The following is a 57671-nucleotide window of genomic DNA, read 5'->3' on the forward strand; positions in this document are numbered from 1 at the left end:
TCGTTTCTGCTTAGCTAAAAGCTCTTCTGCGCTTACTGAATATCTTTCGTTTTTCAGTGGGGCAAAGGTAAGCCAACTTACCTATACCAAACAAGTTTATTTAACTTTAAATTCATATTATGTTCATATTTTAGCCTAACCTACTGGTAGGCAAGGGAGAAAATTTTAAACAAATGTTTGAAGCAACACATTGGAGCGTGGGAGGGAGCTGAGATGAGGGGTGATGAGTGATAAATGATAAGTGATAAGTGATAAGTGATGGAAGTTATACATATATATAATAGGATATTTTTTTATAGGATAGAGTATCTCAATTATGTTTGGGCTAAAGCCAGGGCAGAGACTGATTTTATTTGAGCGGGCTAAAGCCCACTCCTATTGATTACATTTTTAATTATATATAGGTACAGTTGATTATTTGTTTCGCGTTGCTACGTTATTCTGAGCTGGATGTACGTTTATCTTGTAAGGATTCGGACGCGGGGTATTGATCTGAAAGCTGGTAGATACTATCGCAAGATCCCTGCGGAAATCAAAGATTCTAAGTAATCAATGAAAAACGGGTCTGGGGAATACTTATAGTAATGAATACAATGGCTCTCTCTTTTGTATTGTTGAAATCCACCCTCTATTACTCATTACCTATTCCTCCCCTAGCCCCGATAGAAACGGATACCCCACAGCATAGGCCGGAAAGCGCAAGGATTACAGCACTGGAAAGCCTTGGCGCGAGGAGTATGAGTGGATAGCGGGAAAAAGCTACTGGTGAGTTTGAAAGTTGGTGGGTTGGTGGATCCTAGAGTTTGGGAGTTGAGAGAATGGGATGAAGCTGTATATTATGATATAGTGGGCTATTGGTATACTCTACTATCCCCTGCTGTATATTTATAATAGGTTATATACTTTTACTCTTATTCACCTTTTCAACTACAATAATAGATGTAATAGTCATAAAAAAGGGGAAACATTTTTTTTGATTGCTTACATTTGTAGTACATTCTGAATTTTAAAGAATGAAATGAGTTTATCTATGATTGACAAGAAATATAAGGAAACAGTTCATACTGATACCAACCTCTACGAATATACTACAGTAACCCACGATGAAAATAAGGTAAGAATCTATATGCTGAAGAATGGTTTAAAGGTTTTCCTTGCCCAAAACTTTGATGCACCAAGAATTCAGACTTTCATTCCGGTAAGAACGGGAAGTAATAATGATCCGGCAGACAATACAGGGTTGGCTCACTATCTTGAACACATGATGTTTAAAGGGACTTCTAAGATCGGAACTCAGAACTGGAAAAAGGAAAAAGAACTTATCGATCAGATTTCAGAACTTTATGAAGCCCATAAAGCAGAGCAGGATGCTGAAAAAAAGAAAGAGATCTATAAAAAAATAGACCAAATTTCTCAGGAAGCCAGTCAATATGCTATCGCGAATGAGTATGATAAAGCTATTTCATCTTTGGGTGCAAGCGGAACCAACGCCCATACCTGGTTTGATGAAACGGTCTATAAAAATAATATCCCCAACAACGAGCTTGAAAAATGGCTAAAAATAGAGAAGGAAAGGTTTTCTGAAATCGTATTACGCCTATTCCATACAGAGCTGGAATCTGTGTATGAAGAATTCAACAGAGCACAGGATAATGATTCCAGATTGGTGAACTATGAATTGATGGATGCTTTGTTTCCTACCCACCCTAACGGGCAACAAACTACTTTAGGTAAGCCGGAACATTTAAAAAATCCTTCTATGGAAGCGATTCATAAATATTTTGATGAATATTATGTTCCTAATAATTACGCCATGGTATTGGTGGGAGATTTTGATTTTGATGAAACAATCCAGTTAATTGATCGGTATTTCGGGACTATTCCGTATAGAGAGCTTCCTAAAAAAACTCCGGTTATAGAAAAACCCATCACTGAGATTGTTACCAAAACGGTAAAAAGCCCCACTACCCCAAGGGTTCAGATGGCCTGGAGAACTGATAGCTATGGTACAAGAGAGGCTATGCTTGCTGATATTGTAGCTAACATCCTTAGCAACAGAGGGGAGGCCGGTTTATTGGATCTCCATATTAATCAGACTCAAAAAATGCTTTGGGCACAGGCTTTTTCTGTAGGATTAAAACAATATGGTTATTTTTCTATTGTAGCTGTTCCGAAGGAAACACAGACGCTGGATGAAGCGAAGGAAATGGTACTGGAAGAAATTGAACTGATCAAAAAGGGAGATTTCCCCGACTGGATGCTTCCTGCCATTATAAACGATTTCAAACTTCAAAGAATGAAGGGACTTGAAACTGCGGAAGGCCTGGCCACAACTCTTTATGACACATATATAAAAGGAAGGACCTGGGAACAGGAACTGAATGAAATGGATGAATATTCCAGTTTCACCAAGGAAGATGTCATGAATTTTGCCCTTACATTCTTCAAAAACAACTATGTTGTTGTTTATAAAGAAAAAGGGATCAATGACAAATTGGTACGGGTAGAAAATCCGGGAATTACGCCTGTTAAAATCAACCGTGATGCACAATCTGAGTTTCTACAAGAGATTTTAGCTGATCAGCCTGAAGATATAAAACCTGAATTCATCGATTACCAAAAAGAAATCGCTACCGATCACGTTCAGGGTAAAAAGCTGAGTTTCGTTAAAAACAACTATAATGATATTGCCCAGGTACATTTCATTTTCCCTTTCGGTAGCGATAACGACAGGGATCTGGGAATTTCAACCCAATTCCTGCAGTATGTGGGAACTCATAAGTTTTCTCCTGAAGATTTAAAGAAAGAATTTTTTAAAATAGGAGTCAGTAATGATTTTAAGACAACCAATAATCAGCTGTTGATTACGTTAAGCGGATTGGAAGAAAATATTGAAAAAGGGATCGGTCTTTTACAGCACTGGATGTATGAAGTAAAACCTGACCAGGAAATTTACACTCAATTTGTAGGTACTATCCTGGAAAACCGTGAGGCTGTAAAGAAGGATAAAAACCGAATTATGACCGCCTTAACCACCTACACCAAACTTGGTCATACTTCCCGCTTTCTAGATGTCATCTCTAAAGAGGAGCTTGAAAGCAGTAAAGCAGAAGTATTTACTGACCGCATGAAGAATCTGTTCAAATATCCATATCAGATTTTTTTCTATGGAAAAGATTTTGAAAATTTCAAAGGATATATTGGAAAGTATACGGAAGCTGAAAGTCTTCAGATTCCCGCACCTAAACTTTATCCTGAGCCTGCTACAGGAGGAAGTGTATTTTTCATCAATTATGACATGGTTCAGATGGAAATGAGTAAGGCAGGAAAGGGAAATCCTGTCAATCCATCCAATTTTGGGAAAGTTAATGTCTTCAATGAGTATTTTGGAAGAGGATTATCCTCGATTGTTTTCCAGGAAATCCGTGAAAGTAAGAGTCTTGCTTATTCTGCGTATGTTTCTTATAGTGCCAATTCGGAACTGCATCATCCTGATTATGTTACTACTTATATTGGTACTCAGCCAGACAAGCTGATGATTGCTGTGGATACGATGAATGACCTGATGAATGAGCTTCCGGAAGTTCCCACTCAATTTGAAAATGCAAAGAATGCGGCTTTAAAACAAATCGCTTCAACGAGGGTGACAAGGACTAATATATTTTTCAATACGCTAAGACTGAAAAAACTGAATATTAGTCATGATTTCAGAAAAGACATCTATGAACAGATCCAGGTGCTGAAGTTTGAGGATATCAAACAGTTTTATCAGACAGACATCAAACCGGTACATTTTAATACGGCTATTATCGGTAAAAAAGAAAACCTTAATATGGAAGCCGTATGTAAAATGGGAACTTTTACAGAAGTAAGTTTACAAGATATTTTTGGACATTAATATCTCCTTTATACTTAATAAAAAAGAACGGAAATATTTCCGTTCTTTTTTTATTGATACTTAGCAAAAGATTTTTTCACAATCTCTTCGGCATTCTTTTCTACATTCTGATAGGAATAGAAACCATAAATTGTATCAAAACTGATTTCTTCAAATCGCTTTTCAATTCTTTTAATTTCATTCTGTGGGAGAGGAATTCTGTTCGGATAGCTTCTCATGGTAGCAAAGTGTTTCATGGATGGGGATAAATACATTGTATCTCCAATTAAAAGCGTTCCTTTTTCACTCATCCAGGGAATTTCAATAACAGAACTTCCATCAAAATGTCCACCTATATTATGAATTCTTATCTGATTCCACAGCTTCATATGATCTCCCGTCCAGTATTCTACAGAGTTTCCGCCATTTACCACCCATTCTTTATCTTTTTCGTGGATATAGATTTTACAGGTAAAGGTTTCTGCCCACATTTTCATAATCGAGTAATAGTGAGGGTGAGAAATTGCAATCGCTTTTAATCCTCCTTTTGATTTAATAAATTCTATCACCCCTTCATCCAGTAATGGGATACAATCCCATAGTATATTTCCATCTTCTGAAATGACAAAAAGAGCACGCTGGCCAATGGAAAACCGAGGGTTTACCACAAATTCATAAAGATTATCATTGATTTTCTTTATTTCTACACTGTGCTTTTCTAAAAGCTTTTCGTGGTTCGTCCAGGATTGTCCACTTTGTGGTACCGCCTGTCTTTCATCTTCACATATAATACAGGTATTATCCGTATGACTTTCCGGATATTGTGTACCACATTCTGTACACATTTTAAGTTTATTATCGTTCCCGTTCATAAGATTTTTTTATTTAAAACTACATAGATATAATATATTATAATTCACTTTATCCATAGAATTAACCTATATATAAAATCTTAAATTTTTCTTCCCCATTAGAATGTTACGACAGTTTTATGCATAAAAAAACCTATTTAATTTTTGATTAAATAGGTTCTTATCATTATTGTTTATTTGATTACTTTCATTTCATCAACAAGCCATTTGGAATCGGCAAATTTTTCAATGATGAACAGTATATATTTTGTATCCACCATAATGTTTCTGCTGAAACGGGGATCATAATTGATATCACTCATTGTGCCTTCCCATTGTCTGTCAAAGTTAAGACCAACCAGGTTTCCGTTAGCATCCAGCGCAGGACTTCCTGAATTTCCTCCGGTGGTATGGTTTGTTGCTGTAAATCCAACAGGAACATCACCGGTCTTATCTTTATAGGTTCCAAAATCTTTCTTGTTATAAAGATCGATCAGTTTTTTAGGAACATCAAATTCATAATCTCCCGGAACATATTTTTCCATTACCCCAGCCAAGTGCGTCTGATATCCGTAAGAAACGGCATCTCTTGGTGCAGAGCCTTTTACTTTTCCGTACGTTACACGAAGAGTGGAATTGGCATCCGGAAAGAATTTTCTCTCCTTATCTGTTTCCATCTGTTGTGCCATAAACTTCTTCTGTAAAGCATCAATCTTAGCCTGAAGCGAAGTATATTGCGGATCAGCAGTTTTCATGTAAGTCTCTTTCATAAAAACATACAATTGATAAACAGGATCTTTCTTTAAAGTTTTGATCAGTTTATCCTGATTAGAGAATCCTTTTTCAATATCAGCAGTTAATGTTGCTCCGTTTACTGCCGTTCTTCCCGTGATGATAGAGTTTTTAGACATCTCTTCCACTACAGGAATGTTTGCGTTTTCGTCTTTAAACTTATTAAATCCTGCCGGTAAAAACTGTGGTGCTGTTTTGTTAGCATATAAAGCCAATAACTTTGCCGTTACCCTGGAATCAAGTTCTGCACTGTAGTCTTTATAGAAAGAGGATAATTTTGTTTTTAATTTTGCAAGTTCCTTTTCATCCATTCTCCCCGCTTCTACAGCAGTTACAAAGTCATAATAGTCACCCGCAAGCTTCAATGTCTCAGCATTTTTTACAACTTCAGTATAATAGGCATTGTTTAATGCGTAAGGAGCCTGATCATTGTAAAATTTGTTCAGTTGATCTAAAGTGGATTTGATCTCAGGGTTTTTAGCAACCAGAGAGCCTTCATACATCACTTTCTTTTCCACGGCATTGGATTTTTTCAATCCTTCTACTTCACCGATCCATTTTTTCCAATAATTGGCTACTGATGCATATTTTGAAGCATATTTAATACGTGTTTCACTATCGACACGCATTTTTTCGTCCAATGTTTTTAAAGCCACATCACGTACAGCAATTCTTGCAGGATCAATATCCTTCATGATCTTCTCCACAGCTACTGCAGGAAGATATTCTGTAGTTTTTCCCGGGAACCCGAATACAAAAGTGAAGTCATTTTCATTTTTGTCTTTTATAGAAACCGGTAAATAATGCTTGGGAACATAAGGAACGTTATCTTTTGAAAACTCTGCAGGCTTGTTGTTTTTGTCTGCATAGATTCTGAACATAGAGAAATCTCCGGTATGTCTCGGCCAAACCCAGTTATCTGTATCACTACCGAATTTTCCTATGCTTTGTGGTGGAGCCCCTACAAGACGGATATCCTTATAGGTCTCGATGGTATATGCATAATACTTATTTCCATAGTACATTGGCTTTACCAGGATCGATTGGTATGATTCAATTTTCTGAGAGTTTTTGTAAACCTCAATATTGTTATTGATCTTTTTAGTAAGCTCAGGCTCAGTAAGGTTATCTGTACCTTCCAACACCTGGTATGTCACTTCTTTTATATCTACAATGAAGTCTACTTTTACACCTGGATTTGGTAATTCACCAGTCATATTTTTAGCCCAGAAACCATTTGAAAGTAGGTCATTCTGAACTGTAGAATGTGCCTGAATCTGCCCATAACCACAGTGGTGATTAGTAAGCAACAGCCCTTTAGGCGAAATGATTTCTGCGGTACATCCACCGTTAAACTGTACTACTGCATCTTTAATACTCGGCTTCTGAGGGTTGAAAATGTCTTTGGCAGAAATCTTCATTCCCAAATCCTTCATTTCCTTCTCATTCAGTTCTGTAGGAATCCACATTCCTCCATATTGTTGTGCAAATGCCATTGCAGCCGGCAAAAGAAATACGGATAAAAGTATCTTTTTTGTCATAATCAAAATTTTGCCCGAATTTACGAAGAAAAATACGAACAGGCTTCATAAAACGGGGGTAAAGTTGGAATGGCTGTTTTTAGGAGATGGAGATATTAGATTTCAGAGGGCAGATTCCAGCGTTTTTAGATTGAGATAGAACTATAGTATTGAATATCGCGGTATCAATAGTGAATTTTTACTCCGCCAAGTCCATGGTGAATAATGGTTCAGGTTTACAGGGAATTCCCTATCATCTAACTAAACTACGAAAGCCCAATCTGGAACCCATTCTCACCGGCTCTCCCACTTTATATGGCTCGGTTTTTGTTCGCTAGTAGTCAGTTTAAAATTAAAAAATATTTAGATTAATTATTATGATGAAAAACAAAATGTTTATCCTGGGAATCGGTGCAGCTTTATTTCTTGCTTCTTGCTCAAAAAAAGAGACAACAGCTGAAACAATAGGTTCTGCAACAGATTCTGCCAATGTTCAGACACCTTCTACAGACAGTATTTCAAAAGCCACTCCTACTGCTGCGGGGGATACTTCTGAAAATTCATTGGATTGGAATGGTACTTATGAGGCTGTTGTACCATGTGCAGACTGCCCCGGTATCAAGACTTCTTTAACGTTGAATAATGACAAAACATTCAGTATCAGTGAGGAATATCTTGACCGAAACTCAAAGAATCAGGATAAAGGATCTTTTGAATGGGATACCACAGGAAGCATCATCACACTGAAAGGTAAAACAGCCAATTATAAATATAAAGTGGGCGAAAACATACTTATCCAACTGGATATGGACGGAAAAGAAATTGACGGTCCTAATAAAGATTTATATATCTTCAAGAAAAAATAAAGGCTCAGGCCTTTATTTTTTTATGTATCAAAACTGATAAGCTATGATTTTCTCATCATCCATCAGGCACCTGATAACTTCTTCATGATGGTTATTTTTTCCTGTAAGTCTCCATGTAACGGATAAATTCCCTTGTGTATACTGTTGTTTGATCATCATATATTTCAGATGATGTTCTTTGAAAATAGTTTCACAGTGTTTTATATTTTCAGAACTCGCTACTGCAATCTTATACTCTCTGATCTTATGATAATTATCGATAAAGGTCTGAAGATAGGTAAGAGAACTCAAAATCAAAAGAACAAGCACTGTTCCTAACAATGAAAAATAGACATATCCTGATCCTACCGCCATTCCTATTGAGGCCGTAGCCCAAATTGTAGTGGCAGTGGTGATCCCATCGATCTTGTTATCACCTTTAAAAATTACCCCGGCTCCCAGAAACCCAATTCCTGTAATAATATTGGCTGCAAGGCGGTCCGGATTGGCAACTCCTATTTTAATGGAAAGAATGGTGAACAAACAGGATCCGAAACAGACTAAAATAAATGTACGAAGTCCTGCTGACTTATTGCGGTATTCACGTTCAGCACCAATCAGCAATCCAAGGATAACTGAAATAAAAATCAGTACGAGTTCGTTTTTAACGGTATAATGGTCCTGAAGAAATTCCATTTACAAAAAATTAAGTGTAGAATAAAATTACGACAAAAAAATTTACGGAACTATTTTTGATTCCTGACTTTATCAGATTAGTAAAAGTTCTGTTTTAACGGAAAACTTTTGTAATATTACAGTCTCAATATGAAAGCCCAATTATAGTATGAGCCCTACTTTTTTTGCTACAAAAGAAGAATTCAGAGAATGGTTGGAAAAACACCATACCGAAGAAAAAGAGCTGTTAACAGGATTCTATAAAACCGGAAGCGGAAAACCTTCTATGAGCTGGTCTGAATCTGTAGATCAGGCTTTGTGTTTTGGCTGGATCGATGGCGTAAGAAAATCTATAGACCACGAAAGTTATTCTATACGGTTTACCCCAAGAAAGTTCGGCAGTATCTGGAGTCTTATCAATATCAAAAAGGTAGAAGAACTCTCTAAGGCAGGCCTTATGACCCCATCAGGCCAACAGGCATTTGCTCTTAGAAAAGAAGAAAAATCCGGTATTTATTCCCATGAAAACGAGAATATACCACTGGCTCCTGTTTATAAAGATCAGTTTATGGCTCATGCAACCGCCTGGGATTTTTTTGAAGCTCAACCTCCTTCTTATAAAAAGGTAATCATTCATTGGATTATGAGTGCAAAACAGGAAAAGACAAGGCTTTCAAGATTGGAAAAAGCGATTGACAAAAGTGGTCAATTAAAAAGATTAGAATAAAATTACAATACAAAAAAAATAATTTATGGATAAGGAAACTTCTCACTTCTGGCTGGGATATTTTAAAAATGAAGAAGACTTTTATGACTTTGTAGAAGAGGATGAAAATTTTTATATAGAAGAGGAAACTGATGATCAATATGTTTCAAAATTTGCAGAATCACAGAATATAAAATGGTTTGATGATGATTTTATAGAATATGGTTTTGAGAATGAAAATCTGGGGATCTATGAAAAGTTTTCAGAATATTCGTATGCAGATCAATGGCTTCCTATACTGGAAAGCAAGCTTAATGAACTTAGTCTGGACACTCCCGTAAACGCTATTATCTTTGCCAGCAGATTTGTGATCCCTAACCCTGTTTCTGTAGAGCAGGATGATAACAAACTGTATTATATTGGTGAGATTGAGTTTGACGTTTAAATTACAACATAGGTTTTCACATCATTTCTTATGAACAGGAAATTCATACTTATTAATATCATCTTGATTCTGCTCATTATAGCGGTGTATATTTTTGAATATTATATAGAGAATTATCCGATGATGTTTAACCTCATCAATAGTATTAAAGAATGCAGAATAGAATACCTGGCTGTAATACTAAGTGTTACAGCTTTGGTTTCTTACCTTATAAGCAGCCTGGATATTAAAGGTTTAAGTTTCAAAACTAAATTCTTAAGAATCCTTCCGATGGTCAATTTTCTGGCTCTGGCATTTTTCGCTTATTTATCAATCAACGGATGGGCAGAAAAACAAAGAAAAGTCTCAGCAATAGAAAATAGGTATTCCCAGCAGGCTGCCGAAGATATTAAAAATGATCTGGTTACTATACAATTTGGCGGAGGGTTTCCATTATTGTTACATGACCGTGCAACGCTCAATAAAATTGACGGTATTCGGAAAAGGTATGGAGTAAGATATATAAATACCGGCTGTGTGATTGAAGGTTTTGAAACCACTGGCCAGGAAAAATATTCAGAAATAATATATCCCCATCTGACCAGGAGGAATGGTAAAGGATGGGAGGGCAGAATGCAGAAAGAGATTGATCATGTAGAGAGAAATTCCCAACCTTAAAGCCATCCGGCTCATAACCCTATCTATTTTGAACAACACACCCTATTCTAAAGCCCAAAGATTATTTTCTTTTATAAAGAGGTTTTCCACCAGTATAGCTATCATCTTCACGAGCACTTATTTGCAGATTTACTGGTCTATGGGACAGTTTTCCGACCATACCTCAAGTAGTTGTCTGGAGTGCAGTCTTTTTGAAGATAATATTTACATGTCTGCTGTTACAAGTGTATTCTTATCGGCTATTTTCCTTTTATTTTCCTTTGTAAAAAAAACTTTCCTTAAGGCAGCTATTGAGTTTCTATTATTAATAAGTCTGTGGATCTTCTGGAACTACAGCATTTTTGTGGATAGAGAATCTTCCTGGAGTACATATGACTTTAAATCAGAACTTCATTATACACTATCTCTTTCCTCTTTGCCAGTTATTATTCTTGGATGTATCTGTATTTTACTATTACATTATAAAGAAATAAAAGCTAGATTTAGTTTTTAAAAAAGATACCCTTGAAAAAAGCTATTTCTATTCTTGCCTTCTCGTTTTTTATTTTTGTTGCTTGTAATAAAAATAAGAAGATGGTGAATAATAAAGAGATTTCTGTTTCTCCTACAGTTAAAGCTGATTCAGTACAATCTCATACATTGATTCACCAGGAATTTTCAAAAACAAGAAAACAGCCTTCGGATTTTGTTTCCAATACTCATGAAATTCAATATGAAGCTAAAGGTGACCTCAATCTGGACGGTCTTGCAGATATTGCTTTGGTTCTGAGAAACAAAGTAGATACCCTGGATCGCAGAAAGATACTGATCCTTTTAAAAAATCCTGATAAAAGCTATCGACTGGATAAGACTTCCGATACTGTTTTTCCTGAAGAATATAATGAAGTAGGTTATAGAATGCATGATACTGAGGATATCAGTATTGATAAAGGGACATTACATATCAATCTATATGATATAGGGCCCAACGGAAACCTCTTCAGCCAATTTAAGTATTTTAATGGTGATCTTGTTCTCACTTATATTGAAACCTATAATATGGGAGCAGGTTCTCATTCCGGATTATATTATGAACCCATAAAGGGTAAGGTAATAGAAGAAACAGTAAATACCATGGAGGAAGATATGCCTTCAGAATCTAAAACTTTTCAGGTATCGAAAAAAAGGTTTTTATTTGAGAATACATCACCAAAGGATATCATTGTAAAAACATATAACTCTATGAAAGAGTAAATAAGTTTGTCCATGCTCAGAAAATATCTGAAACAAAAAACTTCCGCCTATAGGAGCGGAAGTTTATATGATACGGTTGATTTTAAAAGTTTGTAGCTCTTCTCTATTAGTGCGCTTCCAGCCAGTTATCTCCGACTCCAATTTCCACCAATAAAGGAACCTGTGTTTTTAAAGCATTTTCCATCTCCTTTTTTATCAGTTTTGAAGCCGTTTCTACTTCATCTGTTGGGGTTTCAAATACCAATTCGTCGTGTACCTGAAGCAGCATTTTTGTTTTTAGCTCCTGTTCTTGAAGCTCTCTGTCTATTTTGATCATAGCAATTTTTACAATATCTGCTGCGCTTCCCTGAACAGGAGCATTCACGGCATTTCTTTCTGCATGTCCTCTTACAACAAAATTGTTGGAATTGATATCTTTTAAATGGCGTTTTCGTCCCAGAATCGTTTCTACATATCCCATTTCACGGGCTTTATTCACCTGTTCTGCCATGTATTTCTTCAGCTTGGGATAGGTTTCAAAATAAGCTTCGATCATCTGCTTAGCTTCTGTACGGGACAATCCGGTCTGTTCTGCCAAAGCAAAAGCTCCCTGTCCGTAAATGATTCCAAAGTTTACTGTTTTTGCCTGGCTTCTCTGTACTTTGGAAACTTCTTCCAATGGAATTTTAAATAATTTCGCTGCTGTAGAAGCATGAATATCTTCTCCGTCCTGGAAAGCTTTGATCATATTATCCTCTCCGGAAATTTCAGCAATAAGACGAAGTTCAATCTGTGAATAATCGGCGGAGATTATTTTCTTTCCTTCTCCTGAAACAAAAGCCCCACGAATCTGCTGCCCTCTTAATGTTCGGATCGGAATATTCTGCAGGTTAGGATTCACACTCGCCAAACGACCTGTAGCCGCTGTAGTCTGTGAGAAATTGGTATGTACCCTGTTATCTTCTTTCTCAATCTGTGAAGGAAGAGCATCTACATAGGTAGATTTTAGTTTCTGATAGGTTCTGTATTCCAGGATATGTTTGATGATTTCGTGTTTTGAAACCAGCTTTTGAAGTACATCTTCTGAGGTGGCATACTGTCCTGTTTTTGTTTTTTTGGCTTTAGGATCAAGCTGCATTTTCTCAAAAAGGATTTCCCCCAGTTGTTTGGGTGAATTCATATTGAATTCTTCTCCTGAAAGTTCAAAGATGGTCCTTTCAAGCTGCTTCAGGTCATTTTCAAGGTCAATACTTTCCTGTGCCAACCACTTTTCGTCCAAAGAAATTCCGGACAGTTCCATTTTTGCCAACACTTCCATCAAAGGCATTTCAATGGTATAGAAAAGTTCTTCTAAATTTTCTTTTTTCAGCTGCGGTGCAAACAGTTCATACAATTGGAAGGTAACATCAGCATCTTCTGCCGCATAATCTGTCTGTGTTCTAAGATCAGCATCTCTGAAAGTTCCCTGATTTTTACCTTTTTTTCCGATAATGGTTTCAATAGAAACCGGTTTATAGTTCAGATACACTTCTGAAAGATAGTCCATACCATGTCTTCCATCCGGGTTCAATAGGTAATGGGCAATCATTGTATCAAACACAGCACCTTGAACAGTGATGTCGTATTGTTTTAATATTTTATAATCGAACTTTAAGTTGTGAGCAATTTTCAGCAGATCTTCTTTCTCAAAAAACGGTCTGAAAATCTCCAGTGTCTGCAATACTTCTCCTCTATCTTCAGACAAAGGAATATAATAAGCCAGGCCTTTTTTATAAGAAAAACTCATTCCTACCAGCTCTGCCTCCAGTTCATTTAATGAAGTGGTCTCTGTATCAAAACAAACGGCTTCCTGCTTCAATAAATTATTTACCAATGCCTTTTGAGCTTTTGGGTTATCTACAAACTGATAAAGGTGGTCATTCTGCTCAATAGTTGATTTTGTAGAAGTAGCCTGATCCAGTTCTTCAAAATTGGCAAAAAGGTCTAGCTGCATTGCCTGTCCTTTTATTTCAGTACCTGTCGGAGTTTGCTTTACTTCAACTTCACTTACCACTACAGTTTCTGCAGCGGCAGGCGCAAAAGCTCTGTATAGATTTTCATAAAGTCTTCTGAACTCAATTTCTTCAAAAACTTCTTTTACTTTTTCAAAATCCGGAGTTTCCAGGTCATACTGTTCCTGGTGGAACTCTACTGGAGCATCACAAATAATAGTAGCTAGCTTTTTAGATAAAATTCCTCGCTCTGCAGAGGCTTCTATCTTTTCTTTTAGTTTTCCCTTTAGTTTATCGGTATTAGCCAATAAGGTTTCAATATTTCCGAATTCTTTCAGGAACTTCATCGCTGTTTTTTCTCCAACTCCTTCCAGTCCCGGGATATTATCTACAGCATCACCCATCATAGCAAGGAAATCGATAACCTGTTTAGGGTCTTCAATTTCATATTTTGCCTTTACCTCATCTACTCCCAGAATTTCTATATCTCCACCCTTTAAACCGGGCTTATAAATTTTAATTTTGTCTGTCACCAGCTGTGCAAAGTCTTTATCCGGTGTTACCATAAAAGTGGTATAGCCTTCTTTTTCTGCTTTACAGGCGATAGTTCCTATTACATCATCCGCTTCGTAACCCTCTACTCCTAAGATCGGAATATGCATCGCTTCCAAAATCCTGTGAATGTATGGAACAGCAATTTTGATGGCTTCAGGAGTCTCACTTCTGTTGGCTTTATAATCTGCAAAATCATCAGTTCTTACGCTTGCCCTTCCTACATCAAAAACTACAGCCAGGTGGCTTGGCTTTTCTCTTCTGATTAATTCAATCAAAGAGTTTGTAAAACCAAAGATGGCAGAAGTATCCAATCCTTTGCTCGTCAATCTCGGATTTCTGATCAATGCGTAATATCCTCTGAAAATCATCGCATAAGCATCGATGAGAAATAGCCTTTTATCTTGTGTTGCGTCCATATTATCTATAATGAACAAATATATGAAAATAGGAACAAAATTCGAGATATGAGTTGTAAGGTTCGGAACGTGAATTTTTGGTCTCTTTTTTTTAATTTAAAATAAAAGCTATCATTATTGACTTCTATTCCTGATCCCGTAACCTGCATTTCGCACTTCACATCTTGCGTTCCCTTAAAAATTTTAGCAATCATGGTTTTCGTAATTCAGCTGCTCCATTTTGTTTCGGTATGATTCCAGCTCTTTACTGCTTACTGTCGCTTTTTTCAGCTGTACAGGAATTTGTTTTTTACCATCCGGGCTTATCCAGGTACCATTCATCTGATCACCTTCTTTTTTTAAGATCATCAGACCCGTAAAGCCTTCTTCTACCATAGCAAACTGTTGTTTTACACCTTCGGTAACATTAAGTTCTAACCAGTTGCTTACTTTTTCATAACGGTACATCCCGTTATAATATGGATCACCGCCACATCCATTTTCTACAGATTGCAGAAACAGTGTTACCGGCATTTTCCCATTAACAGTACCTTTATATAAAGTGGAGCTGTTCTGAGCCTGTAAAGTCACAAAGCTCATGGTGAAAGTTAACATCAATAGAAGTTTTCTTAACATTTTATTTTTTTTAATAATTAGAATTAATCGAAAGCATAATGTCATAAAACGTTTATAACACTTGCAGTATTGAAATACAATTTGATGGCAAAAGTAAAAAATTCCTTTAAAACCATAAAAAAACAGCATACTCAATGAGTACACTGTTCTGTATTATTTTGTTGGTATACGGCTTATTTACCTGGCCATAATCCTGCATATTGAGAAGTACCGTAGTCGATTGTTTCAGCGCTTACTACGAAGCTGATCAACATACTGTTGCTGTCTACTGCATCGAAGTCTACTTCGTGCTGAATTACATATCCGTTTTCCCAGTTTAAAGTAATCAATGTTCCTTCTTCGTGAGATTTGTTGAATGTAATTTCTCCTTTAGTTGGCTTGTACTTTCCGTTCAATAAACTTTCAAGGATATCAGACTTTTCAGTAGCCTCTACTGTAACTTTGATTAAGGCATTAGAAGGATCTGATGCTACACGTCCAGATACATCAGTAGATCTTGATACGCTGTAGTTCATTTTTAATAGTTTTTGTCCTTCGCCTCCGTTGAATTTTAAGATTCCTCTTGAATTTCTTTCTGCCATGATTTGTAAATTTTAATCGTTAGTAATAAATTGTTATTCAATAATTATATAACAAAGATAAAGCCCCTGGTTTTGAAAAAAAAGCTTTTGATAAGAAATCTGAAATTTTGTAGTAGTTCTACGATTTCATGTCGTAATTCTACGACAATAGAGTTAAGCGACATCACAATCGCTTATTAATAAATAATTTAACTGTAATTTAAAAACAGCAATAAAATATCCATTAATACACTTTTATGGGAAATATTTTAATATAAAGACTCAATTATTACGATTTAAACATCATTCTGATTGAAGTCCTTTTTGTACATATTGGGATATAGATAAGATCTGAGAAAGCCCCTATCAAATGACAAAATATTTTCAAATGCGCATCTTTTCTTTTCCTAGTTGCCATTGTAAAATCCGAAAAGTGACATGTCTACAGAATTATAGAGGTGAATAGATTTTTTATAAGTATTGGGGAAAATCTACATGCTTTATAGTTATCCATAATTAGCTACAATATTAATCCCGTTACCGGCATCTTCAGCCATAGCGTTGGCTAAAGCTTTTCTGGAATCTTCTGAAAAGCCTGTGGCAATAAACGGGAAAAAGAACCCAATAAACCCACCTCCTTTTACGCCAAGCTTCCCTATGTTCTTAATGTTTTGAAGTTTTAAAGCCGGTAATTCTTTCGCTAAATTGGGTAGGTTTCGAGGACGTACTCTTCCTAATCCATCTTTTGCTGTCTGTACAAGTGATTCAGAATATTTTCCGTTTCGAATGTTCTCCACGATTGCTTTTCCTTCCGGTGTTTTCCATACTTCACGAGAGTTTATCCCTTCCAGTGCTGATAAATCCTTGGATAAAGCTGTTCCTTGTTTTATTTCTATAAGATTCTTCTGCCAATCCTGAACGTACCACTTTCCATTAAAAAATATAGGTGTCTTTCCATCTCTGCTCGCCAGTCCTCCTTTTTCATTAAGTTCCAAAATATCCGGGCTGGCAAGATCAGAAGGTGTTATCCCCACTAAACTCTCTGGCACATCTTTTACGTATCCCGGTATTCTGCTGTTTTCATCAACTTCATTATTCATATCCTGGTAATGGGTATTATCTTGTAATGAGCCACCTCTAATCCATTCCCTTTCCCAATAGGTACCTTCATTCATAGCCACCATCGTTCCTCCCATCCATAGTAAAGTTTTTGCTATTCCCATTTCTGCTCCGGCAATAACAATTCCGGCTCCTCCAAAGAAGGAAGCAAAAGCATTCAATCCTATTTCTTTATTATTATTGGATTTAATTTGCTCAGCATATTTTTTTGCTATTGCATAACTAAAAATTGGACTTAAAAGTCCTCCTGCATCACACACCAATATAGAATTTTGAGTAATGGCTTTTTGCTTGTCAAATGTTACTTTTTCATGTTCGATTTTCCAAGTTCCTTTCTCCAGAGATCCAGTACATAAGTGATTTATTTTTGTACCATGATAAATAGCTGCTCCTGCACACAAGAGCACCCCTGCTCCTACTGCCAATGCTGCCCACCCAATAGGTCCTGATAATACTAAAAGAGCACCCACAATAAGTCCTGCACCAAAACAAATAAACCCCCACATTGCATTTTTAGGGCTTTTACAGGGAAATTCCTTATCTCTTATATTTTTATCTGCAACGGTAAGCAATGGCCTTGTTGTATCCGTTCCATAAAATACAGTTGGAGCATTTCTTGTATCAATAAATTGTCTGGGCTCTGCATCTGTTTGAAATGTACAAACAGCATAAACATCTTTAGGTATATATGAAGCACTCATAATTTTATATTTTTATTTTGTGGAATACCAATAAATATTCTGAAATTTTTCTTTTTTTATTTTTGAAAAATGCAATTCTTTTTGTGCATGCTTTAAAAATTTCTTTAACCTTTCTCCTTTTTCTGTTTCATATTTGTTTTTATATTCAACATCATTAAGATAAATTTTAGAATCATTCATCAAACAAAATTTGAAATATATCTTGGAATTTTGTAGCGAAGGTGCTTTGCTCTCATAATCATAGGCATAAAATCCTGTAATATCAGACTTAAAATATTTTTCGGTTGGTTGCTTTCCTTTTTGTATAAAAAGATAGTTATCATCAAACCAAATTTTAACCTGAACTGAAAAAGCCTTTAAAATTAAATAGCAACTTCCAAAATAGAAAAGTGTAAAAAACATTACAAAAGACAGCCTGAACATCCCTTTAAATAACAGATAATATAAAGCTCCATAGAAAATCATACATGGGATAATCACAAGTAGTGTCTTTGCTATATGGTATGGCAAAACATTTTTAAATATAAAACCTCGGTTCTCAATCATAATAAAGATTTCTAATAATCAATTTGCTTTAAATCAAATTGTGTAATAAATTGATAATTATTTTTCACTTCTTCTTTCATCAGTGCAGAAGCATTTACAATGGTTCCCGTTTTTTTATCTACCATTCTTCTGATCCGATAATCATAATTATATTCTGTAAAACCATATTCTATAACAGGTTTATAGAATTTGTCATATTGATTTTCTAAAACAGAATTATCAATTTTATGTTTTAAAAGGGTCCCTACTGTTCTATATTCTACAAAATAATCATCTTCTTTTATAATACTGTGCTGCAGTTCCAGTTCAATCGGAATATTAACAAATATCTGGGAGATAAATTTTAAAATATCATTTTTTTCTCTCTTTTTATGGGCATCATAATCATTAAACAATACATGATATAAGAGTGACTTGTCATAGGTCTTTCTAAGATTGATCTCATTTTCAAACTCTAATCCGCCCCCTTTAATGATATCTTCTGCTGCTTTTGAATTGATATTTTCCACCTGTCTGTAAAATTCTGAAGCGGCCAATTTGGGTTTAAAACTTTCCCATTTTTCTTTAATCTCAGAAAAATTAACTACTTCCTTGATCGTATTATCGTTATTTAAATCCAGTACAACATTTTCTTTATCAAACTCAAGTTCCTTTACTGCCTCGATAGCCAGAGCCATATTTTCAGGATTTATTTTATACAGGTATTCTTTAAGTTTTACCTTAGCCCTTGTGTGGGCTGCATTTTTTTCAACAGTATATTCTTTCTTCGTATTACAATGAAATGATATTCTATCTTCTAATTTTGTAGTATTAAACTGCTCGCATCTATACCTAGCTTTTAAAGGGAAGTTTTTATCTTCTATAATTTTACTTATTTCTTCCTTAGTTTTTTTTTCCAGAAGCAAACTCTGCAGGTGCATCGGCAGTTTTTCTCCAATGATAAAATTTGTTGTTCCACAATATAAATTATGGAAATTAATAAGTTCTTGGATAGATACACCTTGCTTATCTGCAATAGATTCTAAGGTATCCCCTTTCTTAATATCGTATTTTATAAACTCCATCCTATTAATTAATATCAACCTGACCTCCGGTAATCTTCGTATTTCCTTTAAAATTAGCCGTAGCATTTCCTGCTTTGATATCTACTTCGCTACTGGTAACCGAGATTTTAGTTCCCGTAATGATAATCTCACTGCTTCCTACTTTGAGGGTTATTTTATCAATTCCGGTGAGATCGATCACTCCGGCATTATCCATTGTAAAAACACTTTTTCCTTTTCCTACTTCTACTTTATGGGTGTTCCCTACATCTGCAATATGATCACAACCTACTTCCAGCTTTTTATTATTGCCAATTTTATCTGTTTTATTATTACCAACAGTCTTAGTACTATCATTATTAGCATTATGCACTACATTACCGGCTCCGTCAAAAAACATATTGGCTCCGCCCTGATCTTTTAGGTTCATTGATCCGGCTCCATTGTCGTACTTCAGTTCGGCCCCACTTCTTCCGCTAAAGCTCATTACATTATTTCCTGCTCCACCACCTGCTCCGATACCTCCATGAAACATTCCTCCCATAACGAATGGACGGTCAGGGTGCTGATGTACAAAATTGATGATCACCTGGTCTCCCACTTCAGGAATTGACATGAAGCCCCGGTTTTTATTTACCTTATCACTGCTTCCGGCATCCGGAGACATGACACGGATAAATTCTGTAGTATCAGGACCATTCTGCCAGTCAAACTGTACCTTAACCCGTCCCTGGTTTAAAGGGTCTGCATTGGAAGTTACTTTTGCAAACTGGGCTTCGGCTCTTGGAGCTTCAAATTCCGGACGGGGAATAAATCCTGTATCAGCAGCAATGGCCTCAAATTTACCGTCATAATACCCCCTTGCATCTACTTCATGAGTAACTTCAAGGATCATTAATTTGGTAAAGTAGGACGTTTCATTGCTTCCGGATTTACGCATTTCAATATCTGCGGGACATCCCGGATACAAGAACGGAACTGTGGTGGTTCCTGAAGTAATGAAAACTTCAGAAGCCTTACTTCCTGCCGTTCCTTTCTGAGATGCATCAATATCCATAAAAGATGTAGCCTTTATGGGGGCTACTCTCAAAGAAGGTGTTGTAAATGTTTTTTCTGATATTTCGTAAGCACGCCGTGCAATATCTGAAGTATGGTTTATTTTTGAATTTCCGGTAATCAGTTTTTCATTTTTGCTGCTGTTGTAACCATAAAATGTTGGGTTGACATGCTGTGCTTTCATTTTGATAGCGATATCACTTACACTGCTGCCATAAGTAAGTTTTACGGGTTTTTCCTGTGGTGGAAGTTTTCCAAAATGCAGAACTTCACCATCATAATAAAACTGTTCGCCATAAGCTTCAGCCATTCTGGCAAGATAATTATAATGGGTCTCTTCATACTGAGAGCTATAGGAAACGTTTCCATGCTGGGCATCTACCCGAAAATCGAATTTATTCTGTCCCAGCCCTTCTCTGATCACCTGGTCTGCAATACTGTTCAGGCTGACTGGCTGGCCCCCTCCAAAACTCTGGATGTGAGGTGCAGCATCTAAGAGAACTGTAGGACTATATCCTTTAAGAACAATATTTCCCAGACTTCCTTTTTCCTGACTGAAGCCCACCTCTGTAATCACTCCTACAAAGTTACGTTCAGCTCCTTTTTCAATATCCTTATATTTGAAGACTACTGTAATTCTTTTTCCCAGAAAATTCTGAGCTTCTTCTAAATTGTGGTTCTCCGCATTTCCAAGGGTGTCATGAGCCAGTGTTAAACTGAATTCATGATGTTTAGCGGCACTTTGAACCAGCTTGAAATGCTTAAAATGTTTGATCATCTGACCTTCAATAACCACATCCAGCTTTACCACACGGTTTATACCGGAGACAAAGCTTTCAGCAATAGCCAGAGCGTTATGTATTTTTGACGTGGGTTGTTTTGCCCATACTTTATTTTCAATGACGGAAGGTTTATTAGAAACCAGAGCCTGATTCATAAACATATCTGCGCCCTGTACAGCGCTTAAGCTTTGCTGTCCTGCTCTTGCTGCTTTCTTTACTTTTTCACCCGCTTTTTTTAATTTTCCCTCTGCCTGTTGGGTAGTTTTTTCCTTTACTGTGTTTTTCAACTTATCGACATCTGCTTTTTTAGCATTTTGCCCCTCTAGTTTAATTGATTGATCATCCTGAAACATAGTGTCTTGTGTTTTAATTAAAAAATTATTGAATAAACTACTGCTGTACAGAACATGGAATCAAAAATAGCAGAGCAAATTATACTCTTTCCGAAAAAAATGATTCCTGATGTCCTTCTTAGTCCTTATAATGGAAAAACAGAACAGCATACCCTCACGAGCGCGCTGTCCTGTACCAATTTTATTTTTACTAAGATGATGAATCGGCTTATTTACCCGATGAAGGCCACAGTCCTGCGTACTGAGAAGTACCGTAGTCGATTGTTTCAGCGCTGATCACGAAACTGATCAACATACTGTTGCTGTCTACTGCATCGAAGTCTACTTCGTGCTGAATTACATATCCGTTTTCCCAGTTCAAAGTAATCAATGTTCCTTCTTCGTGAGATTTGTTGAATGTAATTTCTCCTTTAGTTGGCTTGTACTTTCCGTTCAATAAACTTTCAAGGATATCAGACTTTTCAGTAGCCTCTACTGTAACTTTGATTAAGGCATTAGAAGGATCTGATGCTACACGTCCAGATACATCGGTAGATCTTGATACGCTGTAGTTCATTTTTAATAATTTTTGTCCTTCGCCTCCGTTGAATTTTAAGATTCCTCTTGAATTTCTTTCTGCCATGATTTGTAAATTTTAATCGTTAATAATATTTTGTGATTCGGTGATTGTATAGCAAATATAGAGGGTCTTTTTTTCTAAAAAAAACTTTTGAATATAAATTTGAAAAATTGTAGTAGTTCTACGATTTTATGTCGTAATTCTACGACAATAGAATTAAAAACAAAGCTTAAAACACTATTAAACAACGCATTACAACTGAATCAAAACTATATCAAAAAATAAAACTTTACACTCTAAAGAGAAATACTAAACTTTTTTAGTATAGATTAAGATGCTTTTAACAGATGTAAAGCTCCAGTACAATACTTGAAAAACAATATCAAAATAAACTCTTCACAATACTCTCCAGGCAGACCATTTTCCTATAGAATCTTTTACAATAAAAAATACAAAGACAGAAGTTCTGTCTTTGTATTTTATTGAGTTTATTAGTTTCATAAAGAATCCTTTTGGAGCTCTTTATGATCTAAAAAAATATAGGTATCATAATTATGGCAGTTGAGCCGCTCCCTCTTTTATGGACCTGGAAAGTATTTTATTCTTTTTCAGCAGAAAATCGGGCATAAGATCTGTGGGAAGGTAGAAAGTGCTTTCTCCCTTTTTCTGCAGTTCTTCCACTATCCCCGGATTCCAGGCAAGGATTTTATCTACTTCCACATCCAGTTCATCTGCAACAACCTTTAAATTAAAACCGGCATTGATGTCTGTTTCTGAAAGAGCTTCATTTGTTACATTTCTGCCACCCTCTTCAAAAAAAACTTTATTAATTCTCGAAGTATTATAATTACTGAGGACACTCTGAAGTTCTCCTGTTGCATAACAGGCATTCAGGTATTTTTTCACATGGTTGATTGTTTCTTCGGGAAGGTATTTTGAAAATTCGTGATATTGTGAAGAACCTGCAGCCTGCATTGCTTTTGCTATATTTCCTTCCCCGCAATTATAAGCTGCAACCACTGTTACCCAGTTGTTATACTTTTTATAAAGGTTTCCTAATGATATTACAGCTGTTTTTGTACTTTTATATACATCCGTACGGTTCTGCTCTGTAAGCCCGTACTGATTGGCATGTGCCGTCATTAGCTGCCAGATTCCTACGGCCCCGGCACCCGATGTAATATTTCTGTTAAAATGGGACTCAATCAGGGCCAGGTTTCTCAAATGTTTGGGAAGCCCTTTCTGAAGGAGTAGCTGCTCAATAAATTCCACAAGATCTTTATTGGAATTTATGATTCCTTTGTATTTTTTCACGCTGCTTTCCGAGGTATCAGAGGCAGTTAAAAATTGTCCGTTTACAAATATACCGGTACCTACCAGCATTACACCTGTAAAGATATTTCTGACAATAGTTTTCATTTTAAATATGTTTATAAAGCTAAAAACAAAAAAGGCTAAAGAACCAACTGGGCAATTAGCCTTTTTACTTTATTATTAGTCTACTTTCCAGTTCAGTTTATCTTCTTCTGTATTCCAATCCACATGGATGGTCTGACCGGATTTTACTTCTTCTCTTACAATCATTTTGGAGATAGGTCTGGCCAATTGGGCACGGATAACCCCTGAGATCTGTCTTGCACCATATTTACTGCTAAACCCTCCCAATGCAAGATTTTTCACAGCTTCATCACTAATCTTCAAGGCCATTCCTAATCGGGTCAATGAAGCATGAAGTGATTTCAACTGGATATTGAAAATTCTTTCTGCAATAGATTCTGTGATCGGTGCAAAAGGAATGATCTCGGTAATTCTTGCTAAAAATTCAGGTCTGAATCTTCCTGAATTAGACATGATCTGCATCAGTGAAGATGATTCCGGAATTTTTCCTTCTTCAAACTGTTTTACAATTTCTTCACTTCCGATATTGGAAGTAAAAAGGATCAGTGCATTGCTGAAATCTCCTTCTTTTCCTAGTTTATCATGCACTTTCCCTTCGTCCATAATCTGTAGAAATACATCAAAAACAGAATGGTGTGCTTTTTCAATCTCATCAAATAAAACAACGGTATACGGCTGCTGTCTTATTTTGTTAACTAGCATACCTCCTTCTTCATATCCTACATATCCCGGAGGCGCCCCGTATAATAATGCAGCAGAATGTTCTTCTTTAAACTCTGACATATCAAAACGTACCATGGCTTTCTCATCGTTGAAAAGCAATTCCGCCATTGATTTTGCAAGCTCTGTTTTACCGGTTCCTGTAGGTCCTAAAAGGAAGAATGAACCAATGGGCTGCCCCGGTTTATTCAATCCGCTTCGGTTTTCAACAATAGCATCGGAAAGGATTTTCAAAGCATGATCCTGCCCTACCACTCTGTTAAGTAGAAGGGATTCCATGTTCAGAAGTTTTTCTTTTTCCTGAGCCTGAATTTTACCGATTGGGATATTGGTTTTAGCAGCCATAACAGCAGCCAATTCTAATCTTCCCACTTTTTCTCTTTTCTTAGCGGCATGCTGAAGAAGCTCTGCGTAAGTATCATCAATAATTTTATGAATCTGCTCTACCGGCATTGAATTGTCAATAGCCGGTTGTTCGCTCAGTGATCCCCATAAAATAGGGCTTATTTTATCACGCAACAGATTGTAAGTCCAGATCAATTCGTCAGCCTGATCTTTATTGTCTGTATATTCTTCTTTTAAAATCTCTTCATAGCTTGCTTTCCAGCTTTCGAGTTCTTTTTCTGAAAGTTCATCAAGCATTTTGATAGCAGCCATTGTTCTGTCTAATAAATCGATGGCTGCATCCGGTAATTTTTTACCTTTTGCATATCTTTTAGCCAGACGTACACATTCAGGAATAGCTGTTTTTTCCACCTCAATCCCATGGTGCTTTTTATAGCCATCAAGCAGTACATCGATCATTTTCACGCAAGTCTGCTCATCCGGCTCATTAACGGTTAGCACTTCAAAACGACGGTTGAAAGCCTGTTCCGGTTCTATAATTTTTCTATATTCTTCCTGGGTAGTAGCTCCTATTACTGTAATTTCACCACGTGCTAATTCCGGTTTCAGAAGGTTGGCTACATTTCCTATACTGCCTTTCGGATCTAAAAGGGTATGAATTTCATCAATGAAAAGGATGGCTTTTTCAATTTTCTTGCATTCATTGATTATTTTTTTCAGGCGGTCTTCTATTTCTCCTTTATAAGAAGTTCCGGCCAGTAAAGCTCCGGTGTCCAGTTCCAAAAGGGTTCCATTTTTAAGCATTTCAGGAACATTCCCTTTGGTGATTTCAATAGCAAAACCTTCTACTAAAGCTGTTTTTCCAACTCCCGGTTCGCCAATAATGATGACATTCGGTTTACTTCTGCGGCAAAGAATCTCTACCAGCATTCTAAGTTCTTTATCTCTTCCGATTATATTTTCAAGATCTCCGTTTCTGGCCTGAGCTGTTCTGTCTACACAATAGCTTTTAATAGATGGAAATGAAGAGTCTGAAAAGTCTGAACCGTTTGAAAATAAGGAAGCAAAATCTCCATTTTCAGATACGGTGAATGGGGTATCTTTTCTATACAGGTTGAAGATCTCATGTTCTCTCAACGGAAGTGATTTCAGTTGCTGAAGAGTAAATACAACCTGTGGTTTTACGATAGCGGTAAGGATACAAATGGGTGTGATCTCATCCAAACCTAATTTTAAACGGATATCATCTGCTTCTTCCACAAGGGTATCAATGGCATCATCCTGAGCCACTTCGTCAGGAAGATGAGCTGTCTTAGGATATTCTTCAATGCGGACATCTGCCCATTCATAAAAATAGCCCGGATCTTTATCTATGCTTTTCAAAAATTCATTAAGTCCGATATCTTTGTGCATTAAAGCCTGTAGAATATGAGGTCCACCATAAGTAGCATTATAATTTTCCTTCGCTATCGACTGAGCAATATGAAATAGCTGTTTTACTGTTTCGTTGGTTACTAGTACTCCCATTTATAATTTTTCTTATATTAATATTTGCGCTCTGTTTTGTAAGACTTAAGTTCTCATGGCGGAGAATCAGAAGCCGTGATTTTTTATCTGCCTAAAATTAAATATTTTATTCTAAACGAGATAAAGATAGTTAATTCTTCAATTAGAGAAGTAACCATGGTATTTTTTTAATTTTCAGCACCGGCATATGTTGTCACATGTTACCCTTTTTTGGTATATGATTACAATATTCTATATTTTTAGAAAATAAAGTAAAATTAAACTTACCCACTGCAGACCGATAAAGATATAGAACAACATAGCAGAAGGCTCTGCCAATTCCTGAAGTTTTTCAATAAGTGCCACTTTAATGATCTCGGAAAAATCTGCATTATCCGCTGATAGGTTCAGTTCGTCGAATTTTATTTTATCCAAAGCATAGCTTACAACACGTTTTACTATTTTATTTTCTGAGCTGTTTTTAAATTCATTTAACAGTTTGACTTTTGCAATGGCAAAATCTGAACCGGTCCGGATAACAGTAGGCTGCTTTGCCTTACATATCCCAATCATCTTTTCAATAAAAGGAACTACAATGGTCTTGGAATGATCCTGTAATAGTTTACTGATCACAACAGACATCGCATATTTTGTGGCAAACATAACAGTAAAGAAAGGGGCTATGATGATCAGCAGATAGAAAATACCTGCAGAAACCGGTTTTGCCGTAACAGTAGCCACTAAAAATGCAAGTGCACCACTATGTCCTAATGACGAACCTAAACTATCTGCTAAAATATAAATTCCCAGTATAAGGGTAATAATGGTGGAAAAAACTCCTATTGCGTAAATCTGCAGGACACTGAAAATAAATGCGGCAGATAGTTTTGAAAAGTATTTTAAATGGGTAGTAATGGTACTCATTGACAGATTTTGTTTAATTGGTTTTTATGGTTTTGTTTTTGGCAATATAGCGTAAAATAAACAAAGAGCTATAGAATAAATATTGGCTATGTAACCCTTTGATTCCGCTCTTCATATCAAATGGTATGGAGATTTTCCTTTTCATCACTGGAATCGTCGATATGGATTCTTCTCCTACGTTTATCTTAATTAAAAATTCTTTGTTGAGATAAGATTAATTGTTAATAAACTTCGATTCTTTTCTCGAAATTTCTTTACCGGAAATACCATCTAAAATAATATTTTCAACTAAACTTGGCTTTTTAAGCCATTCTATCTCCCAAATAGGTTTTTCATTTTCTATTCTTCGGGTAATGATGGTATGAAAACCTGTACTTTGTAATACAGGACCTTTGGTTAAAGGAATTCCTTCTTTCTCACAGAATTTTAAGATATCTTCAAATGAAAATTTGTAAGGTTTGTCATAATCTACTTCCTTGATTAAATTTCCCTTTTCATCAAATTCATACCAAGTACCCTTAAGAAAAGTACTCCAGGGCAAATTAAGAGTTATACCTTTAGTCTGTATGATATTATTTAAATAATATACTTTTACAATCTTGAATAACGAATTATTAGGTGTGAATTTATAGCTAATATTGTTTTTATTTTTCATTATTTCAATAAAACCAGAATCTGTTTTTTTATTTACATTTTCTAATTTATCTATATCAGGAAACTTATTTGCATTGAAAGTTTCACTATGATTATCTATTAAAGGCAACATACTTTTTTTATTTTGTGATTTACAAGAAAAGATCATTACTAAGCTTAGAAAAAACATTATTTTTTTCATAAAACTCTGTTTTATATTATTATCGGTTATTCCTGTTCCTGTAAAAACAAACATTAATTGTTAATAAACTTCGATTCTTTTCTCGAAATTTCTTTGCCGGAAATACCATCTAAAATAATATTTTCAACTAAACTTGGCTTTTTAAGCCATTCTATCTCCCAAATAGGTTTTTCATTTTCCATTCTTCGGGTAATGATGGTATGAAAACCTGTGCTTTGCAATACCGGGCCTTTCGTTACCGGAATCCCCTCTTTTTCACAGAATCTTAAGATATCTTCAAAAGTAAATTGATAAGGTTTATCATAATCTATTTCCTTTATTAAATTTCCTTTTTCATCAAATTCATACCAAGTACCTTTTTGAAAACCTCCCCACACATTAAACTTCAGCCCTTTTTTTCTTATATTATCAGAGGGATAAAAATCTTTAAAAATCATAAAATATGATTTTGGAGGTGATTCATAATAGGCAGATCCTGACTTTATTTTAATCCTTTCTATAATTGTCCCATCATTTAGTTTTTCATAAACAGAACTTGATTTGTTCTGATGGAGTTCATTATATCTGATATTATCAAATTTTTCAAAATTATTATCAATTAAAGGCAACATATTTTTTGTATTTTGTGATTTGCAAGAAAGGATTATTAGTAAACTTAAAAAAAACATTATTTTTTTCATAAAATTCTATTTTGTATTATCATTGGCTATAATCCACTGCCACTTCCAAAGGCTGTAACGTGTTTCCGGAATGTGATGGGAATAGTCCATAATATTTTCTGTTTTGGCATATTCATAAGTAAATTGTGCTTTTGCATCAGCCTCTGAATTGGTAAAACTATGAGGTAATGCAAAACTATGCAGAAACTCATGAGCAGCCGTTTGATCATTTTTTGAAGGAAATAATACAACAAACTTGCCGGAACTATATCCATTAAGCCCCTTAACATTTCCTGATGCATCAACAAAACCTCCATTTTCACCTAAATAAATAGCGACATAGTATTTGTTATATTTTGTTTCAGGAATATTATTACTTTTTAAGTTTTCTTTCACTTTATTGTAAGCATAGTTTTGTAGTGCAACAAATCCGGAAGGAGCATTGCCAGCAGGCTCATAATAAGCTGCTATTTTCCCTCCAATCACATATCTACCTCCAATCTGAAAATGAGCATCACCAGACACATCTACAGTTTCGGTTTCTACATCTGCTTCTATAAGTGCTTGTCTCAAGTAACTTTCAAATAATTCCTTTTGACCAGTAGAATTCCCTGCCTTTTTACCATTTATATCGGTTTCTAAATTAATAATAAGTATTTTTGATTTTTTCCTTTTAGCAGCATGATTAGCCCAAACGTTTAATCTTCCCGCTACTTCAGAAACTTCAATACCAGCACTGTCTTTCTTAACGGCAACCACTTCTATAATCTGATCATCTGAAAATTCTTCCAGACATTCTATAGTTACAAAATCTTTAAGATCATGTTTACCTTTTGTTTTAGGTGTAATCTCCATGGGAGAAATTTTAAAAAATTTATTTTCTTTAAATCTTAAAGTATCCGGTTCCTCATCAACTTCAATATTCAGGCTTAAAATAGCTTTGGTATTTTTAAAATTGGAAGCGGTAAGCTGGTTTGTTTTAGTATCTTTAATTTGTGAAGGATAAAGGGATAGCCAGGAGCAGTAATAATTTTCAAGCGTACCATCCGCTTTTTTCTTCCACGGAATACTGTATACACCATATACCTGCTTTAGCTTAGAATATAAAGTAGGAGCCTTTTTAAAACTTCCATCATATTCATTAATATCTCTTTCTAATGTGGCATAAGTGGCATCTGTATATTGCTTCGCTACAATATCTTCATAATTAACATCACCAAAATTGGATGTTTCACCTAATCTCATCCAGTCAAAGCCATATTCTTCACCTTTCCATCCATTTTTACTACGAAAATGTACAACACATTTTGCTTTTATTTCTGGAGGAGGAGGATCATTTGGTGTACCATGACTCACCCCTTTTTTATCACCTTTTTCTGTAAACCATTTAAAGGCACGCGAAATAATATTCTCCTGAGAATACATATTGTGGTCTTCATGAGAGATTTTATTATAAGTACCTCTTACAATTCTTGTTCGGCTCATGATTAATGTGCTTTTGATTTCTCCCCACTATTATTTTGTACTTCCTTCTGTGCATGTTTATTAATTGAAGCATTAGAACTTATGTTCATTTCTTTTTCAGAAATCTCATTCCGTCCTTTCTTTGTTTCACTGTGCACATCTCCTTCAATAATTTCAGTCAGTTTTCCCGTAATAAATGTACTTGCATCACCCATTACGGAAGTCAGCTTCATTGCTCCCACACTTTCTGTATTATTCAGGCCAATACTGTCTGATTTATTCATCCCTACCGTTGTATTCATGCTTTCAATCACATTGATATTCATGTTCTTACAATTCAGGGTCATGGTTTCCGGTGCGGTAATATTGATATTACTTCCTGTAGTATCCAGATGAATCTCATTTCCGCTCTTATCCGTGATAATGATGCTTTCATCTTCTGTAAAGACTAGTCTGTGGCCGCTTCTGGTTTGGATCGATTTTACACGGTTATCTGTTCCGCCTCCAAGGCCTATTCCTCCATGGAACATTCCCCCCATAACGAATGGTCTATCGGGGTGGCTGTGAACAAAATTAACCATTACCTGGTCTCCTACTTCAGGAATGGCTACATATCCCCGGTTTTGAGTAATCTGATCAGTTCCTCCCGCATCAGGACTCATCATTCTTATAAAATGAGTCGTGTCATTCATCTGCCAGTCGAATCTTACCTGAACCCTTCCCTGACCTTCAGGGTCGGCATTGGAAATGACTGTGGCAATCTGAGGTTGTGCGGCAGGCACTGTAAACTCCGGTTTCGGCAGGAAGCCTGTATCGGCAGCTATAGATTCAAAACTGCCAGTGTAATGTCCAATGGTATCAATTTCATGTACTGCTTCTGTTACCATCACTTTGGTAAAATATGAGGTTTCATTGCTATCCGGTCTTCTCATATGGATATCTACCACGCAGCCGGGGTGCAGAAAAGGTACTGTTGTAGATCCTGAGACTGAAAATACACTTACGGCTTCACTTCCGGAGGTGCTTTTTTGGGAATTTTCTACATCCAAATGGGTAGATGCCTTTATAGGAGCTACCTGAAGAGCAGGAGTTTTATAAATTTTTTCGTTGTGACTGTATGCTGTTTTGGCAAGATCTCCCACATGGGCAACGGGCGTATCACCGGAAGTCAGTTTTTCATTTTTACTGCTGTTGTAGCCATAGTATTGCGGCTTGGTATGTACCGCTTTCAATTCTACCTTAATGTTATCGGCATTGCTTCCGTAAATCAGTTTGATCGGTTTATTCTGTGGTGGAAGTTTTCCAAAGTGCAAAACTTCTCCGTCATAGTAAAACTGTTCGCCGTAAGCTTCTGCCATTCTTGCCAGGTAGTTGTAATGGGTTTCATCATATTGGCTGCTGTAGATAATCTGGGAGTAATCGTTGGTATCAATTCTTATATCAAAACGCTCTTTATCAATCCCTTGTTTGAAGACATCTGCCGCAATGATTCCCATATTAACGGACTGGCCTCCACCAAAACTTTGGATATGGGGAGCTCCATCCAATAATATAGTGGGACTATACCCGGACAATACAATATTTCCGAGGCTCATTTTATCCTGGCTGAAACCTACTTTGGTAATAATTCCCACAAAATTTCTTTCGGGGCTTTTATCTATATCTTTATAGGAAATAACTGCTGTGAGGCGTTTTCCCAAAAATTTATTAGCTTCTTCAAGGGTATGATTCTGCTGTTCTTCCAATGCATCATGGGCAAGGATAAGAGTAAATTCATGATGATGATCTGCCCTTTGTTTAAGAGTGAAATGTTTATAGTATTTTATCATTTTACCTTCCACAACCAAGGATAACTTTACTAACCGATTGATCCCTGCATGATGGTTTTCGGATATGGCATCCGCATTTTGTGACGGACGGAAGGAAGATCCGTTTAAGTCAGTTCTCATATGTATTTTGTGTTTGTGTTTGTTTAAAGATAATAATATTTAACGAAATAGTCATTCAATATATCCTATGGAAGTGATAAAAATAAATCCTCGTTAACGCTTTATCTTAGAAAAAAAAGACCGTCTTTGATAAGGACAGTCTTTTTTCGTATGAATGTGTGATAATGTGTCAATTTTAACTGCTTGGCCAAAGTCCAGCATACTGAGAAGTACCGTAGTCGATTGTTTCAGCACTTACTACGAAACTGATCAACATACTGTTGCTGTCAATAGCATCAAATTCTACCTGGTGTTGGATAACATATCCGTTTTGCCAGTTTAAAGTAATCAATGTTCCTTCTTCGTGAGATTTGTTGAATGTAATCTCTCCTACTGTAGGTTTGTACTTACCATTCAATAAACTTTCAAGAATATCAGACTTTTCAGTAGCTTCTACTGTAACCTTAATTAATGCGTTAGAAGGATCTGATGCTACACGTCCAGATACATCGGTAGATCTGGATACACTATATTTCATTTTTAATAGCTTTTGTCCTTCTCCTCCATTGAATTTTAAGATTCCTCTCGAATTTCTTTCTGCCATGATTTGTAAATTTTAATCGTTAATAATATTTTGTGATTCGGTGATTGTTTAGCAAATATAGAGGGTCTTTTTTTCTAAAAAAAACTTTTGAATGTAAATCTGAGAAATTGTAGTAGTTCTACGATTTTGTGTAGTAATTCTACGACATTAGATTTATCAACACACAGATAACTCCCTCCAGTAAAAGGATTTAAGTAATTTACATTTTTTCAGTAAAAAAGCAATTTTCCACTTAAAAGAGAAATAAAAGTCTTTTCAAGACATAAAATTTAAATTTTGAAGCTCTAAAATGAACCTCTCAATTTGTTTTTTATGTTTGATTAAGAATTATGAATCAATATTTAAATCTTAGTTCGATGTGTCCATACATTCTAATAGGTGCTGCCATTTGCTATAAACGTTCAAGCAAAAATTCCTATTCAAACTTAAGTATATACCATATCTCGGCTCTCTTCCTCCCCCAAACAAAAAAAGCAGAAGTATAACTCCTGCTTTTAATAGTATAAAATATAAACAATTAATGTTTAGTGTATTCCGGCTGTTCTGTTGGAATTCTGGTAGGTGTAAAGTACTCATTAAGCCAATAGAATGTCTGTCCGTTCTGCTGAATCTTCACCGCAGGATTATTCCTGTTGGCAAGCATTCTGTCTGCAAGATCTTTATAGTGATGGAAATAATTCTTCACCGTTTCATTAGGAACAATTTTAGATTTCCTCCAACCTTTAAGCTTATATTTAGCCATCAGTTCTTCTTCTGTAAGATCAAAACCGGTACTCATTCCAATTGCATAAGACATAGGCTGCTCATAAAGAGCTCCTTTGTCAAGGAATTTTATCGTTGGGTTATATTTCTTCAGAAGTTTTACATATTCTTTAATGGCTTTTGCCTGGTTAAACCCTGGTTTATCAGCTTCTGTATTTCTATAGACTTCGGTATAGAAAGCTTTCAGATTGTCATATTCCGCTTCAGAAATAAGGATTCCTTTTTCGATGACCGGTGTAAACTCTTTTAAATCTTTCGGGATATATCCTTTTACCAGGAACGGACTTCCATAGTTGATCAGCTGGGCTGCAATTCCTGCAGAAACAGGATTGGTAAGTCCCGGATACAGATATTTATATTTCAGGTCAACATCTGTTTTCCCTGCTCCTACGGAAGAATGGAAATATTCGTTAAGCGATTGATCAATGGCCAAATTATCGGCAGTTACCTGAGAAATCAGGCTATCCACAGATTTTTTCAGGTATCCCGGAGTTGCAACATCTCCTTTTTTAGGGAAAATAACATACCCCTGAGACATACTCTGCTTAGGATAGGCCAATGAGAAAAATCCTTCATCCCCTTCTACAAGGCTGAAATTATTCTTAGTCAGAACATCATATTGATTGATGATCTTTTGTTTTTTAAGCTCTGCAATATTTTTCGCAGTATTGGTTACAATATTTTCGGCCATCAATACAAAGTCGTTATAAGTATCTGATGATCTTGCGCTCGTCTGGAACATAATCAGTCTTGCCTGAGCCTGGGTAAGGGAACTGATTACACTGTACATATTTCCGCTTTGGTTAGCAGAAGTTCCTACAGTCACTACAATATTCGTTTCATCCGGAACGTTCGAAAGAAGGTTTCCTGCAGCCGTAAGCGCTTCTCCTACCGGTTGATAGCCACTGTTGCTGTTACAGTTCATTTCATTCGTTTTTTCAGTAATGAATGTAGTGATTTTACTGTAGTCTGCACTTAAGTTTGAAACTGAAGTATTGTTTCCACAAGGGTTATTTTTATATAAAACCACTCCATACTTAACGTTACTGAAATAAGATGGTTTTTCAAATCTAAGCTGTAAATCCTGTAATAATGATTTTACAATAGGTGCGTAGGGTGCATTCGGTGCGCTTACATCCAATGCAAAAACAATATTGATATTTTTATCCCTTTCTGTAATTTCCCTGTAACGGTCAAAATAAATAGGCTCCCCTAAAACATTGTAAACAAAGTTTTTACTGTAATCTAAAATATTGGTGAAATATTTTGTTTTGATATCCGGAGTCGGGGCTTCATCCAAAGGCAGATTCACCGGATAAATATTTTCCAAAGGTGATCTTTTGTTGATATCTGAAATAAAAATAGCCGTTTTGTTAGTGGCATCTGATGCTGATCCACCCGGATAGCCTTCGTGTATCCCTAGTTCGGAATCATTAATTCCGGTTGTATTTTTCAACTTTATAGCAGAACGTTCTCCCCATGTAGAGATCACGTTAGAACTCACCCATCCGTAAAGCCCTGTACTGATACTGTCTATATCAAGAGAAGGTTTTTTACCTACCAAAAATCTTTTATTATTCTCAGCCTGCTTGTACACGTATACCATCTGTCCGTTAGGAATCTTTACGTTGGCCGTTTCAATAAGGCTTGGAGAATTAAATACAATGATAGAGTCATTCTTATAGTATCTTTCAGCACTTCTGATCACCTCGCTGTTATTAGGTACTACGGCTACTCTTACAGGGTATCCCGTCTTTTCACTTTTTAAAGAATTATTCCATAATAAAAGGTCAGATTCAGGAATCCAGCCATACGTTTTAATAGACTTTGATGAAACTTTTTTCATTAAAGCATCCGGAACGTATTCGGCCACCTTTACCATTCCGTCTCTATGTTTTAAAACCATTAAAGGTTCTAAAAATTTAACTTCTTTATATGACTTTTCGTCATTTTTATCTAAATACGCTGTATTTCTTGACCGGTCTGAAATCACAATCCATGGAACAGATTTCTTGGGGTATCCATTGACAACAGTAGAGTTATCTACCTTTCCATACTGAGATGGTTCGGGAGTTTTCTTTGACGGAAGCTTTACCTGGCAACTCGTCAACAATACTGAAAGTCCTATATAATATGCTGCTAGAGGAAATTTATTTCTCATCCTATTTTATCTTTTTATGATTGGCGCATCCGGCAGTGCCGGACGGTATTATTTGCTTTGGTTTATATCTACTTTAGTTACACAGTTTTGTGTATCATCTAAATTCACCTTTACGGTTTGGATCACAGTATTTTTGTCAAACTGAAGACCTGCACAGTACATATAGAAATTATTTACTTTGCTGTCATTTACTTTTACCACTGTGTTTTCATTGTTACACAGGTAAGTTTTCAACAAGTAGTTGTAGTGCATATTGAAACTGTTCCCATTGGCAATCTGCTGTAAGTGATATTTAAAATCATTATCCACCTTAGCGTATGAATCTTCTACAGAGACTTCATCCTCTGCCAGAGAGTTATAAGCAGGGATGATTTTGATATTGTGATAGATAGGCTCCTGAGTTTCTTCGTTGTATAAAGTCACCAGATAGTCACCCGGCTTCTTATAAGCATAAATTGCCAGCTTATCTTTCGAATCTATATTTCCTGTTTCACCAAATTTCCATGCAAACTTTTTAGCTTCAGAAACGGCGCGAAATTGCACGTTTTCATTTTGCATCGCCTGTATAGGGGCCTCAATGGTTGATTTGATTTTTGAGGTATCTTTGGCCTTCTGCAGGCTTCTTGCGGCCACCATTACAGGGAAAGATTTCGTATACTTGTTGTCAACGATTAAGCTTACCTGATAATACCCCGGTCTGTTGTAGAAGTGAATACCACTATTTTTGTCAGAGGTTGTACCGTCTCCAAAATTCCATCTTTTGGTTTTTGCAAATTGGGTTTTATCTTCAAATAGAAGTGTATCTCCCACAGACAATGAGGACGGATAAACCACCCCAACAATATCATCCGCAGAATGAATCACCTTTTTCTGCAGCCATAGTGCAACCAGTGCTGCTATGAGCAATGTTGCGATAACACCAATGATAATGTTCTTTTTGTTCTTTTGAAAATAATTCATAGTTAATAATTGTGATGTGTTCTGTTTAAGTTCCTAATATTTTATTTCAGACTATTGAGTTCGTGCTTTCAGTGCGCTTTCACGCTCATAGAGTCTATTCTGTTTATCTTTAAAGCCAATTCTGCAGTCTTCAACCTGTTTTTCAAATCTCTTGATATCTTCTGTAGTAGTTGAAACCACTTTTTTATCTTCAAAATACATTTTGTAAAACTTGGCAATTTGTGGGTAAGCATCTTTTCGGATATCAGAAATATCATAGTTGCTAAAGTAGCTGTTCAAATCGTTAATACCTACCTGAATATTATTTTCCACAAAAGGCTGTGGGGCTTCGTCTGTAAGTTTGGTGATCATTGTGTAAGTGCTGTCCATGATGGGTAACACAATCTTTTGGTGCTGTTCAAATTCTGCTTTCTGCTCAAGGTTCTGAATACCTCTTACATCTTCATCAGAAAACGGAGATTCAAATCCTTTTAAAAAGATAATTCCCAGAAAAATCATAGACATCACAAGCATCAGTATTAAATAAAAAAACTGATAATGCCTTTCCTTTTTAGATAATGTAATTTGTCCTTGCATTGTTTTTCTTTTTTATTTTCTTCTTTTACTTCCCGTGAAATTTCTTGTAGGGTCTTTTCTGAGCTCGTTATTGGCTCTTACCGTTTTCCCCATACATTCTTCAAGATCCCTGAAGACTATTTTCTTTTTGTATTCTACCTCAATGATCTTACTTTTTAAGTTCATGATAGATCCAATCTGCTTCATCAAGACAGCATAATGCTTTAGGCTTCCGGCACTATCTTTACTCATGATATTTTTGGCATCCCTTACATTATCCATAATACTGGTTCTGAGAAATACATCATTCTCCACCTTGTTTATATTAAGCTGGGACATCTGGTCGTAAATAATATCAACGTGATTTTTCAGTACATCACTTCTTTGCATCAGTTCCTTATAGGCATCAGCTTCCTTACTGATTCCCTCTCTTTGCATATCATAACTCTTAAAGAAGAGAAATAAACACGCAAAAGAAACCACAGACAAAACAGCAAAAGATAGAATAAACTTCCAAATGCCCGTTCTGACGTCAGATTTGTTCAATTTTTTTTCCCGATTTGAAGACATAATTTGCGATTTGTTTGGCCTGTGAAAGTATAAAAAAAAAATTTTATGTACAATACGTATTTTCCGTCAGCAAATTTCGTGAAAACCCGGATTAACCTAATATTAATTTTCTCTTTGATAAGTTTTTCCTAAATTAGGCCTCTGAATTTCAAATATCATTTGCCAAATCGATATTAAGAATGAGTAAAATATTATCTAATACCGTGCGCTTTTCTATAGCTGACAGCGATTTTTATTTTAAAAAAATAATGATCAAAACGCTTATGGAAAACCCTTTCTATATGCTTCTGAACGACTGTAATAACGGCCATGAGCTGGTAAACAGAATCTACAGAAGACAGGAAGACGTGTTCATCATAGAGCTCTTTATGCCGGTATTAAGCGGAATTGAAGCTATAAAATATATCAGGAAAAGTAATACGGAAACCCCTATTGTTACTTATTCCGGGACCTTTCAGGAAGATATGGCCGAAATTCTTGCAAAGATTCCCAATACGTATTACTGTCAAAAGAAAAGCAATACGATAAAGGATATCATTAAAGGAACTATTGCTTCAGATGAGTTTGATTATCATACTTATTCTAAAGAATGGGAACAGCAGCCCCTTGCCGTACAGGAATACATGGACAGGCAGAAAAAAAGCCAGGAAGAACTTTCTCCGGCAGAAATACAGCTGATGAGATTCTGCTATGAAGGATACAGCAATAAGGAAATTGCAGAGAAACTGAATTTAAGCACCAGAACTATTGACACTTATATCAACAGGCTTACAGAAAAGCTGGGATTGAAAACCAAGCTTCATCTCATCCGTTTTTGTGTAGAAAACGGATATTATAATTCCAGTATGTAAAAAAGTTTGAATAATTACAGGACGTCAAAGAGGAGTTATTATTGAACCGGTTGAACACGGTTCTTTTTCACTTTAACCATTGTTATACGGCTATATTATAAATTTATTAAATGATCATAACTCTGCCTTAATATAGTGTTTACAATAAAAACTCAACGATCAGAACAAAAATATTTCGCCACTAATTTGCTAGTATTCAATTTTTTTAACTAAATTTGCACACCTAAAATTTAAAATTAAAATAAGGAAATGACAAAGGCAGAATTGGTAAACACCATCTCAAATAAGTTGGGAACAGAAAAGAATGAAACACAGAAAGTTGTAGAAGCTTTTATGCAGGAGATCAGAACTTCTATGTATAATGGGGATAACGTTTATCTAAGAGGTTTTGGATCTTTCATCATTAAAACAAGAGCTGCTAAAACAGGAAGAAATATTTCTAAAAACACTGCAATTGAGATTCCTGCTCATAACATTCCTGCTTTCAAACCATCAAAATCTTTTGTGGAGAAAGTAAAAACTAAAGTCGCAGTAAAATAAGAACATTAACTGAATATTAACTAGTTACTAAAAAATTAAAATTATGCCAAGCGGAAAGAAAAGAAAAAGACACAAGGTTGCAACACACAAGAGAAAGAAAAGAAGAAGAGCAAACAGACATAAGAAAAAATAATCTCTTCTTCTCGAGATTTACAATATAATAATATAGTTGGTGGTTTTAAATTTTAAGACTCACCGACTATATTTTTATTTACAACTATAAGATTCCGCGGAAGACAGCCGGTTTCAAATATTATTTTAATAAAAATATAATGGTTTTCATTCTAAATCCTTATATTTATATTTATGAATTAACAGAGACCCAGCCAATTTCCTATAATCTTAACAATTTTATCTAATAACAAAATGAAGAAAGAACTAATAGTTTCGCATGAAGATGATCTTACAAAGATTGCACTGCTGGAAGACGGAAGACTATGTGAACTTCATGAGCAAGAGGACAAAAGCGATTTTATAGTTGGAGATCTGTTTATAGGAAAAGTGAAAAAACTGGCACCTAACCTGAATGCCGCATTCGTTAATATTGGATATGACAAGGATGCTTTTCTGCATTATCAGGATCTGGGCCCACAATATCTTACATACAGAAAGTTTTTAAAAGATACTATTTCTAAAAAACAAAGCACTTCAAGCTTAAAAAATTTCGAGATACAACCCGAAATAGACAAAAACGGAACAGTAGACAAAGTAATTGCAAAAGACGATTTGGTTCTTCTGCAGATCACTAAAGAACCCATTTCCACAAAAGGCCCCAGGATTTCTACCCAGGTCTCTCTTACCGGAAGATTTTTGGTTCTGATTCCTTTCGACAATAAAGTTTCCATTTCCAAGAAAATAAGAAGTTTTGAGGAAAAAGAAAGACTGAGAACCCTCATTGACAGTATCAAACCTGAAGGATTTGGGGTTATTATCAGAACAGTGGCCGAAGGAAAAAAAGTAGCTGACCTCCATAATGATATGAATCAACTGATTCAAAAATGGGAAAGCACTTTTAAAAACATCCAGAAAAATAAAGTTCCGTCAAAAGTTTTAAGCGAAGAAGATAAAGCTTCCGCTATTTTAAGAGACAATTTTAATCAGGATTTCGTCAGTATTATCTGTGATGATGAGCAGATGGTGCATGAGATGACCAATTATGTTGAAGTAATTGCTCCCGAAAGAAAAAATATTGTCCAGTTTTATGACTCTCATATTCCACTTCTGGAATATTACAATGTTGAAAAACAGCTTAAACAAAGCTTCGGTAAACATGTCAACATTCCAAGCTCAAAAGGAGCATACCTTGTTATTGAACACACAGAAGCACTCCATGTTGTGGATGTCAATTCCGGAAACAACATTACTACCGGAGCCGCTGTCAATAAGGAACATGCCCTAAAAGTGAACAAAATGGCAGCCACAGAGATTGCCAGACAGCTACGTCTTCGAGACATGGGAGGTATTATTGTCATCGACTTCATCGATATGCCTAATGCCGACCACAGAAGAGATCTTTACGAACATCTTAAAGAGGAGATGAAGCGTGACAAAGCACGCCACAAAATCTTACCTCCAAGTAAATTTGGACTGATCCAGATTACCAGACAGAGAAACCGTCCGGAAAAACAGATCGAAACCAAAGAGGAAAACCCTAATAAAGACGGAGAAATTGTAGCTCCTATTGTTATTGTGGAAAGAATGGGTGAAACCATCAGAACCATTATGCAAAAAGAAAAGGGTAAACTTTACCTCCATGTACATCCATTCGTAGAAGCTTACCTTACTAAAGGAATCAAAAGCATCCAGATGAAATGGTTTATAAAGTACAAAAAATGGGTAACCATTATCCCAAGGGATTCTTTTAAATATTTAGAATACAGAATTTACAATTCAAAAAAAGAAGAATTGATAGGACATTCTAATTAAATCAAAACAAAATTCAAACCTTCAGCTATGCTGGAGGTTTTTTTACTACATTTACACCAAATTTATTTACACAATGAAAAAAAGTTTATTTCTTGTATTCATTCTGACTATTCAGAGTGTGTATTCTCAGATCGTTTCTTATGATAACACCTTTGCTGTAAACGGAAAATATGCTATTACAGCTGGCGCCAATGCCAATTATCTCACCAAAATTCTTCAGCATACCGACGAAAGCATTTACTTCACATACGCCAGAGACAATACTGTTTTAAACAGTCCGGAATGCGTGGTATCAAAACTTCATCCCAATGGAACCCTTGATTCTACTTTCGGAAATAATGGAGAAACTGTGATTAGCAACTATTTTACAGCTGTAGACAGTCAATTAACTCAACAAACAGACGGCAAACTTTTAATCTATGGTTTCAATACCGACGGATCCGTCATTACAAGGCTACTGCCCAACGGCCAGGTTGACACTACGTTTGGAGTAAATGGGGTTGCAAAAATCACCAATGTTTTTACGGATTTCAATGGATACGGCTATGGTTTATATGTGCAAAATAATAAGATCATTATATATGGATTATCCACTGACGGACCTTCCAATTTTTATAAAATAATTTACAGATTGAACAACAATGGAAGTATTGACAACACATTTGGTAATAACGGTTCTATCAAAACAACTGGAAATTTTGTATTTCTGGACAGTCAATCAAATATCATCAGCCTGATTAGTGATCACAGCCATACGAATGCAAATACCCTATACCCTAACGGAGGATTGGAAAAATACACCCCAGATGGACAGCCTTTAACAAGCTTTGAAAATAACGGAACTTTGGCTTTCAACACTTATCCGGGAATGGTAGGAAATGCCCTCATAGACAGCAATAACAATATTATCTGCTATAATATGAATAACGAAATTTTTAGAATTAGCGCTAACGGGGCTTATGATACCTCTTTTGCATTTGACAGTGCTAACGCCTATCCTTTTGCAATCATCAGCTTATCTTCTGTAATGGAAAAAAACAACAGTTATTACATTGCAGGGCAGACAGGAGCAATGGGAGAGACTTTTTTCATTTCCAAACTGACACCTTCGGGAACTGTAGATCCCGTTTTTAATTATTACTCCGAAACTACCCCAACTTCAGAAGGAATTGGTGATATGGCTATCAATAACAATTCGATCATTGCGGGAAGAGGAACTCATATTTTGAAATTTTTATTAAGTAATTCAACATTAGGAACCTCTGCCAAAGTATCGGAAACCAATCTTCCTTTATTTTCATTTGAAAATCCTGTTCAGCAGAATTTGATTTATCATACAAAAGAAAAAGTACAGTCCATAGAAATATATGCTTTAAATGGTAAGCTTATCAAAAATATAGAAAGTAACAACACCAGTATTTCTGAAGTACCAAAAGGAGTTTATATGGCAAAAGTTGTTTTTGAAAATGGAAAGACAATCACAAAGAAACTGATCAAAAACTAATACATACTTCTAAAATGTTTGTTTAAAACAGACACTTTTTATTTCTCATTAAAAACTAAAAAACTACAATGACAAAAAAATTATTTCTCGTGCTGCTTCTTGCAGTACAGACTGCTTTTGCACAAATCATCTCTAAAGATCCAACATTTGCTTCTAATGGAATATACAATATGGGTAACGGTGTATATTATGCATGGTCAATGGCCCAGGATTCTTCCGGTAGGATTTATTCATCTTATACTTCTCCGAATACTCTTGAATCTTTTTTATTCAGACTTACAGCTAATGGAGCTTTAGATCCTAGTTTTGGGAGCAATGGGATGACTCAATTGCCCTATACCTATCAAAACCAAATAAAAATACAGGCAGATGGAAAATTGGTCATTCTTGGATACAATAGCGGTAGCATAATAACCAGATTACTTCCAAACGGCCAGCCAGACCCTACTTTTGGAACAAATGGCAGCTCAATAGTCCCTTCTATCAGCGGCAGTGATGTAGATGCCCGTTCTTATGGACTTATTTTACAGAATGAAAAAATAATTGTTCATGGTATGAGTTCATATACCCAGCATATAATGTACAGACTCAATACCAATGGAAGCATTGACACTACTTTTGGTAATAATGGTTCTATATCAACACAGGGAGCCTTTCCAGTGGGAACATTCGTACTCATTGATAACCAAAATAATATTATCTGTCTCAGTAAGACCAGCAGCAATAATGTCGATGCCTCTAATGGTTCTGTCATTGAGAAGTTTAATGCAGACGGACAGCCTATAATCAGCTTTGGTAATAATGGTATTTTACAAACTCCCTTCACGCTGGGATACGTAGGTACGGCAATGGTAGACAGTAATAACAGAGTTGTTTATTCAAACAAAAACCATGAAATTTTCAGGATAAATCCGGATGGAACTCTTGATAATACATTTAATTATAACTTAAATACATATTCAGGGATAAATGGTGGCGCATGGATTCAAAGTATTGTTGAAAAGGACGGTTATTATTATATTGGTGGAAATGGTGAAGGAGATTTTGCCCCTTCACATTTCATTTCAAAACTTACTCAAAACGGGTCAATAGATTCAAGTTTTGGTTATTATTCAGAAATAAATTCAAATGTTGGTTCTATTGAAGAAATGGTTATTAACAATAATAATATTATCACAAACGGAGACGGAAATATCATAAAATACCTGCTTAATAGTGCTACACTATCGACAACAGATATTACAAAAACTGATTCTGATATTTCTTTTGAAAATCCAATTAAAGAAAGCTTCGTCTACCATACAAAAGAAAAAGTACAATCTATAAGAATATATACTTTAGATGGTAAGCTTATAAAAAATATAGAAGGTAACAATACCCATATTTCTGAGGTACCAAAAGGAGTTTATATGGCAAAAATTGTCTTTGAAAATGGAAAAACATCTGTAAAAAAACTTATAAAGGATTAATTTCCCTTTTAAAATTTTTTCAGGTTGATAAAAGTATTTACTTACAGGCTAAGTAAATACTTTTTTGTTTTTTAAGCTTAAACAAAATAAATTTACAGCATGAATAAAGAGCACCATTACAAAACCATCATCCAATGGACCGGAAATAAAGGAACCGGAACCAGCGGCTACAGAGATTACGAAAGAAGTCATACAATTTCTGCAGAAAACAAACCTGATATTGAAGGTTCATCCGATCCTTCTTTCCGGGGAGATAAAAAGAAATATAACCCGGAAGAAATATTTTTGTCTTCGCTTTCCTCATGTCATATGCTTTGGTATCTTCACTTTTGTTCCGAAGCAGGCGTTATTGTTATAGACTACACGGACCAAGCTACGGGAATAATGGCAGAAACCTCCAATGGTAGTGGACATTTCACCGAAGTAACCCTATATCCTACAGTGATTGTAGCTGAAGAATCTATGATTGAAAAGGCAGCACAGCTCCATCATAAAGCCAATGAATATTGCTTTATTGCCAATTCTGTTAATTTCCCTGTGAAACATATCCCTACAACGTTGATTAAATAATTTTATCATTAAAAAAAACACCCAACAAACCATTATAAACATTGAGTTTTAACAGTAATAACTCTAAAATACACAACTAAAACTCCTCTGAAAGAGATTTATTTATCAAATAATCAATAAAAAATAAAATTTTTTACATATAAATTCATTAAAAAGCGTAAATATTTATCAATTTTGCGTAAAATGTGATTTTTTATTTATATTTTTATATAAATAAAACAAACCATGATGAAACCCAGATTAACCATTTTTGATGAGCCCATGCTGTATACGGAAGGACTCTCAAAACTGCTTATGCAGAGTAAAATTTTTAACACGATTGACATCTGTAATTCTTTAGAAACCCTTTCCAGGCACTTAAAAGATCAACCTCCCGAAATTCTGGTAATGAGTTCCAACATCCTTATGTTTACTGAACTTTATAAATCTATAGAAGATATTACCCATGAATATAATGGTATAAAAATCATTATCATAGGAAACTGCTATGATGTAATTGATATCCGAAAGCTTTTCAATAAAGGGATTAAAAGCTATCTCGACAAAAACTGTAAATATGATGAATTCCTGAAATCCATCAACGCTCTTCTGCTAAACGAGATCTACATCTGTGATCACGCCAAAGAAAGAATGATCAGCTTTATCAGCAATGAACAGGAAAAACGGAATCTTCATATGAAAGATCCCCTTACCCGTCGTGAAATGGAAATTCTAAAACTTATTTGTGACGGTTACAGCAGCAAAGACATTTCTGAAAAACTCTTCATTAGCATCAATACGGTAGAGACACACCGGAAAAGAATCCTTTTGAAATTGAACGTAAAAAACTCTGTAGGAATTGTAAAATACGCATTAGAAAATCATATCATCGACTAAGCCATAACCAATTATCATTAACCAAAAACTTCCAAACCTTTCGGTTTGGAAGTTTTATTTACGATCATGAATTTCTAATGATCAATGCTTATGAAAATTCAGCAATAAAAGTTGGAAAACTTAGAGCTAAGACCTGTGATGGAAAACAGAAATCTTAGCTCATACACTTTAAAACCTGTTTTCCACCTTTACAGCTATTCATTACTCATAATCCGGCATTTCACCATTAGTAAAGAGAGAGGTTCGTGAAAGATCTGTCATACTGCTGTTCAGATCAATGACCATAACATTTTTCAACGAGATATTATCATTGGAGGTATTCATAAAGATCACCTGTGCATTATTCGGTGAGAATCTTGGATCGAGATCATTGGTTCCCATAGGTTTCTCGCTCGCATCAGAAATATCGTACACCATGTCATTGACGAGGTTGTAGATAAAAATATGAGAATCAAGCTGACGGTAGTTTCCGCTTCCATCCTGATATCCCGAAATATCCCGGGTAAACAGGAGAAGCTGACCATCTACCGAAAAATTCAGTCCTCCACTTGCTCCTGCTGATCCTGAAACAATGGTTTTAAGAGTATTTCCGGTCATGTCAATAATGTAGATTTTTGTATTGTAGCCATTGTAATCATTGGTTTTCAATGCAATTTTGCTTCCGTCATAGCTCCAGTCGCACTCGGAGATCATACTTCCATCCGGAGTGGTATACACCAGATTCAATCCACTCCCGTCCTTATTGATCCGGTAGAGTTTATTAAAGTTTGAATAAATAATTTCCTGACCATTGGTACTCCAGGCAAAATCCATTTCATAATTATTAAAACCCGATGCCGCAACAGTTGTTACCTTAAACGGATTGGAACCATCAGGATTTGCTGTATAAATATGGGTACTTCCACCTTCCGTACGTAGAAAGGCAATGAGACCGGCGTTATTATTTTTCCTTGGCCGCCAGCTGTTATAAGAAGCACTGGTAAACTGGAAATTATTACCTTGTGCATCACTTGATATGATTACAAAATTACCATTCTGTTTCTGTACATAATGATATCTGTTGGCAGGAACCGTATTGGTCGTAAATTTACCTATTGAGCTTAAAACTGGCTGGTGAATGTCGTCCGAAACAGACACCTGCCAGAAGTAACTTACACCAAACTTCAGATTTGACAGCGAATAATGATTAGCCGTCAAATCATTAACCTGAATCACATTAGTGTCAAGATTATTTTTAATTGTTAAACTATATTTTAAAACATCTGCCGTATCGGGATCTGTGGCACTCCAGGTCAGCTCCACACTCAAAGGCTGATTGACCGCATTGTCTATCGGACTTAGCAATTGCGGTGCTGTAGGTGGTGAATTCAGGGATGTATCATCATTCATTTCAAACACCACTGTTACCACCTGATTCTGGTTCTGTATATTAACCGCCTGAAAGCTTGTCAGGTATCCGGAAAGTTCTGCTTTTACAGAATAATTACCAATGGGCATTGCATTAATTTCAAAAGAACCGTCTGTACCGCTAAAAACAGTCTGTGTGGTAGGGTTTGTGAAGATTTTCACGTTGGCAAGAGGTACATTACTTCCCCTTTTTACTACTTTTCCTTTTAAGATTCCCGTCTGAGCTTGTTCTACAAGATCTTCATTGCATGAAAACAGACAAAAAGCAAGGATGAATATGCTGAGTATTTTTATTAAAGTTTTCATAGTTTAGATTTTTATTTGTTCCCAAAATAGAAGTTGATTCCCAATGCAAAGCGCAAAGACTGGTCTTTTCTTTTTCCATTTACAAGCCCTTCCCAGTTATCTTTAAAACCGAGATCGTACTGTGCGGAAGCTCTCAGGGAGATATTATGGTCAATCATATACTCGAGTCCGCCGCCAAACTGCCCTTTATACTGAGGTTTGTATTTTGAATACATCGCTCCTGCGCCTCCGTAAACATACGGACTGAATTTATATTTGGGAAAAAGCAGAAATTCGAGATTCACCTCAGGGCCGAAATAGTTTCTTTTCACAATATTCTCATTCTCCAGTGTAAAATAACTACCATTGACTTCAATGTTAAAATTAGGGTTGAGAAAATATTTAAAGCCCACTTTTCCTCCAATATTCATTTTGGGATTCACATAATCATCTTTAACCTTTTGTGCTTCAACATTTGCAAATACAGCGACTTTCTGTCTATAATTTTCAGGAAATCTATTGCCCACTACCCTTCCTTTGTTCTGATCCTGTTCTCTGTTATATTCATTGATTAAAGATTGGTAAGCAGATGTATTTTCTGCTGCTTTCCCCCATATTTTATCTCTCACCCCTTCAACAATCAGAGATTTCACCGCTTTTTCAATGGCTTCAGTCACCGCAAGCTGAACGGGTTCGTTCTGGGTAAGTCCTACTTCAGCCTCAAGAAGCCTTTCCGTATCAATATATCTGAAAAAGCTCCCGTTTATACTTGTTGAAAGAATCGTTTTGGAAGTATAGACTGTTTTAAGAATCTCCCCATTAAGGGTAGAAACAGCACGCAGGTAAATGGTAATCCTGTCCTGACGGTATTGGGTAGAAGCCCCGATTCCGAAATATCTCGCACCAAGCCCTCCCGTCATAATATTACTGTCATAGGAAATCACACCCCCTTCCAGAAGAATGCCCGCGTATAAAAGTGGGGGTAATGCCTGGTTATTTTTATCAGCATCTTTCATATATTCCTGTCTGGTGGAACGGATGATCTGCCTTTCATTGAGAAGATTTGCAATATTTTCCCTTTCAATAGGGATAAACCAACGGCTGTCTTCCAATGCTTTAATAAGGATGGTTGTAGTACCCTGCGGCACTGCCGTACTCCAGTTATTCCCATTTTCAGAAGGTTTATACTGACCGGTCTGGTCTCTGAATTTGTAGACTCCTATGACTATTTTTTCACTAGGCAAAGGAAGGTTTTTCAGTTCTGTAGTAGAAGTCGTGGTCTCTCCCATCGTTGATTTCTCGGGATCCGATGGCAAACCAAAGATCGAGCTGCAAGCCTGCAATATACATAGCAGGAGTGTACAGAAAAAAATTCTGGCGTAAGTGTAAGTTCTCATGATAAGTCTGGTTTTTAGTTATGGCTATTTTGGAATCACGATCTCGGACTGATCGCCTGTACTGGTATCCAAAATATTAATCAAAAGTCCCTGATTGGTCGTTGTAATCTGAAGGTAAAGTGATCCGAAAAGATAATCTCCGGGCTTTATTCCTCCATCTCCGAACTGATCTTCAAACAGTTTTCTGGAAAGTTCACTTAGTATCTGGCGGTTGAGGCTCTGACTGAAACTGTCCAGTGAATTCAAATTATCAAGAAGGCTTTTATAATCATCTTTTTCATCAAATTGATTTTGTGCATTGGCGGAGCTTAGAAGCCACTGATAATTAAAGGTATCTCCTCCGAAAGCCGGATTCACAGGTTTATAGACAAGTTGCTGAGATTTTCCGTAAAAAATACCCGCAATAAAGGTCAAAATAATGATACACGTTTTCATGGCGAATGTTTTTAGTAGATGAATTCATTTTTAATAAGGTTTTTCTTTACATTAAATTCTTTAATATATTTTAAACTGGCAGCGAGCTGCTCTTTTAAATAGTCTTCACTTGGATTGGTCATAAAGCTGTAAACAATCTTATCTTCAATCTGGATATTGATCTGACCGCTTGTTCCCCGAAGAGGAAGCTCTGAAATAGTGACGGCCCCACTTCTTTTATCCGGAAGCTGGCTGTACTGCATATAGAAAAGGTCATAAAAATCCTTTCCTACTTTAGTTTTGGTTTCATCAATCGTAAGTCCTTTAAGTTCGAAAACCGCATCCTCTTCTATTTTAGCCGCTTTTCTTTTAAAAAAAGTATTGTTAATTTCCAAGCTGTCTTTGGCTATTAGATTTTGGTTTTCCTCGTCCCTGATATAGAGGAAAGCTTTCAGGGCATCTTTTGGTTCAAGATTTACACTGATTTCAGATAAAACTTTTACTTCATTGGGATTAACAGAAAATTTACCGCTTTGTTTGTTATTGGAAAGGTTTCCATCACTGTTCTTTTTGATGGATACCAGAAGATAATTCAGCTCCTTGTAGACCGCTGTATTGTTCATTACAACAGCTTTCAGTTTAATCTGATTTTCAAGGAGACTATTTTCAAGCCTTGCAATTACTTTTTTATCATCCTGCCCATAAATCATTACAGACAGGAGGATAAAAAAAGTGTTCAGGCTCATCGAGTATAAAATTTTCATCATTTGTGTTTTAATAATTTCTCATGAAAACAGTTTTATTATCTCCTTTCATATTGATCTGCATTCCTTCCGAAATACTGTTACTCCCTGTAACATCAATAATGTTATTATTTCCCTGGGTAGTAATGCCGGCCTTTGTTTCCTTATCTGTAAAGGAATTGATGAAGTACAGTGTATTATAGTCTCCCAGTTGTTTTACTGCTATACTAGTCCTGGCATTAAGAGAAAGTTCAGCATTATTGAAATCACCGATTTGGATGACATGAGACAGATCCTGATCCATATTCTGCATGGTTATCATATTAAAGATTGTATTACTATTGATCTTATCCCAGTCTGTATTTTGCGCATGCAGGGGCAACATCATAAAAAGAAGTAATACTCCCCATTGTAAATTAAGCATGACATTAGTTTTTATTATTAAAGGTACATTAATAGAGAATCGGGAAAAACACACCTGGCAGGTATTGATATAAAATCACGGTTTACCGGTATATTTGTCTTGAAATAAAAAAAGGAGAAACCCTGCAGTCTCTCCTTCACAATTTCTAAGATTTACAGTATTGTTACTAAAGGCCTTAGTTTGATTGAGTGATTACCATTGAATTACTGTTTCCTATCTGAGTTCCTACATGAATGTGAGAATCACCGCTTTGAGCCACCCAGGTAAAGTTACCATTACCCAACTGAACATCTATCGCTGTGTTGGAATCTCCTAACTGAAATTGGTATAATTGATTACTGTTTCCGACCTGTAATCCCATAGAGGTGTTATCATCTCCCATCTGCACAGATCCTGCAATATTATTATTACCTGCCTGAGTATGAGTGGCACTGTTATCATTACCATCCTGGTATTGTACCAAAAGGTTAGCATTTCCTACCTGAAGACCATCAGCATTATTTCTTCTTCCTAATTGAGTCTGAGCAGCTATATTACCTGTTCCTATCTGGATCATCGAAGCATCATTTCGTCTTCCGTCCTGATATTGAACAACCGCATTACCCACACCAAGCTGTACTGAAGAAACACTATTTCTTCTTCCAATCTGAGTTTGATCTGTAGAATTTAATATTCCAAGTTGCCAGGTTACTGCAGAGTTTCTGTTTCCCTGTTGAAGCACATCATTAGAGTTTCCTAAGCCTATCTGATCAACATCAATAGAGTTTCTGTTACCAATACTTTGTGCTGTATTCACATTCAAAACTCCTACCTGATCAATGTCTGCTGTATTACGGTTTCCATTCTGTGTTAAAGAATTAATGTTCAAAAGACCTGTCTGGTCCACGGTAGCAGTATTTAAGTTTCCAATCTGTGCAGTCACATCAATATTAGATTGAGCAAAGCCGAAACTCATGGCCAATAGTGTAAAGACACCTGTAAGTAAATTTTTCATTTTGGTAAAAATTAATTGGTTAATAGTAAGACAAAGGTAACCTGTGCCCCAAAGTGAAAAACCACCATCAAAGTGTAAATTTCAAAAATCATGGTTTCCGGTTTTGAAAGTCACCATTTATGGTTTTCCCTGTATCACTGGTTTCAGTTACGGGAAAATACGGTAGCAATATGGGGCAGCTGGTCATGATTACTCCACTTTGCTTGTGAATCTTCCCCAAACCCTATTCACCATTCACTTTGCGAAGTAAAAAATTCACTCTTGACGGTTCTATCACTAAAAAAATCAACATAGGTTAATTATTGTTAAGCCCTTTAATTCTTCGAGATATATTGTTAAATTTGGACTATGGAAAATTTTGGAAAAGATTTATTAAGGAAAATAACGAATGTAGAGCTGCCTGGTGAGCATGCACACGGGGTATTCTCACCCCCTTACCGTCCTGTTTTCACCTACGATGAAGTGCTGGCAAAGAATCCCAAATTTGCCGCAGTAAATATTGTATTGTATTTAAAAGACAATGAATGGTATTTTCCTCTGATCCAAAGAACGATTAATGAGCATGACAGACATAGTGGCCAGATTTCACTGCCTGGCGGAAAACGTGAGGAAATGGATCAGGATTTTGCGGAAACAGCCATTAGAGAAACCTCTGAAGAAATTGGAATAGATAAACATTACCTGAGAGTGATCAGGGAAATGTCCCCTATCTACATTCCGCCAAGTAACTTTTATGTGTATCCCTACATTTCATACACTAAAAAGAATCCACTTTTTGTTCTTCAGCAAAGCGAAGCTGTGGAAACAATTGAATTTCCTATCACCTCTTTTCTAAATCTGTCCGATACCCCGGAAATGATGGCTCTTCCCAGTGCTGGAGGGCATGAGGTTCCTGTGATTAATTTCAACGGATATATTATCTGGGGCGCTACAGCGATGATATTAAGTGAATTCAGCCAGTTGCTGAAAAATATGTAACTTTGCACAACCGTGTTTAATTGAGAGATGGCGAAGAAAAATATTTTCACCGATGCATTCGGAACACCTTATTTTTTAAAAAGGTTAGTTATTTTTATTTTAGGAATTGTATCCTATAGACGATTCAATGGCTTTAATAAATTGAAGATAACCGGCACAGAGCACCTTGTGGATCTTCCGGACTCTAATGTACTTTTTGTGTGTAACCATCAAACCTATTTTGCGGATGTGGCAGCAATGTATCATGCTTTCTGTGCCGTAAATAATGGTTATTTAAACACCATCAAGAACCCGATCTACCTGTTGAATCCAAAGATTGATTTTTACTATGTAGCCGCTGAAGAAACTATGAATAAAGGTATTCTTCCAAAAATTTTTAAAATTGCAGGTGCTGTAACCGTAAAAAGAACCTGGAGAGCAGAAGGTAAAAATGTCAACAGAATGGTAGATATGAGTGAAGTTGACAATATCATGAAAGCTTTAGACAATGGTTGGGTAGCCACGTTCCCACAGGGCACAACATCAGCTTTTGCACAAGGAAGAAGAGGTACGGCCAAGCTGGTGAAAAACCAGCGTCCCATCGTAATTCCTATCAAAATAAATGGGTTTAGAAGAGCTTTTGATAAAAAAGGACTTCGTGTAAAAGTAACCGGTGTAAAGCCAACCATGGAATTTAAAGCCCCTTTGGATATCGACTACGATAACGAAAAGGCGCCGGAAATTTTATTAAAGATTATGACTGCCATTGAGCAGACCGAAGATTTTAACCTACTACACACTTATGATGAAGAACTTAAAGCTAAAAAATTAGAAAAACAGGACCCTAATAATTAAAGTAAATTAAAGAATTATGAACAGAATAATAGGAATCTTATTCGCCATCATAGTATTAGTTTCGTGTAATAGCCAAAAAGTATATTCAGATTTTGATATAAGTTATTCCAAAAGTGGAGGATATGCACCGGTATATGAAAATCTACTTATAAAAGGTAATAATGCACACTATTCTTTCGAGGGACAGGGTAAAAAATACAAACAGGATTTTAAAATCTCAAATGAAGATTTAAAAAAACTGGACCAAACCCTCTCTCAGAACAATTTTAGAAGAATTCAGGAAAGTCGTAAAAAACTTTATGATAACATTACGACTTCTATCAATATCAAGAAAGGGCCAAATGAAGGCAGTAAAACAGATGCAAGTCTGATTGTTCCCAACTATCAAACCAATTGGAACAATATCCTTCAGGTTTTCCAGGAGCTCATTAATAATAATGTTAAAAAACAGTAAATACAATTGAAAACCCACTTCATTGCCATTGGCGGAAGCGCTATGCATAATCTTGCTATTGCGCTAAAAGATAAAGGATATCAGGTTACAGGTTCAGATGATGCTATTTTTGAGCCTTCAAAATCCAGATTGGAAAAAAAGGGACTCCTGCCACAGGAAATGGGCTGGTTTCCGGAAAAAATAACTTCGGATATTGATGCTGTTATCCTGGGAATGCATGCGCATCAGGATAATCCTGAATTGGCAAGAGCAAAAGAATTGGGTCTAAAGATATATTCTTATCCGGAATTTTTATACGAACAGTCAAAAAATAAAACCAGAGTGGTGATTGCCGGTTCACATGGTAAAACAACCATTACCTCAATGATTCTCCATGTTCTGAATTTCCATCAAAAGGAGATAGATTTCATGGTAGGAGCACAGCTGGAAGGTTTTGACTGTATGGTAAAACTGACTCAGGATAATGATTTTATGGTACTGGAAGGTGATGAATATCTATCTTCTCCTATTGATCTGCGTTCAAAATTCTTATTATACCAACCGAATATCGCTTTAATGAGCGGTATTGCCTGGGACCATATCAATGTTTTCAAAACTTTTGACGACTATATAGATCAGTTCAGAAAATTTGTGGCAAGCATTACTGCCGGAGGGGTGTTGGTTTACAACGAAGAAGACCCGGAAGTAGTAAAAGTAGTGGAAAATGCTGAAAACTATTTCAGAAAAATCCCTTATAAAACTCCGGAATATGAGATCAATAACGGAAAGGTTTATCTAAAAACTGAAATGGGAGACATTCCTCTTTCTGTGTTTGGAGCACACAACCTGCTAAACATGGAAGGAGCAAGACATATTTGCCGACAACTCGGAATTATGGATGAGGATTTCTATGATGCAATTATGAGCTTCAAAGGAGCTTCCAAACGTCTTGAAAAAGTAGAAAGAGAAGATAAAGGAACTCTTTATAAAGACTTTGCCCATGCACCAAGTAAAGTGAAAGCAGCGGTAAAAGCCTTCAGAGAGCAATTTAAAAATGAAAAGAAATACGGATTCCTTGAGCTTCACACTTATTCCAGCTTAAATCCTGCCTTTTTAGAGCAATATGACCATGCAATGGATGGATTGGAAGAAGCTATCGTATTTTATTCTGAAGATGCATTGAAAATCAAAAGAATGGAACCTATCTCTCCTGAATTCATTAAAGAAAAGTTTAAAAATGAAAATCTAAAGGTTTTCGCCAATGCAGAAGACCTTCATGCTTACTGGAATACTTTAGATAAGACTAATGGCGCTTATTTGATGATGAGCTCCGGAAACTTCGGCGGCCTGGATCTTACGAAATAATTTTAATTCGAAAATAAGCTTATCTGACCATTTGAAAATAGAATGCTTATTTCAGATTTCTGTATAAAACAAAACTCCTTTCAGTCGAAAGGAGTTTTTTATTTAGTTAATTCTTCTAAAATATCGTTTGATGACATCAAGCTCTCCATCCTTGTCACTATCATCCATGTGGTCTTCTATTATCATATCAGTCTGGGTTAATTTAGAGATTTGGTAAGGGAAAGTTTCTTCTCCTTCGTACCAGAATTGTTTGGTCACATTATCATAAGTATAATTTCTTGTAATGGTTTCCAATGGGACACAAACATTTTCTTTCATCCCATAGTTGACAGTTGTCATATTGGTTGACCTGAACTCATGTGTATCTTCTAAATCACAACCGGCAGGAATATGAGTTTCCGTTTGTTTTGTGGATGATTTATAAACTTCGGCTTTATACATTTTCCATTTTCCGGTAAGAGTAGTCTCTGGATCATTATCATTATTACATGATACAACTGAAAATACAATAAACGGAAGAAATAATTTTTTCATTTAGATATAACTATTTTTAAAGTCTGCAAAAATAGGGTAATATTCTCTAAAGCTTGCCTGCTTCAGTAATGAGATTCCTCAGGATTTCTTCTGTAGAAAGCTCACTGTACTTATGAATGGACTGCCCTACCCAAAGTCCCAGGAAATCTGAATTCTGTAAAGACTTTGCAACTTTACGCAGCTGATTGGTCAGCTTATTTTGATACGGATAAGGTAAAATATATTCTGAATTTTCAAGAACTTCAATGTATTTATTTTTAACCCCTCTGGCATATCTTCCTGAAAAGCTTTTCGTTAAAATAATCTCATCTTCTCTCACCTTTTTAAGCCTTTCTTTTTCAAAAGGAAGCAAAGCACTTTCTTTAGATGCCAGTAAAAGATTACCTACCTGGAAACCCTGTGCTCCCAAATCCTTTATTGCCTGTACTGTTTTAGCATTATAAATTCCCCCTGCATAAATCAATGGAACATTCACTTGATCATAAACCTGTGACAATAGAGACAAGCCTCCAATCTTGGGAATATCATCTGCATCAAAACTTCCTCTGTGCCCTCCTGCTTCTATCCCCTGCACACAGATCATATCAATTCCTGATCTCTCAAGAGCCAAAGCTTCTTCTACAGAAGTACAGGTGCCAATAAGGGTTAGCCCGTTTTCTTTTAATTTCTGAATACTTGTATCATCTAAATTTCCAAAAGTAAAGCTTAGAATCCTGCATTTTTCAGCTATTATAGCATCTATTTGTTCATGATAAGTATGTAATTGAATAGCTTCAAGATCCGGAAGGCTGACTTCAATATGATTCTCTAGAGCCAACTGTTCTATAAACTGTTTGGCTTTGACAAATTTCGTTTTTAGCTCTGCTGTGATTTCTGGAATAGAGTGTACAAAAATATTTGCCGCAAAAGGCTTATCGGTAAGCTTTCGGGTTTCTCTGATCAGCTCTATAGACTGATCGGCTGAAAGATCAGCCAACGCCAGAGAGCCCAGACAATCTGCTTTTGCTGCTGCTGTAACCATCTGTGATGTACTTACTCCAAACATTGGAGCCTGAATTACAGGATATTTTACCCCTAATTTTTTACTGATTGTATCCGGCCAAAACATAAGGATTATTTTTATTAGAAGTTACGGATAAGCAGACAATACTCATGATTAAACGAATATGACATTGCTCACAAAGATGATTTTAATAACAATCCCACAGATTTCACGGGAGATACAGACCTTTTGATCTGTAAAAATTTGTGAAATCTGCGGGATTATTTCAATTTTTTATTACTAAATATCTGCTACAGCATTCAGCATCTTCTGTTCCCATTCCGGATCTTTCGGATCAAAAAACAGTCTTTTTCCTGTATCCAAAGAACGGACAACATTCATTTCATCTTCTGTCAGTTCAAAGTCGAATACATTAAAGTTCTCTTCAATTCTTGACGGAGTTACAGATTTCGGGATGACCACAAAACCTTCCTGTAAATGCCATCTCAAAATAACCTGAGCTACAGTTTTACCATATTTTTCGGCAATAGTCTTTAATTCAGCATTGTTCAAAAGATTAGCATTTCCGTTTCCAAGTGGGCTCCATGGCTGTGTTATGATGTTATTTTCTCTGTCGTAAACCTGTAATTCTTTCTGCTGGAAAACAGGGTGAAGTTCAATCTGATTAATCACCGGTAAAACACTTGAATGGGCTTTCAGTTCTTCCAGTTTCTCGATAGTAAAATTACAAACTCCTATTGCCTTAATTTTTCCTTCCTGATACAATTCCTCCAAAGCTTTCCAGGTTCCTAAAAAATCCCCGTAAGGCCAATGTACAAGATACATATCAAGGTAGTCCATCTGTAATCGGTTTAAGGTTCTCTGAAATGCACTCTTTGTTTTTTCATACCCATGATCCTGAACCCAAACCTTTGAAGTGATAAACAGCTCATCTCTGTTGATTCCGCTATTTTTCACAGCAGCTCCCACCGCAGTTTCATTCTGATAAATGGCGGCTGTATCAATCATTCTGTATCCTGTCTGAATAGCTTTAATGACTGCATTTTCACATTCCTTCAGGTCTTCCATCTGCCATACTCCAAATCCTAAAGCAGGAATATCTATCCCATTATGTAAGGTTACTACAGGTTGCCCTGTGTAGGTTTTCTTTTGCATAAACTCTTAGTTTTAATTTTTAATATAAAGTGATTAAACAAATTTGCAATAAAAATTTGAAATTTTCACCTACCATTTTTACTGGTTTTGTTAAAAAAATGTTATTTAATAAGCTTTTTGAAGTATTATTTTTTGAGATCATAAAGGGTTGGGAAAACGCTAAAACGCAAAAGGTTTTTCATACTTTATGCTAAGACGCAAAGATTTTATCTCCGATAAAATAAAAGGCGGCTAATATAAAACCGCAATATCCTATTTGACAAGACTTATTGAAAATACTTGATTTTTCTTGCGCCTTAAAAACTGTTTACCATGAAACTTCTTTGCGTCTTTGCGTTTTTCCAACACATTACAACATAAAAAATTCATTTAATGTTGGAAACGCAAAGATGCAAAGGTTTTTACATACCCTACGCCATAAGACGCAAAGATTTTATCTCCGATAAAATAGAATGCTGCAAATCTAAAACTGCAATATCCTATTTGATACGACTTACTGAAAATCTTTGATTTTCTTGCGCTTTAAAAACAGTCCTGCTTATTAAATCTTTGCCTCTTTGCGTTTTCCCAACACATTATAACATAAAAAATTCATTTAATATTGGAAACGCAAAGACGCAAAGGGCTTTTCATACTCTACGCCATAAGACGCAAAGATTTTATCTCCAATAAAATGGAATGCTGCTAACATAAAACCACAAT

The 57671-nt window shown here is 35.9% G+C and carries 49 protein-coding genes; 17 read left to right on the forward strand and 32 right to left on the reverse strand.

The window, feature by feature from the left end; genetic code table 11:
* The first annotated feature begins 1030 nt into the window (after window positions 1-1030).
* Entirely contained in the window at window positions 1031-3898 is a 2868-nt protein-coding gene (locus B8967_RS15010; protein ID WP_084086848.1) for a M16 family metallopeptidase, read from the forward strand.
* Between the two features lie 50 nt (window positions 3899-3948).
* On the opposite strand, the gene B8967_RS15015 is transcribed toward B8967_RS15010, so the two are convergent.
* Complete coding sequence (locus tag B8967_RS15015; RefSeq protein WP_084086629.1) at window positions 3949-4749, reverse strand: MBL fold metallo-hydrolase; 801 nt, start codon at window positions 4747-4749, stop codon at window positions 3949-3951.
* A gap of 173 nt (window positions 4750-4922) precedes the next feature.
* The gene (locus B8967_RS15020) at window positions 4923-7061 is read right to left on the reverse strand and encodes a S46 family peptidase (RefSeq protein ID WP_084086630.1); all 2139 of its coding nucleotides are present in this window, start codon (window positions 7059-7061) and stop codon (window positions 4923-4925) included.
* 356 nt (window positions 7062-7417) lie between these two features.
* On the opposite strand from B8967_RS15020, the gene B8967_RS15025 reads away from it, so the two are divergent.
* A complete protein-coding gene (locus B8967_RS15025) occupies window positions 7418-7906 on the forward strand; it encodes a copper resistance protein NlpE (protein ID WP_228406204.1) in 489 nt (162 codons plus the stop codon).
* Window positions 7907-7933: 27 nt separating this feature from the next.
* Here the strand turns inward: B8967_RS15025 and B8967_RS15030 are convergent, their stop codons facing one another.
* On the reverse strand, window positions 7934-8581 hold the full coding sequence (locus B8967_RS15030; RefSeq protein WP_047495109.1) for an MgtC/SapB family protein: 648 nt from the start codon (window positions 8579-8581) through the stop codon (window positions 7934-7936).
* A 148-nt stretch (window positions 8582-8729) separates the two neighbouring features.
* Between B8967_RS15030 and B8967_RS15035 the strand changes: the two genes are divergently transcribed.
* The 4 genes from B8967_RS15035 to B8967_RS15055 all read left to right on the forward strand — a co-directional run bounded on the left by B8967_RS15035 (window position 8730) and on the right by B8967_RS15055 (window position 11601).
* Window positions 8730-9287, forward strand: a complete 558-nt coding sequence (locus B8967_RS15035) for a YdeI/OmpD-associated family protein (RefSeq protein WP_084086631.1) — start codon at window positions 8730-8732, stop codon at window positions 9285-9287.
* Between the two features lie 25 nt (window positions 9288-9312).
* The gene (locus tag B8967_RS15040; protein ID WP_047495114.1) at window positions 9313-9711 is read left to right on the forward strand and encodes an immunity 22 family protein; all 399 of its coding nucleotides are present in this window, start codon (window positions 9313-9315) and stop codon (window positions 9709-9711) included.
* 30 nt (window positions 9712-9741) lie between these two features.
* Window positions 9742-10368 carry an FEKKY domain-containing protein gene (locus B8967_RS15045; RefSeq protein ID WP_084086632.1) on the forward strand — a complete coding sequence of 209 codons (627 nt, stop codon included), beginning with the start codon at window positions 9742-9744 and terminating at the stop codon, window positions 10366-10368.
* Window positions 10369-10872: 504 nt separating this feature from the next.
* Entirely contained in the window at window positions 10873-11601 is a 729-nt protein-coding gene (locus B8967_RS15055; protein WP_084086634.1) for a hypothetical protein, read from the forward strand.
* A 106-nt stretch (window positions 11602-11707) separates the two neighbouring features.
* Here B8967_RS15055 and polA read toward each other — a convergent pair whose 3' ends face one another.
* The 20 genes from polA to tssO all read right to left on the reverse strand — a co-directional run bounded on the left by polA (window position 11708) and on the right by tssO (window position 37267).
* Window positions 11708-14542: a DNA polymerase I gene (gene polA, locus B8967_RS15060; RefSeq protein ID WP_084086635.1), complete on the reverse strand. Its 2835-nt coding sequence runs from the start codon at window positions 14540-14542 to the stop codon at window positions 11708-11710.
* 183 nt (window positions 14543-14725) lie between these two features.
* The gene (locus tag B8967_RS15065; RefSeq protein WP_084086636.1) at window positions 14726-15157 is read right to left on the reverse strand and encodes a hypothetical protein; all 432 of its coding nucleotides are present in this window, start codon (window positions 15155-15157) and stop codon (window positions 14726-14728) included.
* A 173-nt stretch (window positions 15158-15330) separates the two neighbouring features.
* Window positions 15331-15738 (reverse strand): type VI secretion system tube protein TssD, encoded by a 408-nt coding sequence (gene tssD, locus B8967_RS15070; RefSeq protein WP_047382792.1) that lies wholly within the window; start codon window positions 15736-15738, stop codon window positions 15331-15333.
* Between the two features lie 485 nt (window positions 15739-16223).
* Window positions 16224-17537, reverse strand: coding sequence for a hypothetical protein (locus tag B8967_RS15075; RefSeq protein WP_084086637.1), 1314 nt, complete (start codon window positions 17535-17537; stop codon window positions 16224-16226).
* 12 nt (window positions 17538-17549) lie between these two features.
* A complete protein-coding gene (locus B8967_RS15080) occupies window positions 17550-17939 on the reverse strand; it encodes a hypothetical protein (protein WP_143330529.1) in 390 nt (129 codons plus the stop codon).
* A 155-nt stretch (window positions 17940-18094) separates the two neighbouring features.
* Entirely contained in the window at window positions 18095-19147 is a 1053-nt protein-coding gene (locus B8967_RS15085; RefSeq protein WP_179140068.1) for a LysM peptidoglycan-binding domain-containing protein, read from the reverse strand.
* A 4-nt stretch (window positions 19148-19151) separates the two neighbouring features.
* Window positions 19152-21317 (reverse strand): type VI secretion system Vgr family protein, encoded by a 2166-nt coding sequence (locus B8967_RS15090; RefSeq protein ID WP_084086640.1) that lies wholly within the window; start codon window positions 21315-21317, stop codon window positions 19152-19154.
* Window positions 21318-21525: 208 nt separating this feature from the next.
* On the reverse strand, window positions 21526-21939 hold the full coding sequence (gene tssD / locus B8967_RS15095) for a type VI secretion system tube protein TssD (protein ID WP_084086641.1): 414 nt from the start codon (window positions 21937-21939) through the stop codon (window positions 21526-21528).
* A 489-nt stretch (window positions 21940-22428) separates the two neighbouring features.
* A complete protein-coding gene (locus B8967_RS15100; RefSeq protein ID WP_052188759.1) occupies window positions 22429-23295 on the reverse strand; it encodes a lytic transglycosylase domain-containing protein in 867 nt (288 codons plus the stop codon).
* Between the two features lie 75 nt (window positions 23296-23370).
* Entirely contained in the window at window positions 23371-25866 is a 2496-nt protein-coding gene (locus B8967_RS15105; protein WP_047494598.1) for an ATP-dependent Clp protease ATP-binding subunit, read from the reverse strand.
* A 231-nt stretch (window positions 25867-26097) separates the two neighbouring features.
* Window positions 26098-26769: a hypothetical protein gene (locus tag B8967_RS15110; RefSeq protein WP_084086642.1), complete on the reverse strand. Its 672-nt coding sequence runs from the start codon at window positions 26767-26769 to the stop codon at window positions 26098-26100.
* A 214-nt stretch (window positions 26770-26983) separates the two neighbouring features.
* Complete coding sequence (locus B8967_RS15115; protein WP_143330530.1) at window positions 26984-27604, reverse strand: hypothetical protein; 621 nt, start codon at window positions 27602-27604, stop codon at window positions 26984-26986.
* 53 nt (window positions 27605-27657) lie between these two features.
* Complete coding sequence (locus B8967_RS15120) at window positions 27658-28215, reverse strand: hypothetical protein (protein ID WP_084086644.1); 558 nt, start codon at window positions 28213-28215, stop codon at window positions 27658-27660.
* Between the two features lie 75 nt (window positions 28216-28290).
* Window positions 28291-29748 carry a zinc metalloprotease gene (locus tag B8967_RS15125; protein WP_084086645.1) on the reverse strand — a complete coding sequence of 486 codons (1458 nt, stop codon included), beginning with the start codon at window positions 29746-29748 and terminating at the stop codon, window positions 28291-28293.
* Window positions 29749-29750: 2 nt separating this feature from the next.
* The gene (locus B8967_RS15130; protein ID WP_084086646.1) at window positions 29751-31676 is read right to left on the reverse strand and encodes a type VI secretion system Vgr family protein; all 1926 of its coding nucleotides are present in this window, start codon (window positions 31674-31676) and stop codon (window positions 29751-29753) included.
* 175 nt (window positions 31677-31851) lie between these two features.
* On the reverse strand, window positions 31852-32259 hold the full coding sequence (gene tssD / locus B8967_RS15135; protein WP_047494621.1) for a type VI secretion system tube protein TssD: 408 nt from the start codon (window positions 32257-32259) through the stop codon (window positions 31852-31854).
* Between the two features lie 517 nt (window positions 32260-32776).
* Complete coding sequence (gene tssR / locus B8967_RS15140; protein WP_047494626.1) at window positions 32777-35182, reverse strand: type VI secretion system protein TssR domain-containing protein; 2406 nt, start codon at window positions 35180-35182, stop codon at window positions 32777-32779.
* Between the two features lie 48 nt (window positions 35183-35230).
* Window positions 35231-36142, reverse strand: a complete 912-nt coding sequence (locus B8967_RS15145; protein ID WP_047494628.1) for a PKD domain-containing protein — start codon at window positions 36140-36142, stop codon at window positions 35231-35233.
* Window positions 36143-36193: 51 nt separating this feature from the next.
* Entirely contained in the window at window positions 36194-36718 is a 525-nt protein-coding gene (locus tag B8967_RS15150) for a type VI secretion system transmembrane protein TssO (RefSeq protein ID WP_047494630.1), read from the reverse strand.
* Between the two features lie 12 nt (window positions 36719-36730).
* Window positions 36731-37267, reverse strand: coding sequence for a type VI secretion system TssO (gene tssO / locus B8967_RS15155; RefSeq protein WP_084086647.1), 537 nt, complete (start codon window positions 37265-37267; stop codon window positions 36731-36733).
* Between the two features lie 179 nt (window positions 37268-37446).
* On the opposite strand from tssO, the gene B8967_RS15160 reads away from it, so the two are divergent.
* The 7 genes from B8967_RS15160 (at window position 37447) to B8967_RS22715 (ending at window position 45003) form a co-directional block, all read left to right on the forward strand.
* On the forward strand, window positions 37447-38118 hold the full coding sequence (locus B8967_RS15160; RefSeq protein ID WP_047494635.1) for a response regulator transcription factor: 672 nt from the start codon (window positions 37447-37449) through the stop codon (window positions 38116-38118).
* 249 nt (window positions 38119-38367) lie between these two features.
* On the forward strand, window positions 38368-38658 hold the full coding sequence (locus tag B8967_RS15165; RefSeq protein WP_002984212.1) for an HU family DNA-binding protein: 291 nt from the start codon (window positions 38368-38370) through the stop codon (window positions 38656-38658).
* A 366-nt stretch (window positions 38659-39024) separates the two neighbouring features.
* Complete coding sequence (locus B8967_RS15170; RefSeq protein WP_047494638.1) at window positions 39025-40584, forward strand: Rne/Rng family ribonuclease; 1560 nt, start codon at window positions 39025-39027, stop codon at window positions 40582-40584.
* 73 nt (window positions 40585-40657) lie between these two features.
* Window positions 40658-42088 (forward strand): T9SS type A sorting domain-containing protein, encoded by a 1431-nt coding sequence (locus B8967_RS15175; RefSeq protein WP_084086648.1) that lies wholly within the window; start codon window positions 40658-40660, stop codon window positions 42086-42088.
* 68 nt (window positions 42089-42156) lie between these two features.
* The gene (locus B8967_RS15180) at window positions 42157-43557 is read left to right on the forward strand and encodes a T9SS type A sorting domain-containing protein (protein ID WP_084086649.1); all 1401 of its coding nucleotides are present in this window, start codon (window positions 42157-42159) and stop codon (window positions 43555-43557) included.
* Window positions 43558-43656: 99 nt separating this feature from the next.
* A complete protein-coding gene (locus B8967_RS15185) occupies window positions 43657-44127 on the forward strand; it encodes an OsmC family protein (RefSeq protein ID WP_084086650.1) in 471 nt (156 codons plus the stop codon).
* 225 nt (window positions 44128-44352) lie between these two features.
* Entirely contained in the window at window positions 44353-45003 is a 651-nt protein-coding gene (locus tag B8967_RS22715; protein ID WP_262484697.1) for a response regulator transcription factor, read from the forward strand.
* A gap of 201 nt (window positions 45004-45204) precedes the next feature.
* Here the strand turns inward: B8967_RS22715 and B8967_RS15195 are convergent, their stop codons facing one another.
* The 6 genes from B8967_RS15195 to B8967_RS15220 form a co-directional block, all read right to left on the reverse strand.
* Entirely contained in the window at window positions 45205-46716 is a 1512-nt protein-coding gene (locus tag B8967_RS15195) for a carboxypeptidase-like regulatory domain-containing protein (protein WP_084086651.1), read from the reverse strand.
* A gap of 11 nt (window positions 46717-46727) precedes the next feature.
* Window positions 46728-48092: a CsgG/HfaB family protein gene (locus B8967_RS15200; RefSeq protein WP_084086652.1), complete on the reverse strand. Its 1365-nt coding sequence runs from the start codon at window positions 48090-48092 to the stop codon at window positions 46728-46730.
* Window positions 48093-48116: 24 nt separating this feature from the next.
* Window positions 48117-48527, reverse strand: a complete 411-nt coding sequence (locus tag B8967_RS15205; RefSeq protein ID WP_047494654.1) for a curli production assembly/transport component CsgF — start codon at window positions 48525-48527, stop codon at window positions 48117-48119.
* 11 nt (window positions 48528-48538) lie between these two features.
* Window positions 48539-49270 carry a curli production assembly/transport protein CsgE gene (locus B8967_RS15210; protein ID WP_228406206.1) on the reverse strand — a complete coding sequence of 244 codons (732 nt, stop codon included), beginning with the start codon at window positions 49268-49270 and terminating at the stop codon, window positions 48539-48541.
* A 10-nt stretch (window positions 49271-49280) separates the two neighbouring features.
* The gene (locus B8967_RS15215) at window positions 49281-49673 is read right to left on the reverse strand and encodes a hypothetical protein (protein WP_228406208.1); all 393 of its coding nucleotides are present in this window, start codon (window positions 49671-49673) and stop codon (window positions 49281-49283) included.
* Window positions 49674-49848: 175 nt separating this feature from the next.
* Entirely contained in the window at window positions 49849-50667 is an 819-nt protein-coding gene (locus B8967_RS15220; protein WP_047494660.1) for a hypothetical protein, read from the reverse strand.
* A gap of 348 nt (window positions 50668-51015) precedes the next feature.
* On the opposite strand from B8967_RS15220, the gene B8967_RS15225 reads away from it, so the two are divergent.
* Genes B8967_RS15225 through B8967_RS15240 form a run of 4 tightly spaced genes read left to right on the forward strand, consistent with a single transcriptional unit; the run spans window position 51016 to window position 54277 of the window.
* Window positions 51016-51645, forward strand: a complete 630-nt coding sequence (locus B8967_RS15225; RefSeq protein ID WP_047494663.1) for an NUDIX hydrolase — start codon at window positions 51016-51018, stop codon at window positions 51643-51645.
* Window positions 51646-51672: 27 nt separating this feature from the next.
* The gene (locus tag B8967_RS15230; protein ID WP_084086654.1) at window positions 51673-52479 is read left to right on the forward strand and encodes a lysophospholipid acyltransferase family protein; all 807 of its coding nucleotides are present in this window, start codon (window positions 51673-51675) and stop codon (window positions 52477-52479) included.
* A gap of 16 nt (window positions 52480-52495) precedes the next feature.
* Window positions 52496-52933, forward strand: coding sequence for a hypothetical protein (locus tag B8967_RS15235; RefSeq protein WP_047494668.1), 438 nt, complete (start codon window positions 52496-52498; stop codon window positions 52931-52933).
* A 6-nt stretch (window positions 52934-52939) separates the two neighbouring features.
* Complete coding sequence (locus B8967_RS15240) at window positions 52940-54277, forward strand: UDP-N-acetylmuramate--L-alanine ligase (RefSeq protein ID WP_084086655.1); 1338 nt, start codon at window positions 52940-52942, stop codon at window positions 54275-54277.
* A 102-nt stretch (window positions 54278-54379) separates the two neighbouring features.
* Here B8967_RS15240 and B8967_RS15245 read toward each other — a convergent pair whose 3' ends face one another.
* The 3 genes from B8967_RS15245 to B8967_RS15255 all read right to left on the reverse strand — a co-directional run bounded on the left by B8967_RS15245 (window position 54380) and on the right by B8967_RS15255 (window position 56969).
* Window positions 54380-54811, reverse strand: a complete 432-nt coding sequence (locus B8967_RS15245; RefSeq protein WP_084086656.1) for a lipocalin family protein — start codon at window positions 54809-54811, stop codon at window positions 54380-54382.
* Between the two features lie 46 nt (window positions 54812-54857).
* Window positions 54858-55919, reverse strand: coding sequence for an NAD(P)H-dependent flavin oxidoreductase (locus B8967_RS15250; protein WP_084086657.1), 1062 nt, complete (start codon window positions 55917-55919; stop codon window positions 54858-54860).
* A 174-nt stretch (window positions 55920-56093) separates the two neighbouring features.
* Window positions 56094-56969 carry an aldo/keto reductase gene (locus tag B8967_RS15255; RefSeq protein ID WP_084086658.1) on the reverse strand — a complete coding sequence of 292 codons (876 nt, stop codon included), beginning with the start codon at window positions 56967-56969 and terminating at the stop codon, window positions 56094-56096.
* Between the last annotated feature and the right edge of the window lie 702 nt (window positions 56970-57671).

The organism is Chryseobacterium sp. YR221 (assembly GCF_900176315.1).
GTDB lineage: Bacteria > Bacteroidota > Bacteroidia > Flavobacteriales > Weeksellaceae > Chryseobacterium > Chryseobacterium rhizosphaerae.

Excerpts from the sequence above, each read along its gene's own strand:
- tssD (WP_084086641.1), bottom strand. The coding sequence starts at position 21,939 with ATGGCAGAAAGAAATTCAAGAGGAATCTTAAAATTCAACGGAGGCGAA.
- B8967_RS15030 (WP_047495109.1), bottom strand. The coding sequence starts at position 8,581 with ATGGAATTTCTTCAGGACCATTATACCGTTAAAAACGAACTCGTACTG.
- B8967_RS15090 (WP_084086640.1), bottom strand. The coding sequence starts at position 21,317 with ATGTTTCAGGATGATCAATCAATTAAACTAGAGGGGCAAAATGCTAAA.
- B8967_RS15210 (WP_228406206.1), bottom strand. The coding sequence starts at position 49,270 with ATGAAAATTTTATACTCGATGAGCCTGAACACTTTTTTTATCCTCCTG.
- B8967_RS15015 (WP_084086629.1), bottom strand. The coding sequence starts at position 4,749 with ATGAACGGGAACGATAATAAACTTAAAATGTGTACAGAATGTGGTACA.
- B8967_RS15085 (WP_179140068.1), bottom strand. The coding sequence starts at position 19,147 with ATGGAGTTTATAAAATACGATATTAAGAAAGGGGATACCTTAGAATCT.
- B8967_RS15180 (WP_084086649.1), top strand. The coding sequence starts at position 42,157 with ATGACAAAAAAATTATTTCTCGTGCTGCTTCTTGCAGTACAGACTGCT.
- B8967_RS15225 (WP_047494663.1), top strand. The coding sequence starts at position 51,016 with ATGGAAAATTTTGGAAAAGATTTATTAAGGAAAATAACGAATGTAGAG.
- B8967_RS15250 (WP_084086657.1), bottom strand. The coding sequence starts at position 55,919 with ATGTTTTGGCCGGATACAATCAGTAAAAAATTAGGGGTAAAATATCCT.
- B8967_RS15220 (WP_047494660.1), bottom strand. The coding sequence starts at position 50,667 with ATGAAAAATTTACTTACAGGTGTCTTTACACTATTGGCCATGAGTTTC.
- tssR (WP_047494626.1), bottom strand. The coding sequence starts at position 35,182 with ATGAGAAATAAATTTCCTCTAGCAGCATATTATATAGGACTTTCAGTA.
- B8967_RS15115 (WP_143330530.1), bottom strand. The coding sequence starts at position 27,604 with ATGAAAAAAATAATGTTTTTTCTAAGCTTAGTAATGATCTTTTCTTGT.
- tssD (WP_047494621.1), bottom strand. The coding sequence starts at position 32,259 with ATGGCAGAAAGAAATTCGAGAGGAATCTTAAAATTCAATGGAGGAGAA.
- B8967_RS15245 (WP_084086656.1), bottom strand. The coding sequence starts at position 54,811 with ATGAAAAAATTATTTCTTCCGTTTATTGTATTTTCAGTTGTATCATGT.
- B8967_RS15035 (WP_084086631.1), top strand. The coding sequence starts at position 8,730 with ATGAGCCCTACTTTTTTTGCTACAAAAGAAGAATTCAGAGAATGGTTG.
- tssD (WP_047382792.1), bottom strand. The coding sequence starts at position 15,738 with ATGGCAGAAAGAAATTCAAGAGGAATCTTAAAATTCAACGGAGGCGAA.
- B8967_RS15130 (WP_084086646.1), bottom strand. The coding sequence starts at position 31,676 with ATGAGAACTGACTTAAACGGATCTTCCTTCCGTCCGTCACAAAATGCG.
- B8967_RS15160 (WP_047494635.1), top strand. The coding sequence starts at position 37,447 with ATGAGTAAAATATTATCTAATACCGTGCGCTTTTCTATAGCTGACAGC.
- B8967_RS15080 (WP_143330529.1), bottom strand. The coding sequence starts at position 17,939 with ATGTTTTTTACACTTTTCTATTTTGGAAGTTGCTATTTAATTTTAAAG.
- B8967_RS15230 (WP_084086654.1), top strand. The coding sequence starts at position 51,673 with ATGGCGAAGAAAAATATTTTCACCGATGCATTCGGAACACCTTATTTT.
- B8967_RS15125 (WP_084086645.1), bottom strand. The coding sequence starts at position 29,748 with ATGAGCCGAACAAGAATTGTAAGAGGTACTTATAATAAAATCTCTCAT.
- B8967_RS15100 (WP_052188759.1), bottom strand. The coding sequence starts at position 23,295 with ATGAAAACTATTGTCAGAAATATCTTTACAGGTGTAATGCTGGTAGGT.
- B8967_RS15075 (WP_084086637.1), bottom strand. The coding sequence starts at position 17,537 with ATGAGTGCTTCATATATACCTAAAGATGTTTATGCTGTTTGTACATTT.
- B8967_RS15235 (WP_047494668.1), top strand. The coding sequence starts at position 52,496 with ATGAACAGAATAATAGGAATCTTATTCGCCATCATAGTATTAGTTTCG.
- B8967_RS15170 (WP_047494638.1), top strand. The coding sequence starts at position 39,025 with ATGAAGAAAGAACTAATAGTTTCGCATGAAGATGATCTTACAAAGATT.
- B8967_RS15065 (WP_084086636.1), bottom strand. The coding sequence starts at position 15,157 with ATGTTAAGAAAACTTCTATTGATGTTAACTTTCACCATGAGCTTTGTG.
- B8967_RS15195 (WP_084086651.1), bottom strand. The coding sequence starts at position 46,716 with ATGAAAACTTTAATAAAAATACTCAGCATATTCATCCTTGCTTTTTGT.
- polA (WP_084086635.1), bottom strand. The coding sequence starts at position 14,542 with ATGGACGCAACACAAGATAAAAGGCTATTTCTCATCGATGCTTATGCG.
- B8967_RS15020 (WP_084086630.1), bottom strand. The coding sequence starts at position 7,061 with ATGACAAAAAAGATACTTTTATCCGTATTTCTTTTGCCGGCTGCAATG.
- B8967_RS15200 (WP_084086652.1), bottom strand. The coding sequence starts at position 48,092 with ATGAGAACTTACACTTACGCCAGAATTTTTTTCTGTACACTCCTGCTA.
- B8967_RS15205 (WP_047494654.1), bottom strand. The coding sequence starts at position 48,527 with ATGAAAACGTGTATCATTATTTTGACCTTTATTGCGGGTATTTTTTAC.
- B8967_RS15185 (WP_084086650.1), top strand. The coding sequence starts at position 43,657 with ATGAATAAAGAGCACCATTACAAAACCATCATCCAATGGACCGGAAAT.
- B8967_RS15025 (WP_228406204.1), top strand. The coding sequence starts at position 7,418 with ATGATGAAAAACAAAATGTTTATCCTGGGAATCGGTGCAGCTTTATTT.
- B8967_RS15145 (WP_047494628.1), bottom strand. The coding sequence starts at position 36,142 with ATGAATTATTTTCAAAAGAACAAAAAGAACATTATCATTGGTGTTATC.
- B8967_RS15215 (WP_228406208.1), bottom strand. The coding sequence starts at position 49,673 with ATGCTTAATTTACAATGGGGAGTATTACTTCTTTTTATGATGTTGCCC.
- B8967_RS15010 (WP_084086848.1), top strand. The coding sequence starts at position 1,031 with ATGATTGACAAGAAATATAAGGAAACAGTTCATACTGATACCAACCTC.
- B8967_RS15040 (WP_047495114.1), top strand. The coding sequence starts at position 9,313 with ATGGATAAGGAAACTTCTCACTTCTGGCTGGGATATTTTAAAAATGAA.
- B8967_RS15120 (WP_084086644.1), bottom strand. The coding sequence starts at position 28,215 with ATGTTGCCTTTAATTGATAATAATTTTGAAAAATTTGATAATATCAGA.
- B8967_RS15255 (WP_084086658.1), bottom strand. The coding sequence starts at position 56,969 with ATGCAAAAGAAAACCTACACAGGGCAACCTGTAGTAACCTTACATAAT.
- B8967_RS22715 (WP_262484697.1), top strand. The coding sequence starts at position 44,353 with ATGATGAAACCCAGATTAACCATTTTTGATGAGCCCATGCTGTATACG.
- B8967_RS15175 (WP_084086648.1), top strand. The coding sequence starts at position 40,658 with ATGAAAAAAAGTTTATTTCTTGTATTCATTCTGACTATTCAGAGTGTG.
- tssO (WP_084086647.1), bottom strand. The coding sequence starts at position 37,267 with ATGTCTTCAAATCGGGAAAAAAAATTGAACAAATCTGACGTCAGAACG.
- B8967_RS15045 (WP_084086632.1), top strand. The coding sequence starts at position 9,742 with ATGAACAGGAAATTCATACTTATTAATATCATCTTGATTCTGCTCATT.
- B8967_RS15110 (WP_084086642.1), bottom strand. The coding sequence starts at position 26,769 with ATGAGTACCATTACTACCCATTTAAAATACTTTTCAAAACTATCTGCC.
- B8967_RS15105 (WP_047494598.1), bottom strand. The coding sequence starts at position 25,866 with ATGGGAGTACTAGTAACCAACGAAACAGTAAAACAGCTATTTCATATT.
- B8967_RS15165 (WP_002984212.1), top strand. The coding sequence starts at position 38,368 with ATGACAAAGGCAGAATTGGTAAACACCATCTCAAATAAGTTGGGAACA.
- B8967_RS15150 (WP_047494630.1), bottom strand. The coding sequence starts at position 36,718 with ATGCAAGGACAAATTACATTATCTAAAAAGGAAAGGCATTATCAGTTT.